We start from the raw sequence: 47,904 nt of genomic DNA on the forward strand, positions 1-47,904 counted from the left end.
AGCGGACACACTTTTTGTCACTTAACCCTGTTTTAATTACGAGTGCGGCCGGTCATGTTGCCAGTCGCGATACCAGCATTAGTCCAGATCGTCGTGTGCCATCAGCTGACGAGCAGCCTCAGTAATCGAGCCAGACAGCGACGGGTAGACAGAGAAGGAGCTTGCCAGGTCATCGACGGTGAGCTGGTTGGAGACACACACAGCAATTGGCAGAATCAGCTCCGAGGCGGTCGGAGCGACCACCACACCACCGATAATCATGCCGGAATTCTTACGGCAGAACAGCTTGACGAAGCCGTGGCGCAGCGAGCGCATCTTCGCACGCGGGTTACCTGCCAGCGGGAAAACCTCAACACGAGCGGAGACCTCACCGGACTCAATCTGAGCCTGGGAGACACCAACAGTCGCAATCTCCGGGCGGGTGAACACTGCCGAGGAAACGGTGCGCAGGCGAATTGGCGAAACACCTTCACCGAGGGCGTGGTACATCGCAATACGACCCTGCATAGCTGCAACGGAAGCCAGCGGGAACAAGTCGGTGCAGTCACCGGCAGCGTAGATACCCGGCACGTTGGTGCGGGAAACACGGTCAACGTGAATGTGGCCAGACGGGGTCATTTTCACACCACTTGCGTCCAGACCCATATCCGCAGTGTTCGGAATCGATCCGACGGTCATCAACGCGTGGGAGCCGAAGACCTCACGGCCGTCGGAAGTGACGACGCGAACGCCGCCGTCCTCAGTGCGTTCGACAAGATCACAGCGGGCGTTCTTCACAACGTCCACACCGCGCTCCAGCAGGACCTCCTCCAGGGCATCTGCAGCGTCAGCATCCTCGTGCGGCAGGATGCGGTCACGCGAAGCGACCATGGTGACCTTCACACCCAACTCGGTAAACGAGGATACGAACTCAGCACCGGTAACACCAGAACCGACCACAATGAGGTGCTCCGGCAGCTCCTCCAGTTCGTAAACCTGACGCCAGGTCAAAATACGGTCACCATCAGGAATCGCACCCGGCAGAATACGTGGGGACGCACCGGTGCAGACCAGCACCAGGTCGGCTTCAAGAGTGACCTCGCCGCCCTCGAGCAAGTCGACGGTGACGTAGTGAGTTACACGGCCCGGGTCGTGGTCATCGAGACGACCGCGGCCCTGCAGCATCTTGATGCCCTCGCGCTCCATCTGTGCGCGAACATCGTCAGACTGCTGCTGCGCCAGGCGCTTAACGCGCTCGTTGACCGCAGTGAAGTCGATTTTACGCTGGGAGAAGTCCGGGCGAAGACCCATCTCGTCCGCACGGCGCATATCAGTACGAACGCCCGTCGCCGCGATGAAGGCCTTAGAGGGAACGCAATCCCACAGGACGGAAGAACCGCCCATCCCGGCATCCTCAACCACAGTGACTTCAGCACCGTACTTGGCGCCAACCAGCGCTGCTTCGTAGCCGGCTGGGCCGCCGCCAATGATTACGATCCTCTGTGCCACAAATCCTCCAAAGTTGCCGTGGATATCACAATGTAACTACCGCGGGAGGCATTTTCCCCGCTTTGCCCCAATAGTCTAACGGACAGTCATGGTTGACGGCGCGCCATCCTCATAGCGCGCGACAATGCCAGCGAAGAGTTTCACACCAACGCCCAGGCAACGCTCGTCCACGATTAGATCATCTCGGTGCAAATCGTGCTTGTCTCCACGACCGGACCAGCAGCCCAGACGAGCCATCGCACCCGGGACGTGCTCGAGGTACCAACCGAAGTCCTCGCCGCCGGACGACTGTGGGGCCTGAATGACAGCATTCTCGTCCACTCGTCGCACCGCTTCCGCAATCAGGGCGGTGCAGTATTCGTCGTTAAGCACAGGCGGCACGCCACGCTCGTAGTTGATGGTGCAATCAGCGCCGGTCGGAGCAAGGACCTGTTCAATCAGTTCACGCACCAGTGGATCGATGTCGCGCCAGGTCTTGATGTCCGCGGTGCGCAGGGTGCCACTGACGCTGCCTTCCGACGGAATCGCGTTGTGCGCGTACCCGGAGTGAACGGAGCCGAACGTCAGCACGGTGCCCGTACGAGGATCGACGCGTCGCGACAGCAAGCCCGGCAAATCTACAATCAATTTACCCAGCGCATAGACAACATCGGCCGTCATCTGCGGACGGGAGGTATGCCCGCCCGGACCATGCACCTGAATCTCCAGGGTGTCGGCTGCAGAGGTGATGGCACCTGTTCGAACGCCAACGTGACCGACACGTAACTTCGGCTCACAGTGGACGGCAAAAATACGCTCAACGCCATCGAGCGCACCGGCGGCAATAACTTCGGGCGCACCGCCAACCATGACTTCCTCTGCTGGCTGGAAAATGAAACGCAGCGGCGTCGGCAACGTGTGCTTCTCGTGGTACTCGGCCATAGCCAGTGCCGTCGCGAGTGTAATCGTGGTGTGAAAATCATGCCCGCAGGCGTGCATGACACCATCGTTGGTGCTGGCAAACTCCAGCCCCGTGGTCTCTGTAATTGGAAGCGCGTCTATATCGCCGCGGAAAGCGAGACGCCCCGGCAATTCACCTCCGGCTTCGCTACCGGCGAGTTCATCTTCACCAATGTCGACCATCAAGCCGGTGTTGGGAAACAGCACTGGTTTCAGCCCTGCAGCACGCAGCTTCTCCTCCACAAAAGCCGTGGTGGCGTGCTCCATGTGAGATAGCTCTGGGTGCGCATGAAGATGCCGCCGCCACTCGAGAATCTCGTTCGCGTGCTCGGCCCACCAGTGCTTAATAAACTCCTCAATCACAACTCTCCAGTGTAAGCGCTCCACCGACAGGCCGTAACAAGAGGCCTACCGACGACTGCGCCAGCGACAGCAGTGGCCGGCAAGCGCTTGAATGTCGGCGCCAGACGTACGCATAACCAGGAGTCACTTCTTTAACTTTGGCCTCTTCAATTATCAGATGTTTCACATTTTGAGGAAGTCTGCGATGATAATAGGCATGTCCGGCAATGGCACACCTAAGTCTCTCAGCATCCCCATCATCATCGTGGCCACCGCACTCGTGGTCGTCATCGGCATCGCCATCGGCCTGTCGCTGAACAATAGTGATGAGCCCCAGCGTCCGGAGGTCCCCTCCTCCTCGCAGCCGACGCCGACCAGTTCGACACCGCCGTCCTCGACGAGTTCGACTTCTACGAGCAAGACGACCACCACGACGACAACTACGTCGAAGTCCTCCGAGACGTCGTCAAGCACGCCGAGCACTTCGACATCGTCCTCGTCGTCGACGCCGAGCACCACGTCTTCGTCATCCACGACGACGAGCTCTGAGCCGACAACAGCTCCGGAGGGACAGGACTTCGGCACTGGCCGCTCCGACCTAGACGGCCTGGGCTTCGTGGGCAGCTCCGCACGCTGCGACAACGGTGACCGCGCCTTTGCTGTTATCGCCGCTGAACAGGGAATTAAGGCTGCTGCTTGTGAGACGCGCTCCGGCGAAAAGTACTACCGCTCCGATACACCACAGGGCTCCGGATCGATGGACATCATCGTCGATGAGGGCGACCGCGTTGTTGCACAAAACGGCTCGTACAAGTACCAGATGTCCCCCGACGGGGTTCTTGTGACCAAGGACAACGAGGTCGTCAAGAAGTACGCCGCAGAAGCCTGGGGAACTGCCTAAGAGATCAATTTAAAGATCAATGTTGCGGGGACCGTAGAGACGGTCGCCCGCATCTCCCAACCCCGGCACAATGTAGGCATCCTCGTTAAGATCCGGGTCCACCACAGTGGTGACAAGACGCACCGGGAAACCGGATTCCTTCAAGGCGTCGACACCCTGCTGTGCAGAAATGATGCACACGGCCGTGATGTTGTCCGCTCCGCGATCCGCCAACAGCTTCAGGGCATGCAGCAGTGAACCGCCGGTTGCCAGCATTGGGTCGACCAGGAAGACAGTGCGACCGGACAGATCCTCCGGCAGCGCCTCGAGGTACGGCACCGGCTCATGGGTTTCCTCATTACGAGCCAAGCCAATAAAGCCCACCTGCGCATCCGGAATCATCGACAGCGACGGATCGATCATGCCAAGCCCCGCACGAATGACGGGAACAATAATCGGCGGATCCTGCAGACGGTAACCCGGCGCGGTAGTGATTGGGGTCTGAACATCGAAGTTATCGACGGGCAGCTCCCGGCTTGCCTCGTAAATCAGCATTGCGCCCAGATCGGCGAGTGCCGCACGGAAGCCCGCGTTATCAGTGCGCGCGTCGCGCAGAATGGTCAAACGTGACTGTGCCAAGGGATGGTTGACAACGGTAATCTCCATGCCTTCCAAAATACATTGCTTTGCTTTTGCTGCTCTGGTGCCGGCATCGCAAGTTTCTGAAAACGCGTTCCCCAAAAAGATGGAACCGAATCGGCCTTTTTCGCGCCTAACAATACGAGGGCTTTTTACTGCGCCCTATTTGCGCAAGCCCGCCTACTACCAAACCACTTGCCACTCAGCCGCCGTCCGAACCCCGCTAGCCGTTCTGCCACAGCACTGAGTGTTTAACTACACGCGAATTTCCTAGAGAGGCCGTCAACATTGTCCCGTCCATCACCACACAGTTCCCACAGCCAATCGTTTCTCTCTCCGGCCACTAGCGGGAATGACTCAGTCTTTACGCTGGTGCCAGAGCTTATTTCTGCCGATGCCACTCGCCTTGACGCGTTGTCGCAGCAGGTCAGCGGCGCTGACTTGGGCATCAGCGCACTGCTCTCGCTTGGCGACGTCCCGTTTGCTGGGCCCTTCTGTCACGCTGTAGCCACTGCTCTACAGCGCCAACACGAGCATGTAGCTGAGCTGAATGAGTACGGCACCAGCGCTGCTCGTGCACTGAACGCTCTTGTCTCTGCGGTGTCCACTGCTGAAGATGCCGGCGCATATGCGCTGCAGTCCATCTCACCGAAAATGGGAGCCGTTGCAACTCGCGGAATGGGCGGTGCGTGATGCTTCCCACCAATCTACTTACGGAGGTCCCCACCGCGATTGCACAACAGCTAAGTCCTGCCATCGCACCCGCACTGGCAGGACTTGCTGGGGCCGCAATACCCGCCGCGAGTACCGCCTGGCGCTCAGTGGCAGATTCCGTTGACCGCAACTGGGGCGATGGTGCTGGTTCCGGAGCAGGGGCCGCGGGAACAAGTCTCAAACGGGCTGCAAATGCGGCAGCCGACTTGGAAACTCGCGCCGGAACCATTGACAGTGACATTGCCAAGGGGCTGGCCGCAGTAATGTCAGCGGCCACTGATTTGGCCCGGATTGCCATGGATTTTGTCACTTCCGCCATGGGCTCGTTGACTGCGACGGCTGCGGGGCCCGCTGGTCTCGCCGCGACCGGCGCCAGCCTAGCCTCAGCGGCCAGTTCCGCGATCTCCCAGGCCATTGCGCGGCTCATGAAACTAGAGCAAGAACTGCGACCTCTGGTGCAGTCGCTGATACAGCAAGCGAGTACCGCGGTGGACACCCCTACCCCACCTCACTCGGCACAGTTGGAGGCCCCAGGTATCACTCAAGCCGCCCTCGCTTCTACGTCTACGAACACCCCAGGATCGGCTAGCGCTACCGACGCTGCAGATGGTTCGGAGGCGTCGTCCGATTCGGGCAGCGCGCCGGTACCTGCGGATGCTGGAGCTGGCGCGCCCACACCAGAGGCCCAAGCTGCGGTGAAGGCTGCACTCAGTGCCGTCGGAACGCCCTATGGTTGGGGCGGAAATACTCCGGGGCAGGCGCTCGATTGTTCAGGCTTAACGCACTGGGCCTACGGGCAAGCTGGTGTTGATATTCCCCGCACGGCAGAAGCACAGGCCGTCGGCAGACAGGTGAGCCAGGATGAACTGCTACCTGGCGATCTTGCAGTGTGGGACGGCCATGTCGCCATGGTTATCGGTGACGGAAAGATGGTCGAAGCGGGCGATCCGGTGCAGGTAAACCCCGTGCGTACGACCAACATCGGCATGCCGTTTAAGGGGTTCTACCGTCCGACCGGATAGTGCGGGGGGTATCTGCGTCGTAAAACTTCTAAGATAGGAATACGCAAACTTGCCACCCGTGGGGGCGCTGCAGGTATGACAATTTTTGAGTTTTAATAATCACCGACAAGCAGAAGGGCTGCGACGAAAACTATGGCCAGGAAAGGCATCGTTCCTATCGAACTCGAGCTGACCTCGGGCACCTTTTACACGTTGTGGGCTCCAAGCTGGCGTGAGGGTGGCTCCGAGTGGCAGGCTCTGCTCGGCCGCGGTGATGACATCTATTTGTTCTCATCGGCGGCAAAGCTCCTGGCTTTCCTACAGTCGGATGCTCCTCACGACTTCACGCAGCACCCCAGCTGGCGCAACTTCAACCAGCAGCTACCGGGAGCTGCCATCGCGGCGCCACGCCACCGCTATGACCTGATTGGGCTGCCAGAGATTCTGGCCGGCCGGGCCGACTACGACCATGTTTCGCGCGCAGATCGCATTCTTGCCATCACTCGCTCGATTGGTGCAATCGCGGATCTCACTCCAATCAACCAGATGTTCGCCTCTCACTCTGTCCTGGCTGCCACACAAAATGGTGCTGATCACTTCCAGGGCAGTGGCGCCGCTCAGTGGTCGGCTATCGGTAATGTCATCTTGACCAACTGGGACAATTGCATTGACGCTATCGACGCCATCGGCGCAAATACTCCGAGCATCGATGAAGAGTCTGAAACCGCTGCTGCAGCCGCATTAAAGGAGGCGGAGGCCGCGGAGCGTGAGCGTCGTGAAGCGGCGGAGAAGAAGCGCGAAGAGGAAAAGAAGTCCGCAGAGGAGACCGCCGGCGATCCGTACGATCAGACAGTGTGGGCCAACGCTGGCATCGACCCGATCAAGATCTCCATCGCTGGCCGCACGCTCTACACCTTGCGTTGTTACATGGGGCGTCGCCCGCTATTCCTGGGCAGCGCCGGTGAGATTCACACGTTCTCACAGCCCCGCACGATGGTGCGTTGGCTGCTGGAGCACAAGCATCACGACATGTCGGCGCTGACGACGTGGGATGAAATCATCACCGCGGCCAACGCAGGTGAACTGGAGGCCGTGGTGCACGAGGACAATGAGTACTCGTTTACCGGCCTGGCCGAGGACATTGAAAAGGGCCCGAACGCCGTGGACACCGCCCAGCTCGCCCGCGCGTACGAGCTACTCGCAGACGCCGCTGACTGGGCTGGAGATGATGCCGTGAACGAAGTACTGGCGGGCAACCAGCAGCTGCAGTGGCTGCTGAACTTCCTGCTGGACACCGGAGAAATGTCCGAGCCAGTTCCGCCTTACGACGATGAGGCCGAGGGCTGGAGGCAGCTGGAGAAGGACTTGGCCGCTCGGTTCACGACCAAGATCTAGCTCCTCCCAGCAAAGCTGGCCGGCGCTGGCTAGTCCAGCGTCAGGTTCAGCTCATCTTCGGCACCGAAACCCGCACCGTTGACATCAGTTTCGATGTCCTCGTCGCTGTTGTCGATAAGCTGCAGGTAAGCGGGGTAAATAATGGTGTCCATGATGTGCTCGCGGGTCGGCAGATCCACGAATGCATTGTTTAGCGCATTCGAGGTCAGTTCGAACAGCTCGCTGTAGCCGTAACCGAAGTTCTCCACCAACTCCATGCACTCCCGGGTCATGGAAGTCGCACCAATCAGACGGTTATCCGTGTTGACCGTGCAGGCGAAACTCATATCGTCGAGAAGCGAGAACGGGTGATCCGCAACACTGTCACAAACACCAGTCTGAACGTTGGAGGTCGGGCAGATTTCCAGCGGAATCTGGCGGTCACGAATAGCGGAGGCAACCTCCTGGCATTCGATGCCCTCGAGGGAAGCACCGAAGTCCTCGTAGATGCGTACGCCGTGACCCAGGCGGCGAGCACCTTGCACGACAGCATCCTGCAACGAATCGACACCGGCGTCTTCACCTGCGTGAATGGTGACCGGAATGAGGTTTTCCCGCAGCATGGTGAATGCTTCGGCATGGTTAGCCGGTGGGAAGCCGTTTTCCGGTCCAGCGATGTCAAAACCGACAACGTACCCGTCGGAGTTCTTCCCGTAGTTGTCGATGACCAGCTGTGCGACTTCCTTGGAATTGTCATTCTGGCGCATCGCACAGACCAGCAGACGTGCGGTGATGTGCTTTCCCTCAGCGGCGGCATGGGCTTCACCCTGCGCCAGGCCTTCGACCAGTGCGTCGATGACAGCCTGCATATCCAGGCCCTTTTCCAAATGGTTTTCCGGAGCCAGGCGCAGCTCAGCGTAGACGACGTTGTCGGCGGCCAGATCCTCGACGGCCTCACGCGCCACGCGCGTCAGCGACTCAGCGGTCTGCATGACGGCGCAGGTGTGCGCGAAGGCGGTCAGGTAGCTCGGCAACGAGCCAGAGTTGCCGGTGTCAATGAACCACTTCTCCAGTTCATCCACGTCGGTGGTGGGCAACTGATCGGTGTAACCGCAGTCCGCGGCCAGGTCGATAACGGTCTGCGGGCGCAGGCCGCCGTCGAGGTGATCGTGAAGCAGTACCTTGGGCAGGCTGGCGACAACCTTGCGCATCTCATCGAGATTCGATGCCGAAGACTGTGTGTCCAGAGACTGAGCATCACTGTGCAAAGAATTAGTCATAATGGCCAGACTATCGGTACTGTGCCCTCCGCTTCTACTTCACTGCCGGTGAATCGTAATTCTGCTTTGTACAAAGGCTTCCGCTCCCCCGTTTTCCCCCATCCACACACGACGAATACGTCATTTCGGGTGACGTTTTACTACCCTTATTTCATCATGTTTCCCTCTCGCCGCTTCTCATCTGCCGTTACGCTGCTAGCTACCAGCGCTCTGCTTCTGCCGAGCACCGCCCCTGCAGCCATGGCGCAGAGCACCTCGCTTACCGACGACACTCCGATTGTCGGCCCCGCACCTGACATCCGTGACACGGAGGGCTGCCCCTACAAGACCCTCCCACCAGCACCAGTGGACTCCTCGGAGGTTCCGGCTCCCGGCGAAACATCTCCCCCTCCTCTTCCGGTTCCCCAAAAACCGACTGGAGGTAGCAAAATGTCCGCCTGCGGCATTGTCAGCGGTGAGGGGTTTGACGTTCCGAAAGACCTCTCCGCCTCTGCATGGACGGTGTTCGATTTGAAATCCGGCGATGTCCTTGCGGCGAAGGACCCGCACGGCCGCTACCGTCCGGCATCGATTATTAAGGTGTTGCTGGCGATGGAGGCGCTCGAGGATTTGAAGCTCGACACCTCGGTTAAAGCGACATTCGAGGACGCGAACATGGAGGGCTCTCGTGTCGGCATCGTCGAGGACGTGAACTACTCGGTAGAAACGCTCCTGACTGGCCTGTTGCTCAACTCCGGCAACGATGCCGGCCACGCGTTGGCCCGCGAACTTGGTGGCATGGATAAGACCACCGAAAAGGTCAACGCCCTGGCAAAGAAATTGGGGGCGACGGATACGCGAGTGGTCAACCCGACTGGTCTCGATGCTCCGGGCCAGATGACGTCGGCATACGACATGTCACTGTTCTTCCAGCACGCATTCAACAATGAGACCTATCGCAAGCTCTCGGCCACCCGCCTGGCCACCATCCCCGGAGACAAGGCTCTCGAGGTTGATGACTTCGAAATCGCCAACGACAATCAGCTGATTGCCCAGGACTATCCCGGCGCGCTTGGAGGCAAAACCGGTTTTACCGACGATGCCCGTCACACCTTCGCTGGGGTGGCTGAGCGCGACGGCCGTCGTCTCGGCGTCATCGTTCTCGACGCCACTGTGGAGGATTCACCGCGCCCCTGGGAGCAGGCGGCATCGCTTCTCGACGCCGGCTTCGCGGCCCCGCAGGACAGCTCTGTCGGTGTCCTCGAAGCGGAAGCGACTGAGGATACGTTGGTAGAAAAATTGCCCGATATCCTGGACGACGAGTCAACAGGAACCGGGCTGAAAATTACTGTCAGCGCTGCCATCGTAGGTGTCATCGCATTGATTGCGATGGTCACCTACCGCTTCGGCAGACGCAATCGCGGTTAGTTATTTCGAACCGAGCAGGCGGTTCAATCCGGACGGATTGGCCGCTTCCGCACGGACGTTAATGACAGCAGGAGCGGGTGCATCCAGCTCCTCGTCGGCAAGCGCTTCTTCGGTCGTCGCGGTCCAGGCAGTGGCGTACATAGTGATGCGCCAGATGAGGTAGAAAACGACCATCAGACCGATGACCGGACCGAAAACTGCACCGGCCGGGTTCGACAGGGCGTTGGAGAAGAAAACGCTACCGAGCTGCTTGACAACCTCAAGGCCAATCGCACCGATAATCGCACCCTTTGCCGCAGAGCGGAACGGGGCGCCCCCGCGCGGCAGGAAAGCGAGCATCCAGAAGAACAGCAGCCAGTTGGCGACGAGACCAATGGCGATGGCAATCAATCCTGCGATTATTGTGATTCCCGGGACATGGGCCAGACCAATCTTGTCCAGCAGGGACTGTGTCAGTCCGGAAGAGCCGGCCGCGGTGACAGCGAAGGTCAGCAGGATCATAACCAGCATGCCCAGCAGACGCAGCAGGTCGCGAACCTTTCCCATCACGAAGTTGCTAGCGCCCAGCGGGCGCTTCCACAGCTGTGTCACTGCGTTGGAGAGGTTGCTCATCCAACTAAGACCCGACCACAGGGTGGCAATGAAACCGACGGTGAAAACGCCACCGGCCTGATCGATCGCGCCTTCAATAATTGCGTTGATGGTGTCGCCCATTGACCCATCGATGGAGTCGGTGATAGCGGACTGGATTTGCTCAAGCAGCTGCTCATTGCCACGCAGCACAAGCGCGAGGATGGCAAATGCCGTCATGATTAGGGGGAAAATCGACAGCACGGAGAAGTACGTGACAGCGGCGGCAAAAAAGTTACCGCCCTGCTCGGAGTAGCGCTCCTGCATCCGCATAACGTGATCGAACCACGCCCACTTTTCGCGGAGGCGGTCGATTGCGCTCGGTTCATCGGCGTGTACACGCTCGATGCCATAGCGGTCCGTTCTCTTCGGATCTTTTTGAGTAGAGGTTGCCATGTCCCCTACCTTAACGTGCCAGCTTTCGGTACGGAGACTGAAGCGCAGAGTCTACAGCTGAATTACCGGTTGGCGGCCTTCAGGAACCCGACGCGCTCGTACACATCTGCAAGTGTCTTGGCGGCAACTTCACGGGCGCGGTCTGCGCCTTCGGCTAGGATCCGTTCCAGCTCACCGCGATCAGCCATGAGCTCCTCATAGCGTGCACGCAGTGGCGTGGTGAATGCCTCCAGCGCATCTGCGGTATCGGCCTTCAGCTGGCCGTAGCCAGCGCCTTCGTAGCCGGCAACGAGCTCGTCGACAGGCTTGTCGGTCAACGCCGACTGAATGACCAGCAGGTTGGAAACGCCCGGCTTGTTCTCACGGTCGAAGCGGATCTCTCCGTCATTGTCAGTAACGGCCGAGCGAATGCGCTTGGCGGAGACCTTCGGGTCGTCCAAGAGGTTAATAATGCCCTTCGGATTTGCACCCGACTTGCTCATCTTCGAGGTCGGATCCTGCAAGTCGTAAATTTTCGCGGAGCCTTCCATGATGTGTGGATCCGGCACCACGAAGGTCTTCTTGTAGCGGGAGTTGAAACGCTGCGCCAGGTTACGCGTCAGTTCGAGGTGCTGGCGCTGATCCTCCCCCACCGGCACCAGCTGCGGGCGGTAGAGCAAGATGTCGGCAGCCATCAGCATGGGGTACGCGAACAAACCAGCGGAGGTATGTTCCGCGCCCTGACGAGAGGACTTGTCCTTGAACTGCGTCATACGGCTGGCTTCACCAAAGCCAGTCAAGCAGGTCAACACCCATCCGAGCTCCGCGTGCTCGGGCACATGCGACTGCACGAAGAGCACCGACTTCTCCGGATCAATACCGAGTGCAATCAGCTGTGCGGCACCTGCGATAGTGCGCTGACGCAGCTCCTTCGGATTCTGCTCGACAGTGATGGCGTGCAGGTCTGGAATGAAGTAGTAAGCGTCGAAGTCATCCTGCAGATTAATCCAGTTCTTCAATGCACCCAGGTAGTTGCCCAGGTGGTAGGAATCTGCGGTCGGCTGAATGCCGGACAGAACGCGCTGCTTACGAGCACTCGGTGCAGGATTAGTTGCCTCAGGACCCTTGCTTTCACTCATAGCCAATAAGTCTAGCGCGAGGCCCGCAGTTGAGAGTCGACGACGTACCCGTTTCGACAACACCACGGGCTTTTGCAGGAAACCGACTGCCAAAAGCTAGCCCCGACGCCCCTCGTCCCCCTGCTCCACAAGCATTCGATCGGATAGCAATTTGACGGTGCGCGCCGCAGCGGCTGGCGATTCCTCGGGGTACAGTGCGCGCACCAACGTGATCGCTGGGCGAATGCCGTGTTCAGAGAGAACACGGCGAACACGCTCACGCTCCCCCTGGGTCAACTCGAGCGGGGCTACGGGTGGCCTACGGGTGTAGGACACGACCATCACGGCTCCCAGCAGAACAATGAGTCCGAGGGAAATCCACAGTGGCCACGCGTAGGCAAAAGACAGCACGATAAACGCAACAATGACACCGGAAGTCACGACCACTGGGACATTGACAGCAGTGCCAGGGTCGTTCTGCAGACTCCGTGCGATGGCTTCCAAATCGGCCATCTGGTGCCGCTTGTTATCGCTCTCGCCGTTTTTCACTGGGGATGTCCTCTCCTTTCCTGGTCCGCACCGAGCTCGCTTCAAGTCCCGCGCAGATTCGCGCTTGGGTTTTACAGCGGCTGAAGTCCCATCAGTCCTTCTTCAAATCTTAGGCGCTCGCGTCCCAAGTGCCGAACTAACCCACAGGTATTATTGGACTAATTCAATTCTCTTATCCGTCAGGAGTCCCATGCTCGCTGCCATTGCGGTTGCCGTCTTCATCCTGCTGGTCCCAGGCGCAGTTCTCGGTTGGGCCAGTGGGCTACGTCCCACGCTCGCGTTGGCATCTGCCGGCCCATTAATGCTGGGTGTGACCGGTTTTTCCGCATGGTTGTCTCACGCGCTCGGGCTGGATTACACCTGGCTCTTCGTGGCCGGCATGTGGGCATGGTTCTGTGCTATTGGCTATCTGGTGCGCAGATTCGTCCCCCGAGCAACGCCCGAAGACGGCTTCGATTCCGGCGTTGTCACCGCGATGATTGTCGTCGGAGTTACGGTAGTCGGCTCGATGCGCGCCATGCTCGTGCTTAACGACGTCCCTGGCGGCCCCGGCGCTATCCGCGAAGCCTGGGACATGCTCTGGCATACCAACTTCCTCCGGTTCATTGACGAGCATGCAATAGCCTCGCCCACCGCGGCCGGTGACCTGATGAATCAGGAGACCGGGGCCGAAATGTTCTACCCCACCGGCTGGCATGCCATGGCGGGGCTGCTGCCCGGCTCGGTCTTCCTCGATTCCAACGTGTTTGCGTTCTTGGCCCCGGCGCTGCTTGTTCCCGCAGCAACTGCGGTGCTAGCCCGCACCGCAGTTGGTCCTAAGTGGGCGGCCTATGCCGGTCCCGCAGCTGCCGTCGCGACGCTGATGCTTCCGGAGATTTGGGTGGCCCTTTGGCGCACCTCCTCCATGCCGTATCTGCTCGCGGTGGCCGCTTTGCCGATTGCTGCGGCTTTGACCATGCGGGGCTATATTGTCCCCGCTGCGCTTGCCCTGGTCGGCACGTTTATCACCCACCCGGCCGGCGCAATTGCTGCCGTGCTCTTTGTTGGCTTGTGGTTGATTACCCAACCGAGCGTCAGTGGCCTAGTTCGCACGCTAATTATCGGCGCGCTCGCCCTGGTGATGACTCTCCCGGCAGCTTTGTCCGCGAGGGGGCAAGGCGAATCCGTTGCGGGCTTTACCGGCCAAATTGAGATTTCCCGCTCCGAATCACTGTGGCGAACTCTGATTGGGTTTTCCCGCTATGCTGACGAGCCCATCTTTTCCCGGACTGTTCTGGTTCTTGTGCTCATCGGCCTGGTGGTGGCGCTTGTCTCTCGCCTGCCAGACAGCCCATGGGCTCCGTGGCCGGCACTGGTTTTCGGGCTGCTCTTTGTGGTGTCCGATAGTGCGCAGTCCCGTTGGTCTGAGCCGTTCGGCACCTATCTGAAGTTTATTGGCACTTTCTTCTACGACATGCCGTACCGCATGCAGGCGGTTATGGGAATTCTGCGCGCAGTGCTGGTCGGCTACGCAGTCGCGGCTGCCGTTGTCGGGATTGTGGCTGCGGCGCAGTGGATCGTCGCAAAGCGAGATCAGCCGACCAAGTCGTGGAATCCTGCGCTGGCGATGGGGCTCGTAGCGGCACTGGCGATTGTGCCTGCGACCTGGGCGAGTGGGCCTGCTCAGCGCGAGGCAATTCGCCAGAGTTTCGGAAGCACGTTTGTGACCGCTGCGGACATGGAAGCTATTGATTGGCTGTCCGCACAGCCGCATGCGTTTGAGGGGCATATTCTCAATGACCGTCGTGACGGTTCTGCGTGGATGTATGCCATCGCCGGACTGCCGACCCTGTTCCGCCATTTCTCCTTCTCCGACAAAACTGCCGAGGCGAGCAACAAGCTGCCGATAAACGTTGACCTGCTGGGCTCACATCCAGAGTTCGATGCCATGGCGAAGAAATTGGGAGTGCACTACATCATTAGTTCCCCGCCGGGTGTGAACACGGATGGCACGGAGGCGCTGTCGATGCGTTCCTGGGCATGGCACGCGCCGGGGCTCACGCCTGTGTATCACGACAGTTCGGTGATGATTTTCGCGGTCAACAAGATGTTTTCACCTGAAGAGTTGCACGCTGTTGTCAACAGTTCCCCACACCGCCCGGCGCGCCCCAATCCGCTGTGGATGCCTCCGCGCCAGCCAATCGTCCCCTCCCCTGACGAGGCTGTCGATCCGCTCGCCGGCGCGCGCATCACCGTCGACTCTCGCCGCGAGGCCATCGAGGCTATCAACGCCGACCTGCCTCGCGCGCTGCGTTTGAGTGGGGATACTTCCGCTCACATCGACAGCATCGTGCAACGCGCCAGCGACAAGCTCCGTCAGCGCGGCGCAATCGTTGGCGCGCATTCGCTTGCCGACGACACGGCGAGCGCAGCCACCGTAATCGTCGGTCGCTCATCAGAGGGCCAGACTCTTTCTGGGGATAACATCGGCGATCGTGGCTTTTCGGTATCCGCTGTGGTGAAGTCTCTCGAACCTGAGGACGATGCTCCTGCCGATTGGCAGTTGGCGGCGGGTGTGCGCGACGGAATGGTGTACCGAGGTTTCAATCCGCACAGCAGTTACAGCACAAACGGGGTGCCAACCGAGTTTCGCACCGGCCTGGCGCCGGCAGTGGCGGTGAACCAGAGTTCGCGGCCACATGCGCCGACAATTGCGCTATCGCTGGGAGCGGTGGGCGCTGAAAAACTCACCCGCGATTTGGCCGACCCCGCTATGCAGGACAAATGGGCCGACGCCATCGTTGACGGCATCGCCTCGATGTTGCGGCAGAACCGGCATCTCGTAACTGCTCCCGAGCCTGAGATAATCCCAGAGTTCGCTGACGTCGGAGCACACTAGTCCACTCGGGGTTAGGCGTATGCCGGGTTTAGGCGTACTCCACGATCACCGGCGCGTGGTCCGTCCAGCGAAGGTCGTAGGCGGCAGGCTTATCCACTACCGAGCTGACGGCACGCTTGAGCATTGGTTCGGTTACCGCCTGGTAGTCGATGCGCCAGCCGGCATCGGTATCGAACGCCTTACCGCGGTAGGTCCACCAGGACCAGGGGCCGTCGGCCTCTGGGTGCAGACGGCGAGTGACATCAAACCACACCGGATCTGCATTGAGCTTCGGGGCCTCCCACACAGAACCATCGGAGAAGGCACCGGTTTCCAGCTCCTTGTCGCTGGCCTGAACCTGCGAATCCTGGGGAACCTCATCGGGCCAGCAGCCGAAGACCGAGTCCATCCAGGCACGCTCCTGCGGTAGGAAACCGCTCTTGCGGCGGTTGGTCTTCCAGTTCTTCAAATCCTGTTCGCGGTGGCAGATGTTCCAGTCGCCGCCGATGACTGCGTGGTGACCATCGCGCCCCTTGGCACCCAGTTCGGCCAGGTAGTCGGAGAAGGCATCGAGGAAGCGGTACTTCTCATCCTGCTTCTCGCTCAGGGCAGCACCAGAGGGCAGGTAGAGGCTGGCAATCTGGACATCCACATCCAGGCCGGTGTCCGCTGCCGGGGCAACACCACTGATAAACCGACCGGATTCTTCGAACTCCTCGGAGCCGATGCCCACCTGGACGTCGTTAAGCGGAAAGCGCGAGAGAATGCCCACGCCGGCGCGCCCCTTTGCACCCAGGTTTTCAGCGCCGACCCAATGCCATCCGGCATCGAAAGCGGGCGCGAGGGCCTTGCGTGCCTGGTCGTCGGTGGCGCGGACTTCCTGCAGCAAAACGACATCGGAACTGGTGTGCTTCAGCCACTCCAGCAATCCCAGATTGGTTTCGCTGCGCTCCTTGACGGCGGCGCGGATGCCGTTGACATTGATTGTCGCGATTGTAAGGCTCATGCCCTCATACGTTACCTATGCGTGCATTACGCCTTGTAGATCCCTAGCGCAGTTCGATGCGCTCGGCCTTCTTCGCCTGTGAGCGGCGGTAAAGAACAATGGTCGGCAGAGCGATGAAGATAGCCAACATCGCCAACGTCGCGCCGCCCAAAGCCGGTGCGCGGTAGCCATAACCGGACGCAATGACCCAACCGCCGAGCGCCGCTCCGAATGCGTTGGCCATGTTCAATGCGGCCTGATTGAGTGCTGCCGCCAGCGTCTGTGCACGACCGGCGACATCCATCAGACGAGTCTGCAGATTAGGCACCAATACCGATCCCAGCAGGCCGATAAGGAGGAAGTTGATCGTGCCCAGCACAGCATTCTGTGAGGTGAAGTAGAAGACGCTGAGCATTATTACCATCAGCACCAGCGCAACCATGATGCCCCACTCCCCGATGCGGTCGGAGAGCCAGCCACCGATGTAAGTACCGACAACCATGCCGATGCCGTAGGCCATCAGCACAATCCAGATGTGGTTTTCGCTCATGCCCGCTTCGCGAGTCATAGTCCAGGTGATGTAGGTGTAAACCGCGAACATGCCGCCGAAACCAACGGTGCCGATTGCGACGGTCAGCAGCACCTGCGGTGTCACCAGAGCCGAGAGCTCATCCATCGGACGTGTCTTCGGCATGCGGTTCATATGCGGCACGGCGAACCACAACGAAACAAATGCAATCAGCCCGATGACCGCGACAAACGCGAAGGCGCTGCGCCAACCGTAAATCTGTCCCAGCACCTGCGCGGCCGGCACACCAATCACAGTCGCCACCGACAGCCCCACTCCTGACAGGGCCACCATTTTGCCGCGCTGCCCCGGCTTAGCCAGGGAGGCCGCCACCAGAGCCGCCACCGAGAAGTACGCACCGTGCGGCAGACCGGCAATGAAGCGCGAGACCATGACCGCTTCGAAAGAGCCCAGTGTGCCTGCCCAAACCGTGGCACCATTGCCGATGGTAAATGCCGCCATCAGCAGCAGGAGCATGCGCCTGCGCGGAATCGAGCCGGTCAGCACGGTAATTAGCGGTGCGCCCACGACAACACCGAGTGCGTACATCGAAATCATGCGCCCTGCGGCATCCTCATCACGTCCGAAGGCATCAGCGATGTAAGGCAGCAGGCCCATGGCCACAAACTCGGTAACGCCGATGCCGAATGCACCGACCGACAGAGCCACAATCACCAAGATTCGGCGTAAATCAGAGATGTCGTCCTGCACCGGAACAGGACGGCGATGCGAGCTAAACGCTCCCGCACGACGCGCACGCGGTTTGTGGTCGTCGTTGTGGGTTGTTACTTCGCTTGACGACGTCATTGCGACCGTCTCCTTTTCTCTTCTTACGCCAGTTGGTGGACTCTCAGTTCCCCTCGACTTTCGACCCAAGACGGGTTCGCAAAACCGTGAGGGGAGCCGCAAGGGAAAAATGAGACTCTACTCCGCAACACAAAAATTTCGCTATTTAATCCGCCTGTTCCCCGGGTATTTGTGCGCGGAATAACATCTACGGCCATTAGTGGAAGTCGCTCACTCAAGTTCTTCTAAACCATTTTGCAATCGGCATTGTTTGCCGAGGACTACCATTCCCTCCGAGCGCCACGGACTTCCTACCATCGAGCGCTCCGGGTCTTCGATGCTGCCGTAATAGCTACCAGGTAAATTGTTTTAAAAGATATTTCGAACTGCAATACCGATAGGATCTTGATCCACTATGGGCGACCGCTATAACCTCTACGAGTCTCTGAAGCTGGATAGCGCAGCCAGCACCGAAGAACTCCATACAAATCTTTCTAATCAGCTCTCCGAACTGCGAGATGCTGGCGTCTCGGAGTACTCCGGCGAGTTCCAGGAAAAGCTCACTGCGCTGCAAGTGCTTGGCGATGAGGGACGTCGCCGCGAATACGACGCTTTGCTGGCCGATGAGAACGCCACCATCACCATTGCGACGCTGCGCGGGCTGGCAAATCGCCCGGCACCCACTGCGCAGGAATCCTCGTTCCAGACGCAAACCCAACAAGCACAGTGGTCCGCCCCAACTCAAACCAGTCCTGCGACAGTAACCACCACGGTGACCACGGATGTACCACCGCTGCCTGCAAACGCCACACTGCAGAACATGTGGCAGCGCATGCCACTCATCCCCCGAATCACTACCGGCTTGGTCGGTTTTTCAACTCTGATTGGCATCATCGCAGTTCTGTACGCAATCACGCTCGGCATCCAGGGCGCCAACGATCTCGGCAGCCTAGAGTCATCGTTGGGTGATTCTTGGGATGACATCGGCTACATTATGGGCGCTGCAGCCGCCCTCGTTCTTGTTCCAGTCCTCTTACTGATGGGAATGATGCTTGTCACCTTGACCGCATACTGGATTCACTCCATCCTCCGCGGTGAAGACTCGACGGCACCAATCTTTTTCTGCGTCACCGTGGCACCACTGGCGTTGGCTATGACCATCATCCCCCTCCTGTTCTTGAGCTCCTGGGTGGATGTAGTCCTCTTCCTCGCAGGTGCCATGCTGATCGCGGCTTGCGTTCTTATGTTCCTCAAGGACATGCGCGCATGGTTCCGCGGCCAGAAACTGGTCAGGACTACCCAGTCGGCCCCGGGGCAGGGCTATGCTCCGCAGTACCCACAGTCTCAGAACACTCAGGGCTGCCAGTTCGGCCAGAACAATCCTCCGAACAATACACAGAACTAAATAGGCTGCCCTGAACAACCGCGCCGGCGTGCACGACACCCCAGCGCGGTTTTTCGTATTTGAAGGGTTTGAGCGCGGGGGCCGTCGTAAAGCGAAAAATGGAATGAAAAGCGGCGAATAAGCGACAAATAATTGCGCATTTCGTGACTTACCTCACATAATTGCGTTATTCATATCACTATCACTGTTTTTGCGCTATGCCCCGACACAACCCAAGATTCAAAACTGGGTTATCGTGGAACAAAACAGATAGGAGACATGAATTATGGCGACAATTATTTGGACCCGTACTGACGAAGCCCCTCTGCTGGCGAGCTACTCGCTGAAGCCAATCGTGGAGGCATTTGCAAGCCAGGCTGGTGTCAATGTTGAAACCCGCGACATCTCCCTCGCAGGCCGCATTCTGGCTCAGTTCCCGGAGCGTCTTTCGGACGAGCAGAAGGTAGAGGATGCGCTGGCAGCCCTGGGCAAGCTGGTCAAGGAGCCGGACGCCAACATCATCAAGCTGCCGAATATCTCTGCATCCGTCCCGCAGATTAAGCGCGCTGTCGCAGAGCTGCAGGAAAAGGGCTATGACATTCCGAAGTACAAGTCGCAGCCGGAAGGCGAGGAAGAGACCGCCGACCGCGCCAAGTTCGACAAGGTCAAGGGCTCTGCCGTTAACCCGGTACTGCGTGAGGGCAACTCCGACCGCCGCGCTCCGGAGCCGGTGAAGAACTACGCCCGCAAGCACCCGCACCGCATGGGCGCTTGGTCCGCAGACTCCAAGACCAACGTCGCCACCATGGCCTCCAACGACTTCCGCCACAACGAGAAGTCCGTTGTCATGCCGGCCGACGACAAGCTGACCTACCAGCTCGAGGCTAACGACGGCCAGATCATCACCCTGAAGAAGGACATGCCGGTCCTCAAGGGCGAGATTATTGACGGCACGGGCATGAACGTCCACATCCTGGACAACTTCCTGCGCGCTCAGATCCGTCGCGCACAGCGCGAGAACATCCTGTTCTCCGTCCACTTGAAGGCCACCATGATGAAGGTCTCCGACCCGCTGATCTTCGGCGAGGTTGTCAAGGCCTTCCTGCCATCTGTTTTCCCGAAGTTCGAGTCCAAGCTGGCTGCCGCCAACCTAACTCCGGACAACGGCCTGGGCGCTATGCTCGATGGTCTACACAAGCTTGACGACGCTACTGCGGCGGCCGTCAAGTCCGCTATCGAGAAGGACCTGAAGGAAGGTCCGGCCCTTTACATGGTCAACTCCGATAAGGGCATCACCAACCTCCACGTTCCGTCTGACGTCATCGTTGACGCTTCCATGCCGGCCCTGATCCGCAACGGCGGCAAGGGCTGGGGCCCGGACGGTGAGGAGCGCGACACCCTCGCAGTCATCCCGGACTCTTCCTACGCAGGCGTCTACCAGGCTGTTATCGAGGACTGCCGCGCCAATGGCGCTTTCGACCCGGCCACCATGGGCTCTGTCCCGAACGTCGGCCTGATGGCTCAGAAGGCTGAGGAGTACGGCTCCCACGACAAGACTTTCCAGATTCCGGTTGACGGTGTCCTGCAGGTCATCAACTCCGCTGGCGAGGTTCTGATTGAGCACCACGTCGCCGAGGGTGACATCTGGCGCTCCTGCCAGACCAAGGACGCCCCAATCCGCGACTGGGTGAAGCTGGCCGTCAACCGCGCTCGTATCACTGGCGACCCTGCAGTGTTCTGGCTGGACCCGCAGCGTGCGCACGACAACAACCTGATCAGCAAGGTCAACGAGTACCTGGCAGACCACGACACCGAGGGTCTGGATATCCGCATCATGGATCCGGTGTCCGCTACCAAGTTCTCCCTCGAGCGCATCCGCCGCGGCGAGAACACCATTTCCGTAACCGGTAACGTTCTGCGTGACTACCTCACCGACCTGTTCCCGATCATGGAGCTGGGCACCTCCGCCAAGATGCTGTCGGTCGTGCCGCTGATGGCCGGGGGCGGCCTGTTCGAGACCGGCGCAGGCGGTTCCGCACCGAAGCACGTCCAGCAGGTTCAGGAAGAAAACCACCTGCGCTGGGACTCCCTGGGTGAGTTCCTGGCACTGGCCGAGTCCCTGCGCTACGCCGCTGAGCATGACGACGACCCACGTCCACGCGTCCTGGCTGAGGCCCTGGACAAGGCAACCGCTACCCTGCTCGACGAGGGCAAGTCGCCGTCCCGCAAGGCTGGCGAAATCGACAACCGCGGCTCCCACTTCTACCTGGCTCTCTACTGGGCACAGGAGCTGGCCAAGCAGGACGAGAACTCCGAGCTGAAGGAAGTTTTCGCACCGGTCGCTAAGGCTCTCACGGAGAAGGAAGAGTCCATCGCCAAGACCCTGATTGATGCTCAGGGTTCCCCAGCTGATCTGGGTGGCTACTTCCTGCCGGACGATGAGAAGACCTCCGCAGTTATGCGTCCGTCCGCTGAGTTCAACGAGATCATCGACGGTCTGAAGAAGTAGGACTAGCTGCTTGCTCCTGGCTGGCCTGGTTGGCCTGGTTGGCCCAGGCTGGCCTAGGCCGACCTAGGCTGACCGCCGGTTTCGGGCGATAGCCCCTCGCTCATGTTGCATTTGATGCACATGGCGCGAGGGGCTTTTTCTATGCCCTGACTTCCTTAACGGTCTTGACAGTATCCAGTGCTTTTCGGCGCTTTACGGTACCCTTCGCCCATACTCAGTCCCCTGTTTGGCTCGCCCCGACACTCGGCACCGCAGTGCCTCACCCCATGAGTTACTGACTACCTTTATGACACTTTTGTCCAAAAAATTGCCTTCAAACTGTCATAAAGGTAGTCACTAACTCCTTCGGCAAACCGCCACCCGTCGAACACCACTCGCCACGCACCACCCACGCCCCCCCCATACACAGCAGCCTCCACACACACCTAGCCACAGCTCCCTACACACCCCACCCCCCACAACTGGCCACGCCCCAGAGCCAATCAAACCAATCCGTACTAAGCGGGCTATCACACTCTCGACACAGATGCACACACCCTCTTACCTTGGGTTTTTCCAAAACTTTGCAATAGACAGCTTGGTTCACTATTGTTTGTAAGCAACGTTTTGAACAACCTCAAAAACCGCAAGGAAGTATCTGAAATGACCACCAAGTACGACAACAGCAACGCCGCCAACTGGGGCCTGTCCACTCGCGCTATTCACGCCGGCTTCGCTCCGGACGCACAGACCTCCGCGCGTAACCTGCCGATTTACAACACCTCCTCCTACGTCTTCGATTCCGCTGAGCACGCTGCCAACCGCTTCAACCTCTCGGATGCAGGCCCGATTTACTCCCGCCTGACCAACCCGACTGTGGATGCCGTCGAGCAGCGCATCGCCAGCCTTGAGGGTGGCGTCGCAGCCGTACTGTTCGCCTCCGGCCAGGCAGCTGAGACCGCTGCTGTTCTCACTCTGGCTCGTGCGGGCGACCACTTCGTCGTTTCGCCGCGCCTCTACGGTGGTACTGAGACCCTGTTCAAGGTCACCCTGCCGCGCCTTGGCATCGACTGCACTTTCGTCGAGAACCCGGATGACCCGGAGTCCTGGCAGGCAGCAGTTCAGGACAACACCGTCGGTTTCTACGGTGAATCCATCGCCAACCCGCAGATCGACATCCTGGACATCCCGGTTATCGCAGAGGTTGCACACCGCAACAACGTTCCGCTGATTGTCGACAACACGGTTCCGACCCCTGCCCTGCTGCGCCCGCTCGAGCACGGTGCTGACATCGTGGTTTCTTCCACCACCAAGTTCCTGACCGGTAACGGTTCCTCCCTCGGCGGTGTCATCGTCGATGGTGGCAAGTTCGACTGGACTCAGACCCGCAACGGCCGCTCTATCTTCCCGAACTTCACCGAGGCCGACGAGGCTTACCACGGCCTGAAGTTCGCCGACCTGGGCGCCCCAGCCTTCGCACTGCGCGCCCGCGCTGGCATTCTCCGCGACACTGGTGCTACTCCGGCTCCGTTCAACGCGTGGGTTCTGGCTCAGGGCCTCGACACCTTGTCTCTGCGCATCGAGCGCCACAATGAAAACGCCAAGGCTGTCGCTGAGTTCCTCGAGAACCACCCGCTGGTCGCCAAGGTCAACTACGCTGGCCTGCCGAGCTCCCCGTGGCACGAAACCCTGACCAAGCTGGGTCTCTCCGGCGCCAGCGGCGTGCTCTCCTTCGACTTGAAGGATGCCGACACCGCCAAGGCTTGGAAGTTCATTGACGCTCTGAAGCTGCACTCCAACGTCGCCAACATCGGTGATGTCCGCTCATTGGTTGTCCACCCGGCCACCACCACTCACTCCCAGTCCGATGAGGAGGGTCTGACTCGCGCCGGCATTTCCCAGGCCACCGTGCGTCTCTCCGTCGGTATCGAGAACATCGATGACATCATCGCTGACCTCGAGGGCGGCTTCGCAGCACTCGCGTAGACCGTTTGTACACAGACATATGACGGACTAAGTAGTCTATAAGGCATGAGCTTTTCCCCATCTACCCCGGCCGCCCTCCCACCCGAGGGCGAGCCGGGGCGTGTCTTTATCGGCGATGTCACCACCGAGGCCGGCGCGGTCATCCCCGACGTCACCGTCGAGTTCGAACGCTGGGGCCGGCTTAACGACGACTGCTCGAATGTCATCCTCCTCGAGCACGCTCTAACCGGCGACGCCCACGCTTCCGGTCCCTCGGATGAGTACCACCCGACTGCGGGTTGGTGGAACGGGATGATTGGCTCTGCCCGCGCACTGGATACCGACGAGTACTGCATCATCTGCACCAACGTCATCGGCGGCTGTCGCGGTACAACTGGCCCCTCCAGTCCACATCCGGACGACGGCAAGCCCTGGGGCTCTCGCTTCCCCGCCATCTCCGTGCGCGACACGGTGACAGTGGAGCACCTTGCGCTGCAAGAACTGGGAATTTCCCGCCTCCAAGCTGTCATTGGTGGCTCCTTGGGTGGGGCCCGCGCGCTTGAGTGGTCACTGATGCACCCGGATTTCGTCGGCAAGGCATTGGTGATGTGTGTCGGCGCACGTGCGTCTGCTTGGCAGATTGGTATTCAGTCTGCGCAGATTCAATTCATTGAGTCCGATCCCGATTGGCATGGCGGCGACTACTACGACCGCGGTGTGACCCCGACCCGAGGTCTGGGGTTTGCACGCAGGGTCGCGCATTTGACGTACCGTGGCGAGCTGGAGATGGATGACCGCTTTGGTGCGGCAGCGCAGCCCGGTGAGAATCCGCTGGGCGCGATGCGCACGGAAGACCGATTCCAGGTAGAAAGCTACTTGGATCATCAGGCGAAGAAGCTGGCTCAGCGTTTCGATGCCGGGTCGTATGTCGTGCTCACCGATACCTTGAATCGGCACAATATTGGCCGTGATCGCGGTGGCCTCAACGAGGCGCTGCACTCGTCAACCGTTCCGACCATGATTGCCGGTGTGGACACGGATATTCTCTACCCCTTCCACCAGCAGGAGCACCTCGCCCGCAATCTGGGCAACTGCATGGGGCTAGAAAAGATTGAATCCGCCGTGGGGCACGACGGATTCTTGACGGAGTTCGAACGAGTGGATTCGATTGTGCGTAATTTCCTCGCTCGCGATGTCAGTTAATGTCAGCTAGCTTCCCAGCGCATCCACGCTGACTGCAAGGAATACGATTCCCATCCCGATTATGGAGCAAAACCATAGGTCAAAGGCCCGGGATCGCACAGAGAACACACCTAGAATGCTGTCCGGCAGGTACTGCCTAGCCACACCGAGCAGCATCATTGTGCTTCCCAGCATGAATGTGGCGCGTCGCCACCGCTCCAGCCCCAGAAACACAACGAAGGCGGACATGCCGAAAAAGAGCGCACCGTAAATCGTATACTGCACCCACATTGGCCACGATGCCCCCGGCGGCGGGGTCTTCGGGCTGTGCGGGTTCAGCATTGGATCCGGCAGATCTTCCCGCCGGGCACGCTGCGCAATTTCCCTTTTCGACACGAGTTGTTCCTCCTGGCTGACTAGGCCAGGCCAGCGAGCTTTTCAGCGCGCTCGACGACATTGCGTACGAGGAAAGCGCGAGTCAGTGGGCCGACACCACCTGGGTTCGGGGATACGTAACCGGCAATGTCCCAGACGTCATCAGCAACGTCACCGGCCAGCTTGCCGTCGACACGCGAAACTCCCACGTCGAGTACAGCAGCTCCAGGCTTGACCATGTCTGCAGTAAGCATATGAGCGACACCAGCAGCGGCGATAATGACATCAGCCTGACGGGTTTCAGCGGCCAAGTCCTTGGTGCCGGTGTGACATAGCGTCACGGTGGAGTTCTCGCTGCGGCGAGTGAGCATCAAGCCGATTGGGCGACCAACGGTGACACCGCGGCCGATAACAACAACCTTGGCACCGTTGAGCTCGACGCCGAAGCGTCGCAGCAGGTGGATACAGCCGTTTGGGGTACACGGCAGTGGTGCTGGCTCGTTGAGGACCAGCTTGCCCAGGTTTACCGGGTGGAGGCCATCGGCGTCTTTCTCCGGATCGATGAGCCCCAGAATACGGTTTTCATCCAGGTGCTTCGGCAGTGGCAACTGAACAATGTAGCCTGTGCACTCCGGGCTTTCATTCAGCTCGGTGATTACTGCCTCGAGCTCTTCCTGCGTGGTGTCAGCCGGAAGGTCACGGCGGATAGAGGCGATACCAATCTGCTCACAGTCGCGATGCTTCATCTTGACGTAAGAGTGGCTGCCTGGATCATCACCAACCAACACGGTGGCCAGCCCCGGAGTGTAGCCGGCTTCCTTCAAACGCTCAACGCGCTTTTCCAGGTCTTCAAAGATTTCGTCTCGGTAGAGTTTGCCATCAAGCTTTGTCGCTGCCATGGCATTTATCTTAGGCACAGGAGCGAATAATGCCCAGAAATGCCCCGTAACAGCCCTCGCCTAGACCCTATTTACCGCCCATAAAGCCCTGCTGACGCCAGACTTCATAAGCAGCCACTGCTGCGGCGTTGGAAAGATTCATGCTGCGACGGGCTGGCAGCATCGGAATTCGGATTAATTGTGTAATTCGCGGATCATCGAGCACTGACTGTTCCAACCCGGTTGGCTCCGGGCCAAAGAGCAGAACATCGGTGTTCGTGTACTCAATATCTGTGTGCCACGTGTCAGCGTGTGCGGTAAAGGCAAAAATGCGGCACCCTTGGCTGGCAAAGGTCTCCAATGCTTGATCGATGGAGTCATGAATACGCACATCGGCCAGGTCATGGTAATCCAGCCCGGCGCGACGCAGATTTTTGTCATCGAAGTTGAACCCCAGTGGCTTGGCCAGATGCAGCATAGCTCCAGAGCCCGCACACATGCGGATAGCGTTTCCGGTGTTCGGCGGGATGACAGGCCGGTCAAAAAGCACGTGGCAGGTGTGGCTCGTAATCCAGTCTGTGGAGTTCGTTGGCTCGGCGTTCGTTGGCTCGGTCGTGGCGCTATTCATTTCTTCCGTCAGTTCTTTTCCGCTGCTTCTTTTACTGCTCGTTGTTGGTTTCTGCTGCCGCTGTCGTGGCAGGCGCCGCATCGCACACACCGTGCTCGGTGAAAAACGCGATGATGGTCTCACCGATTAGCGCTCGGCTCCTCGGCTTCGAGAACTTATGGCCCTCTCCCTCGACCACCAGAAAATCGGTGGGCACGCCGTATGCGTCCATGGCGTTGCGCATCTGACCAGACTCTCGCGGAGGCACGTTGGTATCCCACTCGCCGTGAATGAATAGGGTTGGAGCCTTCATTTCCTCCGCACGGTGCAGCGGTGAGATATCGCGCAGGAGCTCAGCATCCTGGTACGGGTAGCCGTATCGGGGGAACGCGGCCTGCGCCAACCAAGGCTCGGTGGATTGGTAGTAGGTTTCAAAACTTGTCATTCCGCAGGCATCGACGATGACCGCAAACTGATCCGGGTACCATGCCGAGGCCAACAGCGACATGAAGCCACCGTAGGATCGCCCGCCCAGCGCAATGCGTTCTGGATCCGCCAGCCCGGCATCAACGAGGAAGGCACGCGCCGCTGCGATATCCGCAATAGCGGCAAAGCGTCCATAGCGGTCGCCCGCGTGCTCAAATGACCTCCCGGACCCCGAGGAACCGCGCACATTAGGAGTGAACACCACGAAGCCCGCCTCCACAATGCTGGCTAGAACATCGTGGTGGATGGGTTTCGCCTGCAGTTCTGGTCCGCCGTGGATGTGGATGAAAGCCGGCGGTAGTGCGCTTCCGGAAACGTCATTAGAACTATTGCGCACCGACTCCGGAAGGTAGAGCCAACCAGACAGTTCCAACCCATCGCGGGAGACAAAGTAGACCAGCTCTGGAGCCGGCATGGTCTCCAGATTCTTCTCTTCCAGAGCCAAAATCCGTTCGGTGCGTTCCATATCCAATGGCTCAATGACACCACCGATATTGCGCAGAATCTCCACCGTTGGCGCAAGGCCTGGCCCTTCTACTGTCAGGGAGATCAGCTCACCGTCACCGGAGATTGACAGCTCGCGCGCAACCATGCCCGGCAATTCCACATTGCGGCGCACCATCACCCGCATGTCGTCAGTCTGCGGGTGAAGGCCAAGGGTAAGCACCTCAAGCGTGCTGACCCCACCGCTGTTCCACAGCACAGCCGCAGTGGAGGAATCCTCACTGATGACAAATTCTTCGACGTCTTGATCCGGATTGCCAATGAACTCCTCGACATCAACTTCGATGCCGATCTTCATATCCAAAATCTCCGCTGCGGTCGATTCCGCTGTGCGCGGCTCAGTAGTGCTGATACCGCTATCGGGAGTAATACCCAGGCGCAGGATGCGACGCTGTTCCGCGCCATGATCTGAGAGCACGAACGCGGTCAGCTTCTCCTGCCCCGGATGCGCCAATAAGACACCGGCATCTGTGGTGGAGCCGGGATCGGACGGCAACAGCGGCTGCCACTGCTGCCCCGGCCCGACCAGCAGTAGCTCACGGTGGCCTCGCGGCCCCACCCGCACGAGGCCAAACCCGCCTTCAGCCGCTACCAGCTGGCTGTCAGTGCGTTTATCAATGACCTCATACTTTGAGTTCGTCGGGTTGACCAAACGCGCATAGTTAATGCCCTGGGCATCGACCGCGTTCATCGCTAGGAGATCGTTATCCCATTCCACCAGTGTGGCGCGCATATCCGCATCCATACGCAGGGGGCGGGCACCGTCGACCTCCGGATCGGTGGATACCAGCCAGGTCTGCAGTCGCTCCGTACCGTACGGAGAGACCTCGCAGGCGATCCACTTTCCATCCGGGGAGTGCAGCACCCTGGTAACCGGGCCTTCCACCGGCAGTTTCACGGGGCGCTCCGCCCCTAGCCCCTCCGGAGTAATCTCCTGCTGTACCGCACGCGGGTAGCCGCTATCGCGGACAATAAAGGCGATTGCACTCCCATCCGGTGCTAACGAGGATTCATAGGTCTGGCGCATGACAATCCATTCTAGTAGTCAGCGAAAATCTCTACTTCGACCTGCCACCACTGGCTGCCCCAGAGCCTCGGACATATCCACCAGACGATCGGCCACGATTGTCACCGCACCAGAGGCTGTCTGCGCGATACCGCGCACCACCATCGCCCGCGAATTCACCGCTACCGGCCGAAATCGATTCCACAGCCCCGGCGTACACAGCACATTCACCAGCCCAGTTTCGTCCTCCATTCCCAAAAATGTCACTCCGCCAGCGGTCCCCGGACGTTGCCTATGCGTCACGACTCCCGCCACTTCTACTCGTGTTCCATCGGGCACTGTTTTCAGTTCCGCCGCAGGCACCACTCCACGTTCCTGCAGGTCTGCCCGCAACGCGGCCACCGGGTACTGCCCCGGGGTCACTCCCGTTGCCGTCAAATCGGCAGCTGCCAGCTCAAACTCCGTCATGCCGGGCAACGCAGGTGCGTCGGCAAGCGTGAGCCCCGGCAGCATGCCCTCACTTTCCGTCGCCGCCACGCCCGCCGCCCACAGTGCTTGACGACGGTCAATCCCCAGCGACCCAAGTGCTCCTGCGCGCGCCAGTGCTTCCATGTGCCCAACACCCAGCCGAGCTCTGCGGGCGACATCTGCTGCGTTGACAAATGGCCGCGCTGCGACGATACGTTCCGCCACGTCATTGCCCACACCGGCAATGGCGCCGAGCCCCAACCGAATACGCCCATCGATGACGCTGGCTTCCACGCCTGAAACCGAGATATCCGGACCATCGCAGCCGATACCGTGCCGGCGAGCATCGGCAATCAACGACTGCGGAGAGTAAAACCCCATGGGCTGGGCACGGAGCAATGCGACACAGAACTCCGCCGGATAGTGGTACTTAAACCAAGCCGAGAAATACACCAAGGAGGCAAACGACTGCGCGTGTGATTCCGGGAAACCGTAGGCGGCAAAGGCCACTATCTTGTTCCACAGTTGTTCCCCAATATCCGCATCAATGCCACTGGTGCGCTCCAGCCCAGCCAGAAAACGGGCATGAAGCGCTTCCATTTTGGCCACTGAGCGCTTCGACCCCATAGCGCGACGCAGCGAGTCCGCTTCCGCCCCACTGAAACCCGCCGCATCGACGGCCATTTGCATCAGCTGCTCTTGAAATAGCGGGATGCCCAGTGTCTTCCCGAGGGACTTCTCCAGCACTGGATGCTCATAGGTCACTGGTTCGAGTCCATTTCGGCGGCGAATGTAGGGGTGCACGCTACCGCCTTGAATGGGGCCTGGGCGAATGAGTGCCACCTCCACCACCAGATCAAAGAACTCCCTCGGCTTCAGTCGGGGCAAGGTGGCCAGCTGCGCGCGCGATTCCACCTGAAACACGCCCACCGCGTCCGCGCGTGCCAACATCTCGTAAACCTCCGGTTCAGCGACATCTATTTCCCACAGGTTCACTCGGCGCCCATGCTGTTCATAGACCAAGTCAATGCAATGGTGGATGGCCTCCAGCATTCCGAGGCCAAGCAGGTCGAATTTCACCAGTCCCGCTGCCGCACAGTCATCCTTATCCCACTGCACTACCGAACGACCTTCCATGCGTGCCCATTCCACTGGCACGACATCCGCAATCGGCCGATCACAAATCACCATTCCGCCAGAGTGAATGCCTAAATGACGAGGCTGCCCACGAAGCTGCTCCGCCAGTTGCTGCACCGGCTCCGGCGGGCACGCTTCCCGGTCTCTGACCCACGCATCGATAACGCCCGGCGAGTACCCCAACACCCGCGCCGCATCGCGCAATGCACCGCGCCGCCGGTAGGTAATGACATTGGCCACCTGCGCGGCATTGTCACGACCATACTTTTCATAGACGTATTGGATGACCTCTTCCCTACGACCAGACTCGATGTCTACATCGATATCCGGCGGCCCATCCCGTTCTGGCGACAAAAACCTCTCGAACAACAGCCCGGCACTAATGGGGTCAACATTGGTGATCCCCAGCGCAAAACACACCACCGAGTTAGCCGCCGAACCGCGCCCCTGTGCCAGAATTCCCGCCCGGCGACAGAACTCACAGATGTCGTGCACGATGAGGAAGTAGCCTGGAAAACCCAGCTCTCGAATCACAGTCAGCTCATTCTCTAACTGCGCCCACGCCCGCGCTTGCACGGAGCCGTCCCGAGCTCCATCGGCCGGACCATACCGCCGCCGCGCCCCCGCACGAGCAATTTCCCGCAACCATGAGTCCTCATCGTGACCAGCAGGAACCTCCCAGCGAGGCAACTCAGGCGCAATGAGATCAAGCGTAAAAGCAGACTCACCTGCAATGTCCTGTGTTGCCTGCAGTACCTGCGCCCCCAGATACCGTGTTGCCGCCGATAGCTCCTCCCACGAACGCAACCAAGCTCCGCCTGCGGGCTCCAGCCGTGACTCGAACCCGTCTAGGTCCTCCCGCACAGCAAGGGACTGCTTCGCCCCGGCCAACCGGCTTGCCGCAGGCGAGGCCGCCGTCGCAGCAGAGGAAACCACCTCCCGCAGGCCATACTTCACAGCTGCGGCCGAAATCGCCTCCGCATCATCGGCCGCCTGTGCTGTGGGGCTCAGGCGGTGCTCGAGCGCCACGTTCTCCGCACCGAAGGCCGCAATGAGCTCTTCCAAGTCGCCGACCCAGCTGACGTCGGCAAGCACCTGCCAGAAACCGCCTGCAACCTCCCCCAATTCTGGCAGCGAGGGATAGCGGACGACGGATTTCTCCCCTGCCGACATATGCGCATCACACAGCGTGTGACTCAGGCGCCGATAGCCCTCAGGACCCCGCCCCAGCACCGTGAGGGGCCGCTGCGGAAGCCCCAGCTCCGCGCCGATGATTGTGGCGATACCAGCCTCCGCTGCAGCCTCGGCAAAACGAGCGATTCCATAGAAACCATCGCGATCTGCGAGCCCCAACACGTTTAACCCCAAACGCGCAGCCTCGGACACCAATTCTTCCGGGTCCGATGCGCCATGCAGGAATGAATAGCTCGAACGACAGTGCAATTCCGCCTTAATGTGCGCAGGCGTAAATGACACACTACCGCTGCCACTAGCACCGCTTTCCGGAGCTTCAAAAGCCCCAACGATGGAATCTGACAGCTGCCCCCGCCAGCCATTGAAGCTGCCATTAGGCTGTAGTTTTCCTGAAAATTTACCCGATAGAATACGCTCAATCCGCGACCAGCTCAGTGGCCGACCGGACTGCTCCGATTGTCCGCCCGAGATGTTTTCCATGCCACGAACATTAACCCATCCTCCGGACTGTATTCAAACGTATTTTCGATTAATATGCATATTAAGCACCACCCCCGGGACGCATCCGTAAGTCACACCTCAGCCACGCTCGACTGTTTAGGCTGAAGTTGAATTTTCAGCACTACCTGGGCAAGTGCTAGCCTTAACCCCAGAATTAAAGACAGCTTGGTCTAGTTCTGCCTTAAAACTTCAGCTAACAAATCCCATTAAATAAGGAGACCCCTCGATGAACCTCAAGCGTTTTTCCGCCGGTGTACTTACTGTCGCGTTCGCCGCAACCGGCCTTACCGCCTGTGGCAGCTCGGATGATGCCATTCGCATCGGCACCACGGATGCCGGCAAGAAGGCCTGGACCGTTTTCGAGCAGAAGGCTTCCGAACAGGGCATCGATCTGGATGTTCAGCCCTTCTCCGACTACCAGACCCCGAACCGCGCACTCGATGAGGGCCAGCTCGACGTCAATCTCTTCCAGCACATCAAGTTCTTGGCTGAGTACAACGTCGGCGCTAAGTCGGACCTGACTCCGATTGGCTCGAGCGAAATTGTCCCGCTGGCTCTGTTCTGGAAGGACCACAAGTCGGTTGATGAGCTGAAGAAGGGCACCGAGGTCGTCATCCCGAACGACCCGTCCAACCAGGGCCGCGCTATTAACGTGCTGGTTCAGGCTGGCCTGCTGAAGCTGAAGCAGGATGACCTGCTGACCCCGTCCCCTGCTGACATCGATAAGGAAGCTTCCAAGATCACGGTTCTGCCGGTGGATGCCGCTCAGACTCCGGCCGCCTACGGCGAGGGTAAGCCCGCCATTATCAATAACTCCTTCCTGGACCGCGCCGGCATCGACCCGAACACCGCTATCTTCCAGGATGACCCGAACTCCACGGAGGCAGAGCCGTACATCAACGTCTTTGTCACCAAAGCTGAAAATGCTGACAACCCGAAGTACGCGGAGCTCTCCAAGATCTGGCACTCCAAGGAGGTCCAGGACGCAGTCGCAGAGGACTCCAAGGGCACCTCGGTTCCGGTTGACCGTTCGGCTGAGGAGCTGCAGGACATTCTGAATCGCGTCGAAGAGCAGCAGCGCGAGCAGAACTAACGCCACTGCCACCTAAGCACCGCCCAACACCAGGGAACACAGACCAAGGGGCACTGATTCACTCGTGACCAACAAGGGAACGAAGCTCGAATTCCGCGAGCTGAACAAGCAATTCGGCGACGTCACCGCGCTCGCCGACATCAACCTAACCGTTGAACCCGGCGAAATCCTCGGCGTCATCGGTTATTCCGGCGCTGGTAAATCAACGCTCATCCGTATGATTAACGGCCTGGAAAAGCCAACCTCCGGGCAGGTTTTGCTGGATGACACCGACATCGTCGGCATCTCCGAGCGCCAGCTACGGGGTCTGCGCCGCAATATCGGCATGATTTTCCAGCACTTCAACCTCTTCCATTCGCGCAACGCGATTCGCAACGTTGAATATCCGCTGGAACTGGCCGGTATGCCGAAGGCTAAGCGCCGCGCTCGCGCCCAGGAGCTGCTGGAGTTCGTCGGTCTCGGCGACAAGGCGGAGTCCTTCCCCGAGCAGCTCTCGGGTGGGCAGAAGCAGCGTGTCGGCATCGCCCGTGCGCTCGCCACCGAACCGACGCTCTTGCTTGCCGACGAAGCCACCTCGGCACTCGACCCGGAAACTACTTCCGGCGTCCTGGATCTGCTGCGTCGCATCAATCGCGAAATGGGTGTCACTATCGTGCTGATTACTCATGACATGTCGGTTGTACGCGGTATTGCTGACCGCATGGCCATCATGGAAAATGGTCACATCGTCGAAACCGGTACGGTCCACGAGGTCTTTGCCAACCCCAAGACTGAGGTTGGCCGCCGCTTCGCCACCACCGCACTGCGCGATGTTCCAATTGGTCGTGAACGCGATTCGGTGAATCAGTCTGCCGAGAGCGCAGCAGCTCGCCTGGTCACCATCACTATCAATGACGGTGTTGACCTCGGTGCCCTGGCACAGGCCACTAGTGCCCACGGTGTCGCCGCCTCGGTGGCACACGGCGCGGTCGCCAATGTGCAGGCGAAGTCCTACGGCCGCCTTACTTTGCGGTTGACTCCGCTGACAGGTAATTCCGCCTCGGATTCCTCTGATTTCGATGCCGCCATTGCTGCTATTTCCGAACTGACACAGGTAGAGGAGCTTGCATCATGATCGGTCTCTTAAACTCTCTGCCATCGGTGAGTGGCAAGGACACCAACTGGGATAGCCTCGGCCCGATGCTGGGCGAGGCATTCGGCCAGACGCTCTACATGGTCTGTGTCGCCATGCTGATTGGCGGTGTCGCAGGTCTAGCAATCGGCGTGCTGCTCTACACCACCCGCGATGGTGGCGTACTGCGCAACAAGTTTGTCTACCAGGTCCTCAATGTCCTGATTAACTTTGTTCGACCAATCCCGTTCATCATCCTGGTTACGGCCATCGGCCCACTGACAAAGAACGTGGTCGGCACCACGATCGGCACCGAAGCCGCAGTGTTCGTCATGTCGATTGCCGCCACCTTCGCCATCGCGCGCCTGGTGGAGCAGAACTTGATGTCCATCGACCCCGGCGTGATTGAGGCCGCCCGTGCGATGGGCACAAGTCCGTGGCGCATCATCCGGACGGTCGTCGTGCCGGAGGCACTGGGCCCGCTGGTACTGGGCTACACCTTCGCATTCATCGCCGTGGTCGACATGTCAGCTATGGCCGGCTACATCGGCGGTGGCGGACTGGGCAACTTCGCAATCACCTACGGTTACCAGGCATTCGACTGGAACGTCACCCTGGTGACAACCCTGGTCATCATCTTCATCGTCCAGTTGGCGCAGATCTTCGGCAACTGGCTCTCCAAGAAGATTATGCGCAGGTAGCCGCGCACATTAGCTAGCCACTAGCTAGCGGCGGGTTACCTCGACCGCAGCCCAGCCCTTCTTTGGCCCTGGAGCATCACCGCAGGAAGACACAACGCCTTCCGTGGTGATTTTCTCCAGGGCCACTTCATATTCCACGACCTTGTCGCGGTCGCTGGGGCCGTCGTAAAGCGCGACGACTGCAGTCGTGCCGTCGACGTCAACGCGTGCGACATCATCTACGCCCCACGTATCGGCTTGACGACGCACAGCCAACTCGGCCGCCTGCCCCTGCGGGGTGTAGACACCACGGCCGCGGCAGCCCTCTGCATGCACGATGCCCTGCTGAGCGTCTTCGATGACCCCCTTGGCATCCACCGCACTCAGACGTCCAAAGCTGTAATTCCATGGCAACAGCACGCTGGCCGGCGCAAAGCGGTGCCCCTTAGAGTGCGAGGTTTCCCACACAACCTCTGGGTAGAGATTGTGCATCGCAGCAGCGAGCGGGCGACCTTTAATCGCACAGCAACGATCGCGCTTACCGTGCGTACAGATGAGAAACAGTGGATGGTCCAGACGAGTGGCCCCCTCGGTGGGCTGGCCAGGGCGGATATCCAGAGTCATCAGGTCTTCAACATCGGCAACCATGCGATGTTCGAGAAAAACCTCAGAGCCATCCACTGATTCACAATGCGCGATATAGACGTTAACGCCATCACACGGCTGCTGGCCGATTCGGCCTGGCTTTCGAATCAGCTGCAACGCGCCGCCGCGTTCAGACAGCCAGGCCTCTACCTGACCGGTGATCTCTGCTCCCCATACCCCGCCGTCAAAAATATCGTGCGACCAACCGAGTTGGTGCTCCAACGCAATAAAGAGCTTTCCGGTCTTCGCAGTACCGGGAAGCGGCTCAGTCATCTGAGCGGAACAGGTGGTATCAAATTTGGCCTGGCTCATACGCCTAAGCGTAATTGAGTGCCCCCCTGCGATTGGGTCTTAGGTCGCAGCGTTCACCCCTGTTTTATTACTATTGTGCAACACTTTGACAACAAATACTTCTGACCTCGACTTTTGTAGTTCAGCTTGTTGAAATTCCGTAACTGCGCACATACCGTCAGACGTATGAATACGAAATCGCTGGATGTTTCGCGCACCCGTACCCGTATCGCGGCATCCCTGTGCCTCGCATTGGGCCTGGCTCTCGGCGCTTGCTCCTCTGACTCATCCCCAGACTCGGCTGCTGCAGTGTCTATGAAGACTGACTCAACCGCTGGCACCTCCGATTTGTCAAGCAGCTCTAGCAGCTCCACTAGCTCATCTGCGGCGGCGCAAACCACCATGGATGACGATGCTGCTCCGGAGGGCGATTTCAATAGTTCCTCCTCAGAAGCTGCCCCTTCCGATGGCGCTTACTTGGGTATTGAAGATGTCCGTGTCGGTTCCCACGACGGTTACGACCGCATTGTCTTTGAACTCACGGGCGAGGGCACTCCGGGATATTTCGTCCGTTACGAGGATGTGCCGACCCAACAGGGCTCCGGCAAACCGATTTCGGTCGACGGCACAGCCAAGCTGGTAATCGACTTGCGGAGCATGGGTTACCCCTTTGATTTCCAGATGGAGGACTTCCCCTCTGACCCGGTCAAGCCGACATCGACGTCCGTTATTAAGGAAGTCGTTGGCGCCGGAACCTTCGAGGGACAGACTCAGTATGTCGTCGGGCTCAAGGGCGATAAGACCCCGTTCAAGGTTTTCTCGTTGAACAACCCGAACCGCCTGGTTATTGACTTCCAATCGAAGTAATCGGGTTGCCCCTCCCCGGTGCCGGCCCCTCGCTACGCCTCTACGCGTAAGCCCCCTCGATTCTCCATGCGCCGGCATGCCCTATGAGCAACCAGGCGACGATGGTACCGTCATGCGCTACCGCACGGATTTGCAGTCTTGCCGCTCGGCGAGCCTCATCGGGTACCCACCAGCGCTCGTCAATCGGCCAGGGCCCAGCCCACGATGACACGCGGTACGTTGTCACTCCATGCCGCACCAGAGATGGTTCCGCCGTCATGGTCGCTCGCCCAGTTACGCCCACGGTCTGCCCATTGTCATCGAGCACTTCCACCTCAGCATTAGCAGTCGCGGGAATAGTTGCCGGATTGGGAGCAAGAACGGCTCCCGGCCACGGCTGATTATTTTCCGCGGTTTTTGTGTTTTTGGGTTTTTCTCCGAAAGCGACAAATCCCACTCTTTCCCCTGGGCCACGCCCGCCCTGCATGATTGGTTGCTGTACTGCCTCTGACCCCAGTAACCCCTGCACACGCTCGGCAGCCCGGCGCGCTTTGGCTCGCGCATCATCACTACCGTGCCACAGATCCTGCTTTACGGTCCCGGCGGCGGCCACATCCAGTGGCTCTAACTGCAGCTCTACAATTCCGCGGCTGTCATCTCCATCATTTTCCTCAGCGCCGTCAACAGTTCCAGCAACAGTGCCGCTGTCCCCTCGTGGCTGCTGCCGATTCCTGTTATTCAGCCAGCCATCGAGCTGCCACCGAACCCTGTCAGCCGTAGTCTGTTCTGCCAGTGGCTCAGTGCAGCGCCATACTCTGCGCACCTCTGAGCCGTCACTAAATTGCGCCACCACCGCTAAGCGGTAACACGAATACCCATGGTTAAAGAGTTTTTCATGCAGTTGCCCAGCTAGAAAGCGCGCGACGAATGAGGCCTCATCCACTCTTCGGAGTGGACTCTCCCAAGACTGGTAGCTCACCGCCAGTCCTGGCGGCAAAGATCGCGGTGCCACCAACCGCACTTCCCCACGGCAGGCCAAATCGTGCCATCTAGCCCCCTGCGCCCCAAACCTGTTGGCTATATCCCGCTTAGGCAACGCAGCGACATCCCCCAATGTGCGCAGGCCGAGTTCCTGCCACGACTTCGCAAGCTCTGCGGGCATCTCCAGTGCACTTTCCGCCCTCAGCTCCACCAGAGAGATTCCCTGCCGAAATCTTTTGCCTTCATCTTCCCCGGGAGCTACCAGCACTCCCCTGCGCGCTGCCAAAATAGCTGTCACAATATCGTCCGCGAGCCCCAAGCTGCAGTCCACGCCCGGTACCGCAGCGGCATCAAGCAGCTTTTCCAAGGCCACATCCTGTCCGCCGTAATAACGCATTACCCCTCGCGCTGCCACAACCGCCAAGCCTGGCCGTAGAGCTTCGACCCCAGCTGCCACCGCCTCCAACCGTTGCAGCACGGACTCGAATTCTGCAGCGTCGCGCACCGCACTTTCCTCGACAACCTCCAGCTCCGGGCACAACGCTTCCGCATGGCGACGGCTTTGCCCGCGCCGTACCCCTGCACGGCGCGCACTCGGAGAACAAGCAGCTACTCCGCTATCACCCACAATCGCAACTGGACTGAGCGGATTAGCCTGCGACGTCACAGATGCTAGATGTGCTGCCTGCACTGGCCAATCAGGAAGCCATAGCGCCACCACACGGCTCGATTCCGCCGCTACCACTAGGACCTCCTCTGCGCGGGAAACGCGACCACATTGTTCTGTTCCACCTGTTCCCCCACCCGCCAACGGCACTGCCTCCGCGGAAACCGCGTCCCCGACACACTGACTTGGTAATCCACTGCTCGAATCCGGCCATAACCAGTGCCAAGCCCGGAAACACCAGCGACAGAGCTGGAAATTTCCGCAGCAGCGCCCGGCCACTGCTGCCCGACAAAAACCAGAGCACAACCACTCGTGCGCAGTCGTGCCTGCAGCGGACGTGCCTGCGACGGCGGCGGAGTGCGCGCCAACGAAGCCACCACCAAGTCAACGCCGTCCGCCAACAGCCCAATTACTTCAAGCGGCTGCATTCCAGGATCTGGCACACAGACAATGTTCGATAGCTTCCCGCCCAACTCCACCACGGAGAGCAACCCCTGTTCAGCGAGTCCAACTAGCGCAACATGACCTGTCTTCGTAACTTCCGCGATTAGACCTGCCAATACCGCACCGGGCTGTTCAATGACACTGACAGCCCCTTTTCGCACTACTCCCGCCAACGTATTTTCCAACGCCTCCGGCACCGGCAGAGCCTCACCGAGCCCAAAGGTTGCACCAGTTGCAGTCCCACCAGACTGGGCTGCCATCGCCTGCCGCAATGCCGCAATAGTCTGTTCCTTAGACTGCCCCGCAGCAATATTGACCGCCGTTGTCACTTCTTGTTCCACCTCATCCCGCTGCTATCCCACTGCCATCTCACTGCCATCCCCACTGCCCTGCCCACCACGAACACTGCTCGAATATTCTTTCCCAACAAGCGGATTAAACACTACCCTAAATAGCACGTACGTTCGATATTAATGCGCGAAGAAAAGCGCCGCACACCACCGCGCGACGCTCTAACCTCAGCCGAGTACTACATTTCGTACTACTTAGGCCTTCACATCGAGAACTACATCGAATTCGAGCAAATCAGCCGACGACGACACCGGCTTGCGCTTTTCGCCCTCATGCGAAGCCTTGAAGGCACGGCCCTCACGCCACCCCTGGTAGGCCTCCTCACTCTCCCACTCGGTAAAGACGAAGTAGCGGCTCTCTCCTGCAGTCGGACGCAGCAGTTGGAAACCAATGAAACCCGGCACATCGGTCATCTTTGAAGAGTTAGCGGAAAAGCGACGTTCGAGCTCTTCTCCCGCACCCTCAGGAACGGTAATAGCGTTAATTTTTACAATGCTCATGGCCTTAACACTAGCCACACAACTCTCAACAATCTATAGTTCCATCGCTACTAAACTTAAGAAGTATGACAGATTCCAGCCGGCACCAACACTCTTCAGGCTCTTACCAAGACGGGGCCGAACGCACGACAAAATTTATCAATAGTCCCGTGCGCCTGGGGACGGCAATTGGCGTCACCACCGCAGTGATCGCACTGCTCGCATTGCTTAAAGCCCACATCATCGGCTCCATTGGCTGGTGGATCATGATAGCGCTTTTACTGGTACTCATCGGCACCACACTTTTCGTGCGCCAGGCAAAAACACCCACCAAAGAAACTCGGCCCTCCTACTTCGCAGAGCCGATGCGTGAGTCACCAAACGACATCTCGTGGAATAGCAGTATAAGCGTGCTGCTCATCTTCCCCGGAGCATGGATCATTGCCGCCGTCGCCGAACGAATTTCCTCTACACCGGTCGCCTGCATAATGACCCTAGTTCTGTCCGCCATCACCGCTACCTGCGCAATCCTGCCGCGGCAATTCGGATTCCTCCCTCTCGCCGCGCATCTTCCTGACAATTTCGCCCAGCGCTGCCCCTACCCCGCCGACTCACCAGAGGCCCGCATCCTCACAGTCCTCTTCATCGCACGTCTACGCGACGGCTACGTCTTCTTCACCGACCAGCTCCCCTATTTCGCCATGCTTGACGACGATACCGTGAGCGCAGCTCTCCACACCCTAGCCGCCGATAAGCGCATCACCATCGCCAAGAACAATTCGGCCCTGACGGAAAAGGGCCGTGCCCGCGAGTTTGCACAACTCACAGACACGGCCCTTGCCAACTAGTGGCTTACTCCCACTCAATGGTTCCCGGTGGCTTGGAAGTCACATCCAGGACCACGCGGTTGACCTCAGGCACCTCGTTGGTGATACGAGTGGAGATTTTCTCCAGCGTATCGTACGGAACGCGAGTCCAGTCAGCGGTCATCGCATCCTCAGAGGAAACCGGGCGCAGCACGATTGGGTGGCCATAAGTACGACCATCACCCTGGACACCAACCGAGCGGACGTCGGCAAGCAGGACGACCGGGCACTGCCAGACAACCTCGTCCATACCTGCGGCCGTCATTTCCTCGCGTGCAATGGCGTCGGCGCGACGGAGGGTATCCAGACGCTCCTCATCGACAGCGCCGATGATGCGGATACCAAGACCCGGGCCCGGGAACGGCTGGCGAGCGACGATTTCTTCCGGCAGCCCCAGTTCGCGGCCGACCGCACGGACCTCGTCCTTGAACAGCAGGCGCAGCGGCTCAACGAGGGTGAACTCAACGTCATCCGGCAGACCGCCGACGTTGTGGTGGCTCTTAATGTTGGCGGTACCAGAACCGCCACCGGACTCAACCACATCCGGGTACAGGGTGCCCTGGACCAGGAAGTCCACGGTCTCGCCCTCCGGAGCGCCCTCCAGCGCCTGTGCGACAGCGCGCTCGAAGGAGCGGATGAACTCACGGCCGATGGTCTTACGTTTGGTCTCCGGATCGGTGATATCAGCCAGAGCATCCAGGAAGACCCTGGAATCGTCGACGGTAATCAGCTTCGCACCAGTTGCGGCAACGAAATCCTTCTCAACCTGCTCGCGCTCGCCCTGGCGCAGCAGCCCATGGTCGACGAAGACACAGGTCAGACGGTCACCAATAGCGCGTTGCACAAGTGCGGCGGCAACTGCGGAGTCAACGCCGCCAGACAGACCGCAAATTGCGCGACCGGTCTCACCGACCTGATTACGGACCTGCTCAATCAGCTCTTCCGCGATGTTAGCGGCAGTCCAGTCCGGCTCCAGGCCAGCAATCTCATACAGGAACTTCTCCAGAACCTGCTGACCATACGGCGAGTGGTTGACCTCCGGGTGGTACTGCACACCGGCCATGCGCTTTTCCAAGCACTCGAAAGCCGCTACCGGAGCACCCTTGGTGGACGCCGTAACGGTGAAGCCCTCCGGTGCCTTAGACACCGCGTCACCGTGGCTCATCCACACCTCGTGTGTCTCCGGCACACCAGTGTGAGCGACACCGCCACCATCGACGACGTTCAGCTGCGTGCGGCCGTACTCACGGTCACCGGTAGCAGCAATCGTGCCGCCGAGCACCTCAGTCATCGCCTGGAAGCCGTAGCAAATACCAAACACCGGAATGCCCAGCTCAAGCCACTCTGGGTTGAGCTTCGGGGCACCTTCGGCGTAGGCACTGGACGGGCCGCCGGACAGCACCAGCGCGGCCGGGTTCTTGGCCTTAATTTCTTCGGTCGTCGCATCATGCGAGACCACTTCGGAATAAATTTTTGCCTCGCGCACACGTCGCGCGATGAGCTGCGCATACTGCGCACCGAAGTCCACGACGAGGACGGGCTTAGTCACCTGTTCAGACACGCCCTAAAGCTTATCAAGACTTACGGACTGCGGGCATACCCAGGTTCAGTGCAGCCGGAGCATCTTCCGGCACAGCCGGGTTCACCGGAGCAATCGGATCCAGGCGCACGTAGGACTCACCCTGCGCCGGACGCTGATCTTCCTCACCCTTATTCGGCCACAGCGACGTTGCACGCTCCGCATTCGCGGAAATCGACAGTGACGGGTTCACTCCCGGGTTGGCTGCCATCGCCGAACCGTCGTGAATCGAGAGCGTCGGGTAACCCCACACACGCAAGTACGGATCAACAACGCCGTTTTCGGGTGAATCCGAAATCGTTGCGCCGCCAATGAAGTGAGCTGTCAAAGGAATGTTTGCCAACTCACCGATAGTGCCCCCAGCCAGCACACGACCATTCCGACCACGTGCACTGAGCTTGTCCGCCGCACGTTGCGTAGCTTCGTTACCCGACGGAATCCACGTCGGATTCGGCTCCCCCTCGCCCTGCTTACTCATCAGGAAACGCACCGGCCCGATCTTTTGCAGGTACGTCGTAATCGAGTTGTCGCGATTCTGCATCACCAGAGAAATCACGGTGCGCTGCGACCACTTACGCAGATTCACGAGCTGCGTCAGGTAGTTAGGATGCTTTACGACGGTTCCCACAGCCTGCAACCATCGCGGAGTCCGACGACCTCCTTCGGTCATAATCATCTGCAGCATTGCGATGGCATTAGAGCCCTTACCGTAGCGCACTGGCTCGATATGGGTGTCCTCGTCTGGGAAGAATGACGAAGTGATGGCTACACCGTTAGAGAAGTCATTTTCCGGGTCCACCTTCGTACCCATCGCGCCCAAAATAGCCTCGGAGTTGGTGCGGGTCAGCTTGCCCAAAGACTTCGGCAGCAGCGGCAAGTGCCCATCGGCCTGCTGGCGGTGCAGCAAATTCTGGGTGCCCCAGGCACCGGCGGCGAGAATGACGCGCTTAGCGCTAAACTGCTGCTTGCCCTTAGCTACCCAACGGCCAGTGCGCTCAGTGTCAATAACCCAGGAGCCATCAGCCTGAGGATGCAGGCCAGTAACGGTAGTGCGGTCAAAGACCTGCGCACCGAACTTCTCCGCCAAGTAGAGGTAGTTTTTAACCAGGGTGTTCTTGGCATTGTGACGGCAACCAGTCATGCACTCACCACATTCCGTACAAGCAGTACGGTCCGGGCCAATCCCCCCGAAGTAAGGATCGGAAACTGTTTGCCCTGGCGCACCCTGTCCACCTGTCTTGGCTCCGAAGAACACACCCACCGGAGTCGAGCGGAAAGTATGGCCCACTCCCATATCTTCGGCTACCTCACGCATGACGACGTCGGCAGGCGTGTCGGATGGGTTGGTGACCACCCCGAGCATGCGAGATGCATTGTCATAGTGCGGAGTGAGTTCTGACTCCCAGTCGGTAATGTGCCCCCACTGACGGTGCTGGAAGTATTCAGTGCCCGGCTTATACAGAGTGTTTGCGTAGTTAAGAGAACCACCGCCGACGCCGGCACCAGCGAGAATCATGACATCTTTCAACATGTGCACGCGCTGGACGCCAAAGAGTCCCAGCTTGGGAGCCCACAGGTACTTGTGAAGCCGCCAGCTGGTCTTGGCAAAGTCTTTATCTTCGAACCGTCGACCAGCTTCGAGAACTGCCACTCGGTAGCCCTTTTCGGTCAACCGCAAAGCAGAAACAGAACCACCAAAACCGGAACCGACGATTACAACATCGAAATCACGTTGTTTACTCATGGGAAAAGCCACCTTCTCTAAGGGCGTAACGCTAATGCGCGGAACTCATGTTCCTAACCCTAAGCGGAGGTGGCTTTTCAGTAAGGTAGTTTTGCGAAAAAACTATCCGATTACTTTAATTAAAAACCCTTCGGACGTACCGACAGCTCAACGCGGTGGAAGGACTTCAAGTTGGTAAAGCCGCACTTTGCCATTGCGCGACGCAGGCCACCGGCGAGATTGCGGTCACCGAACGGCGAAGCGGAAGGGCCAAACAGAGCCTCTTCCAGGCTGACCAATTCCTTCTCATCGTCGACGACCGGCCACACCGCACCGCGCGGGTACTTCGGGTGTGCCGCAACAGACGGCCAGGCGTAGCCCTGCCCCGGAGCTTCGTGGACGGTTGCCAGCACACTGGACAGTGCCACAGCATCCGCACCGCAGGCGATTGCCTTGGCAATGTCACCGACGGTATCAATGCCGCCATCGGCAATGATGTGGACGTAGCGCCCCTCGGTCTCATCGAGGTAGTCCTTACGAGCAGCTGCAGCATCCGCAATAGCGGTAGCCATTGGCACATCGATACCGAGCGCATCCGGGGACGTCGTAAAGCCCGTACCGACAATCACACCAGCGGCACCTGAACGCATCAGATGCAGCGCAGTCTGGTAGTCGACAACGCCACCGGCGATAACTGGAACGTCCAGGCTGCCGATGAAGTCCTTGAGGTTTAACGGTTCACCCTGAGCCGTGACATGCTCTGCGGAAATCAGCGTGCCCTGGATAACCAACAAGTCGATGCCGGCCTTGATAGCCAGCGGAGCCAGCTCACGGGCATGCTGCGGGGAGACACGAACTGCAGTAATCGCGCCGGTTGCGCGAATCTCCTTGATGCGCTCAACCAACAGGTCAGTATCAATTGGAGCAGAGTGCAGTTCCTGCAGCTTGCGGTTCACTGCCTCGGATTCACGCTTGGTGGCGGCATTCTTTGCCAACTCCACCAGCTCGGCGATCTTGTCCTGCGCATCGGCGTGACGGGCCCAGATACCCTCGGCGTTCAGAACCGCCAAACCGCCCAGGCGAGCAAACTCAGCGACGGATTCCGGGCTGGCGATGGCATCTGTCGGATGCATCATCATCGGGAGTTCGAAATCGTAGGCGTCAATTCGCCAGGAGGTATCGACGTCCTTGGACGACCGGGTACGCCGAGTGGGAACGAGTGCAATATCGTCCAACTCGTAGGTCCGGCGTGCCTCGCGGCCAATACCGATTTCAACGATGTCGCGCATGAGCTTTCCTCACATGCCCTTTCCGTGGAATTTAACTCGACTAAGCCAGTTTAGCGCTGGTAGTAGTTCGGCGCTTCGACAGTCATCTGGATATCGTGCGGGTGCGACTCGCGCAGGCCTGCAGCGGTGATCTGGACGAACTGTGCGTCGTGCAACTGCTCGACGGTAGCGGAACCGGTGTAGCCCATAGCTGCACGCAGACCACCGACCAGCTGGTGAACGATGGAGTCGATACTGCCGCGGAACGGAACACGCCCCTCAATGCCTTCCGGAACCAGCTTCTCTTCGCTCTTGACATCAGCCTGGAAGTAGCGGTCCTTGGAGTAGGAGCGCTTCTCACCGGTCAGGCCGCGGCCCTGCATAGCACCCAGCGAGCCCATGCCACGGTACATCTTGTACTGCTTGCCGTTGACGAAGGTGACCTCACCCGGAGCCTCAGCGGTACCTGCCAGCATCGAACCGAGCATGACGGAGGATGCACCGGCTGCCAGAGCCTTGGCGATGTCGCCGGAGAACTGCATACCGCCATCGGCGATAATCGGAACGCCAGCCTTCTTAGCTGCGACAGAGGCTTCCATGATGGCGGTGATCTGCGGGGCGCCCACACCTGCGACAACGCGAGTGGTGCAAATCGAGCCTGGGCCGATACCGACCTTGATGGCATCTGCACCCGCGTCAATCATGGCCTGTGCAGCGCCACGGGTAGCCAGGTTGCCGCCGATAATCTGGATGTTCTCGCCGAATTCCTTCTTAACGCGGGAGACCATCTCAAGTACACCTGAGTTGTGGGCGTGAGCGGTATCAACAACGAGCACGTCTACGCCTGCGTCAGCCAATGCGTGCGCGCGCTTCCAGGAGTCCTCGCCGGTACCGATACCAGCACCGACCAGCAGACGGCCGGAACCATCCTTGGAAGCATTCGGGTACTGATCCTTCTTGACGAAGTCCTTGACGGTAATCAGACCAGTCAGGCGGCCTTCGCCATCGACAATCGGCAGCTTCTCCACCTTGTGAGCGCGCAGCAGGTTCAGCGCCGCATCGCCAGACACACCCTGCTCAGCCACGACCAGCGGCATCGGGGTCATGATTTCGGAAACCTTGCGGTTCAGGTCTGCCTCAAAACGCATGTCACGGTTGGTGCAGATACCGACCAACTTGCCGTCCTTATCGACGACCGGCAGGCCCGAGATGCGGTAACGAGCGCACTTGGCATCTACCTCGGCGATGGTGTCATCCGGGGAACAGGTCACCGGGTCGGACACCATGCCAGCCTCAGAGCGCTTCACAATCTCGACCTGCTGAGCCTGCTCCTCGATAGACAGGTTGCGGTGCAGGATACCCATACCGCCCTGGCGGGCCATGGCAACAGCCATGCGGGCCTCGGTGACGGTGTCCATAGCAGCGGACACAACCGGAATGTTCAGACGCAGCTCACGAGTGAGCTGCGTCGAAGTATCAACGCCGGAGGGGATAACGTCCGAAGCATCCGGCAGCAGCAGGACGTCATCGAATGTAAGGCCGACTAGTGGAATCTTGTTGGGATTGTCTCCGCCGAGGCTAATTCCCGTGGGGTTGGTCATGGACTCCTCCTGCTCCACCCTTGCCGACATCCGGCCAGGGGCGCTATCGCTTCGTGGTTGCCAAACGTTATATACAGGGTAGTCCTTCAGTGATGAAACGCGACAATTAGGCGGAGCGACAGGTGCCCGACAAGGGTTAGCCGAAAGCTAGCTGAGGGTTATTCCAAGGTGAACTAAACCCCAACTAAGTGCATCGCCAATCGACAGGATTGCCGTACAGAGCTGTTACGGTAGTGGTTGTGAACCACAACTTTTTCTCATCCATGCCGCGGGATCCGTTCGAAGGAGATCCCAATGACCCGGCAAGCTTTCTCGAGCCGGATGAGCCGTTTGCTCCACTGACAGACCAGGAACGTCGAGAGGTTCTTGAAGATCTGGCCGCAGTTCGCCTATTCCGTACCGCTTTGAGCCCAGAGGGATTACTGGGCGTCTGTATGTTGTGTGAGGACTGCGGTGACGAGCACTTTTACAACTGGGAGGTTTTGGAAAACCACTACCTGATGCTCCTGTCTGGACAGGCATCTCCGGTTCACGAGCCACAATTCGATCCAGACCCCTCCCGTTACGCCCCATGGGACTACTGCGCAGGCTTTGTCGACGGTCTGCGTTCTCGACGACCTGGCCGTTTCTAAAAATTTGGTAAGAGTTTGACGGAATTGTTTGCGTAGTATCCCGGCTGGCCTCCTTAGGTTTACCAACCGTTCATTGTTGGCCTCCACACTTGAGCTCACTGCTTCAAGAAAGCTCAATGAAGGAGACATCAATTCCGATGACGTACATCGACCACTTGCCCGGGCCCAATGCGGATTTGTGGGATTGGCAGCTGCACGGCTCTTGCCGCGGGCAGGACTCCGCGACCTTCTTCCACCCGGAAGGCGAGCGCGGACGCGCACGCAGCCTGCGTGAAGCCCGTGCGAAGGCTATCTGCCGTTCTTGCCCTGTTCTTATGCAGTGCCGTAGTCACGCACTCAAGGTTGGTGAGCCATACGGTGTCTGGGGCGGTCTCAGCGAATCTGAACGAAATGAAATCCTTCGAGCTAAGCCGGCCGCACGTGAACGCGAACTTGAACGCGTTCTAGTTACTGCCATGTAGTCCCTCTCCTCTCTCGGACTCCAGCCAGTTCACATAAAAACCAAAATGCTGGGTTAAGTGACAAAAAGTGTGTCCGCTC

39 protein-coding genes are annotated in these 47,904 nt (G+C 59.3%); 17 read left to right on the plus strand and 22 right to left on the minus strand.

The genetic code is table 11. The features are described from left to right. Positions 1-78: 78 nt before the first annotated feature. Both HMPREF3135_RS07845 and HMPREF3135_RS07850 read right to left on the minus strand, forming a co-directional pair. The gene (locus tag HMPREF3135_RS07845) at positions 79-1,488 is read right to left on the minus strand and encodes an NAD(P)H-quinone dehydrogenase (RefSeq protein WP_038627803.1); all 1,410 of its coding nucleotides are present in this window, start codon (positions 1,486-1,488) and stop codon (positions 79-81) included. Positions 1,489-1,563: 75 nt separating this feature from the next. After that, entirely contained in the window at positions 1,564-2,790 is a 1,227-nt protein-coding gene (locus HMPREF3135_RS07850) for a M20 family metallopeptidase (RefSeq protein ID WP_070439059.1), read from the minus strand. 196 nt (positions 2,791-2,986) lie between these two features. Between HMPREF3135_RS07850 and HMPREF3135_RS11320 the strand changes: the two genes are divergently transcribed. Further along, positions 2,987-3,670 carry a hypothetical protein gene (locus HMPREF3135_RS11320; RefSeq protein ID WP_141739587.1) on the plus strand — a complete coding sequence of 228 codons (684 nt, stop codon included), beginning with the start codon at positions 2,987-2,989 and terminating at the stop codon, positions 3,668-3,670. Between the two features lie 9 nt (positions 3,671-3,679). On the opposite strand, the gene upp is transcribed toward HMPREF3135_RS11320, so the two are convergent. Further along, positions 3,680-4,315: a uracil phosphoribosyltransferase gene (upp, locus tag HMPREF3135_RS07865; protein WP_049171962.1), complete on the minus strand. Its 636-nt coding sequence runs from the start codon at positions 4,313-4,315 to the stop codon at positions 3,680-3,682. A gap of 345 nt (positions 4,316-4,660) precedes the next feature. Here upp and HMPREF3135_RS07870 point away from each other — a divergent pair, with 345 nt between their 5' ends. The 3 genes from HMPREF3135_RS07870 (at position 4,661) to HMPREF3135_RS07880 (ending at position 7,398) form a co-directional block, all read left to right on the plus strand. Further along, positions 4,661-4,981 carry a hypothetical protein gene (locus HMPREF3135_RS07870; protein WP_070439064.1) on the plus strand — a complete coding sequence of 107 codons (321 nt, stop codon included), beginning with the start codon at positions 4,661-4,663 and terminating at the stop codon, positions 4,979-4,981. Positions 4,982-5,109: 128 nt separating this feature from the next. Further along, on the plus strand, positions 5,110-6,024 hold the full coding sequence (locus tag HMPREF3135_RS07875) for a C40 family peptidase (RefSeq protein ID WP_224783752.1): 915 nt from the start codon (positions 5,110-5,112) through the stop codon (positions 6,022-6,024). 132 nt (positions 6,025-6,156) lie between these two features. Continuing rightward, positions 6,157-7,398, plus strand: coding sequence for a hypothetical protein (locus HMPREF3135_RS07880; protein ID WP_016422149.1), 1,242 nt, complete (start codon positions 6,157-6,159; stop codon positions 7,396-7,398). 29 nt (positions 7,399-7,427) lie between these two features. On the opposite strand, the gene HMPREF3135_RS07885 is transcribed toward HMPREF3135_RS07880, so the two are convergent. Then, complete coding sequence (locus HMPREF3135_RS07885; RefSeq protein WP_016422148.1) at positions 7,428-8,657, minus strand: adenosine deaminase; 1,230 nt, start codon at positions 8,655-8,657, stop codon at positions 7,428-7,430. Between the two features lie 156 nt (positions 8,658-8,813). On the opposite strand from HMPREF3135_RS07885, the gene HMPREF3135_RS07890 reads away from it, so the two are divergent. Further along, positions 8,814-10,064, plus strand: coding sequence for a D-alanyl-D-alanine carboxypeptidase family protein (locus tag HMPREF3135_RS07890; protein WP_210384709.1), 1,251 nt, complete (start codon positions 8,814-8,816; stop codon positions 10,062-10,064). Here the strand turns inward: HMPREF3135_RS07890 and HMPREF3135_RS07895 are convergent, their stop codons facing one another. The 3 genes from HMPREF3135_RS07895 to HMPREF3135_RS07905 all read right to left on the minus strand — a co-directional run bounded on the left by HMPREF3135_RS07895 (position 10,065) and on the right by HMPREF3135_RS07905 (position 12,736). Then, positions 10,065-11,090: a YhjD/YihY/BrkB family envelope integrity protein gene (locus HMPREF3135_RS07895; protein ID WP_049193273.1), complete on the minus strand. Its 1,026-nt coding sequence runs from the start codon at positions 11,088-11,090 to the stop codon at positions 10,065-10,067. A 62-nt stretch (positions 11,091-11,152) separates the two neighbouring features. After that, complete coding sequence (trpS, locus tag HMPREF3135_RS07900) at positions 11,153-12,208, minus strand: tryptophan--tRNA ligase (RefSeq protein ID WP_049171954.1); 1,056 nt, start codon at positions 12,206-12,208, stop codon at positions 11,153-11,155. Between the two features lie 96 nt (positions 12,209-12,304). Next, positions 12,305-12,736 (minus strand): hypothetical protein, encoded by a 432-nt coding sequence (locus tag HMPREF3135_RS07905; RefSeq protein ID WP_016422144.1) that lies wholly within the window; start codon positions 12,734-12,736, stop codon positions 12,305-12,307. A 190-nt stretch (positions 12,737-12,926) separates the two neighbouring features. Between HMPREF3135_RS07905 and HMPREF3135_RS07910 the strand changes: the two genes are divergently transcribed. Beyond that, the gene (locus tag HMPREF3135_RS07910) at positions 12,927-15,614 is read left to right on the plus strand and encodes a DUF6541 family protein (protein WP_070439067.1); all 2,688 of its coding nucleotides are present in this window, start codon (positions 12,927-12,929) and stop codon (positions 15,612-15,614) included. A gap of 28 nt (positions 15,615-15,642) precedes the next feature. Here the strand turns inward: HMPREF3135_RS07910 and HMPREF3135_RS07915 are convergent, their stop codons facing one another. Further along, positions 15,643-16,599 carry an exodeoxyribonuclease III gene (locus HMPREF3135_RS07915; protein ID WP_070439070.1) on the minus strand — a complete coding sequence of 319 codons (957 nt, stop codon included), beginning with the start codon at positions 16,597-16,599 and terminating at the stop codon, positions 15,643-15,645. 43 nt (positions 16,600-16,642) lie between these two features. After that, complete coding sequence (locus HMPREF3135_RS07920) at positions 16,643-17,953, minus strand: MFS transporter (protein WP_016422141.1); 1,311 nt, start codon at positions 17,951-17,953, stop codon at positions 16,643-16,645. Positions 17,954-18,347: 394 nt separating this feature from the next. Between HMPREF3135_RS07920 and HMPREF3135_RS07925 the strand changes: the two genes are divergently transcribed. From HMPREF3135_RS07925 to HMPREF3135_RS07940, 4 genes are all read left to right on the plus strand, one after another. After that, entirely contained in the window at positions 18,348-19,337 is a 990-nt protein-coding gene (locus tag HMPREF3135_RS07925) for a molecular chaperone DnaJ (RefSeq protein ID WP_070439073.1), read from the plus strand. 265 nt (positions 19,338-19,602) lie between these two features. Continuing rightward, positions 19,603-21,825 (plus strand): NADP-dependent isocitrate dehydrogenase, encoded by a 2,223-nt coding sequence (locus HMPREF3135_RS07930; protein ID WP_049190323.1) that lies wholly within the window; start codon positions 19,603-19,605, stop codon positions 21,823-21,825. A 642-nt stretch (positions 21,826-22,467) separates the two neighbouring features. Next, positions 22,468-23,790, plus strand: coding sequence for an O-acetylhomoserine/O-acetylserine sulfhydrylase (locus HMPREF3135_RS07935; protein WP_038629393.1), 1,323 nt, complete (start codon positions 22,468-22,470; stop codon positions 23,788-23,790). A gap of 45 nt (positions 23,791-23,835) precedes the next feature. Next, the gene (locus HMPREF3135_RS07940) at positions 23,836-24,972 is read left to right on the plus strand and encodes a homoserine O-acetyltransferase MetX (RefSeq protein WP_070439076.1); all 1,137 of its coding nucleotides are present in this window, start codon (positions 23,836-23,838) and stop codon (positions 24,970-24,972) included. A gap of 6 nt (positions 24,973-24,978) precedes the next feature. Here the strand turns inward: HMPREF3135_RS07940 and HMPREF3135_RS07945 are convergent, their stop codons facing one another. The 5 genes from HMPREF3135_RS07945 to HMPREF3135_RS07965 all read right to left on the minus strand — a co-directional run bounded on the left by HMPREF3135_RS07945 (position 24,979) and on the right by HMPREF3135_RS07965 (position 32,086). After that, positions 24,979-25,347 carry a DUF3017 domain-containing protein gene (locus HMPREF3135_RS07945; RefSeq protein ID WP_005510063.1) on the minus strand — a complete coding sequence of 123 codons (369 nt, stop codon included), beginning with the start codon at positions 25,345-25,347 and terminating at the stop codon, positions 24,979-24,981. Positions 25,348-25,367: 20 nt separating this feature from the next. Beyond that, on the minus strand, positions 25,368-26,225 hold the full coding sequence (locus HMPREF3135_RS07950) for a bifunctional methylenetetrahydrofolate dehydrogenase/methenyltetrahydrofolate cyclohydrolase (RefSeq protein ID WP_005510041.1): 858 nt from the start codon (positions 26,223-26,225) through the stop codon (positions 25,368-25,370). A 67-nt stretch (positions 26,226-26,292) separates the two neighbouring features. Beyond that, on the minus strand, positions 26,293-26,832 hold the full coding sequence (locus HMPREF3135_RS07955) for a tRNA (cytidine(34)-2'-O)-methyltransferase (protein ID WP_049190330.1): 540 nt from the start codon (positions 26,830-26,832) through the stop codon (positions 26,293-26,295). Between the two features lie 31 nt (positions 26,833-26,863). Next, a complete protein-coding gene (locus tag HMPREF3135_RS07960; protein WP_049190334.1) occupies positions 26,864-28,828 on the minus strand; it encodes an alpha/beta hydrolase family protein in 1,965 nt (654 codons plus the stop codon). 18 nt (positions 28,829-28,846) lie between these two features. Further along, positions 28,847-32,086 (minus strand): error-prone DNA polymerase, encoded by a 3,240-nt coding sequence (locus HMPREF3135_RS07965; protein WP_049190335.1) that lies wholly within the window; start codon positions 32,084-32,086, stop codon positions 28,847-28,849. Between the two features lie 247 nt (positions 32,087-32,333). Here HMPREF3135_RS07965 and HMPREF3135_RS07970 point away from each other — a divergent pair, with 247 nt between their 5' ends. From HMPREF3135_RS07970 to HMPREF3135_RS07980, 3 genes are all read left to right on the plus strand, one after another. After that, positions 32,334-33,200: a MetQ/NlpA family ABC transporter substrate-binding protein gene (locus HMPREF3135_RS07970; protein ID WP_049190337.1), complete on the plus strand. Its 867-nt coding sequence runs from the start codon at positions 32,334-32,336 to the stop codon at positions 33,198-33,200. Positions 33,201-33,264: 64 nt separating this feature from the next. Further along, positions 33,265-34,314, plus strand: a complete 1,050-nt coding sequence (locus HMPREF3135_RS07975) for a methionine ABC transporter ATP-binding protein (protein WP_049190340.1) — start codon at positions 33,265-33,267, stop codon at positions 34,312-34,314. Between the two features lie 65 nt (positions 34,315-34,379). Beyond that, a complete protein-coding gene (locus HMPREF3135_RS07980) occupies positions 34,380-35,012 on the plus strand; it encodes a methionine ABC transporter permease (RefSeq protein ID WP_246818327.1) in 633 nt (210 codons plus the stop codon). 24 nt (positions 35,013-35,036) lie between these two features. On the opposite strand, the gene HMPREF3135_RS07985 is transcribed toward HMPREF3135_RS07980, so the two are convergent. After that, positions 35,037-35,948: a sucrase ferredoxin gene (locus HMPREF3135_RS07985; protein WP_049169934.1), complete on the minus strand. Its 912-nt coding sequence runs from the start codon at positions 35,946-35,948 to the stop codon at positions 35,037-35,039. 165 nt (positions 35,949-36,113) lie between these two features. On the opposite strand from HMPREF3135_RS07985, the gene HMPREF3135_RS07990 reads away from it, so the two are divergent. Further along, positions 36,114-36,794, plus strand: coding sequence for an AMIN-like domain-containing (lipo)protein (locus HMPREF3135_RS07990; protein WP_049169936.1), 681 nt, complete (start codon positions 36,114-36,116; stop codon positions 36,792-36,794). A gap of 40 nt (positions 36,795-36,834) precedes the next feature. Here the strand turns inward: HMPREF3135_RS07990 and HMPREF3135_RS07995 are convergent, their stop codons facing one another. The 3 genes from HMPREF3135_RS07995 to HMPREF3135_RS08005 form a co-directional block, all read right to left on the minus strand. Continuing rightward, entirely contained in the window at positions 36,835-38,499 is a 1,665-nt protein-coding gene (locus tag HMPREF3135_RS07995) for a Y-family DNA polymerase (protein ID WP_049169939.1), read from the minus strand. Continuing rightward, entirely contained in the window at positions 38,499-39,194 is a 696-nt protein-coding gene (locus tag HMPREF3135_RS08000) for a hypothetical protein (RefSeq protein WP_049169941.1), read from the minus strand. The genes HMPREF3135_RS07995 and HMPREF3135_RS08000 overlap by 1 nt, the downstream gene beginning before the upstream one ends. A 216-nt stretch (positions 39,195-39,410) precedes the next feature. Beyond that, positions 39,411-39,716, minus strand: a complete 306-nt coding sequence (locus tag HMPREF3135_RS08005) for an antibiotic biosynthesis monooxygenase family protein (RefSeq protein ID WP_038629377.1) — start codon at positions 39,714-39,716, stop codon at positions 39,411-39,413. 65 nt (positions 39,717-39,781) lie between these two features. On the opposite strand from HMPREF3135_RS08005, the gene HMPREF3135_RS08010 reads away from it, so the two are divergent. Continuing rightward, positions 39,782-40,543 (plus strand): hypothetical protein, encoded by a 762-nt coding sequence (locus HMPREF3135_RS08010; protein WP_016422123.1) that lies wholly within the window; start codon positions 39,782-39,784, stop codon positions 40,541-40,543. A gap of 4 nt (positions 40,544-40,547) precedes the next feature. Here the strand turns inward: HMPREF3135_RS08010 and guaA are convergent, their stop codons facing one another. The 4 genes from guaA to guaB form a co-directional block, all read right to left on the minus strand. Further along, positions 40,548-42,122 (minus strand): glutamine-hydrolyzing GMP synthase, encoded by a 1,575-nt coding sequence (gene guaA, locus HMPREF3135_RS08015; RefSeq protein WP_070429826.1) that lies wholly within the window; start codon positions 42,120-42,122, stop codon positions 40,548-40,550. 13 nt (positions 42,123-42,135) lie between these two features. Next, positions 42,136-43,884 carry an FAD-dependent oxidoreductase gene (locus HMPREF3135_RS08020; RefSeq protein WP_049169947.1) on the minus strand — a complete coding sequence of 583 codons (1,749 nt, stop codon included), beginning with the start codon at positions 43,882-43,884 and terminating at the stop codon, positions 42,136-42,138. Positions 43,885-44,003: 119 nt separating this feature from the next. Beyond that, entirely contained in the window at positions 44,004-45,152 is a 1,149-nt protein-coding gene (locus tag HMPREF3135_RS08025) for a GuaB3 family IMP dehydrogenase-related protein (RefSeq protein WP_016422120.1), read from the minus strand. A 50-nt stretch (positions 45,153-45,202) separates the two neighbouring features. Continuing rightward, the gene (guaB, locus tag HMPREF3135_RS08030; protein ID WP_016422119.1) at positions 45,203-46,732 is read right to left on the minus strand and encodes an IMP dehydrogenase; all 1,530 of its coding nucleotides are present in this window, start codon (positions 46,730-46,732) and stop codon (positions 45,203-45,205) included. 263 nt (positions 46,733-46,995) lie between these two features. Here guaB and HMPREF3135_RS08035 point away from each other — a divergent pair, with 263 nt between their 5' ends. Together HMPREF3135_RS08035 and HMPREF3135_RS08040 are read left to right on the plus strand one after the other, a co-directional pair. After that, on the plus strand, positions 46,996-47,364 hold the full coding sequence (locus HMPREF3135_RS08035) for a DUF5319 domain-containing protein (RefSeq protein WP_038629374.1): 369 nt from the start codon (positions 46,996-46,998) through the stop codon (positions 47,362-47,364). 137 nt (positions 47,365-47,501) lie between these two features. After that, positions 47,502-47,825, plus strand: coding sequence for a WhiB family transcriptional regulator (locus tag HMPREF3135_RS08040; RefSeq protein ID WP_016422117.1), 324 nt, complete (start codon positions 47,502-47,504; stop codon positions 47,823-47,825). Positions 47,826-47,904: the final 79 nt, after the last annotated feature.

This window comes from Corynebacterium sp. HMSC14H10, assembly GCF_001807105.1.
Lineage (GTDB): Bacteria > Actinomycetota > Actinomycetes > Mycobacteriales > Mycobacteriaceae > Corynebacterium > Corynebacterium jeikeium_D.

Excerpts from the sequence above, each read along its gene's own strand:
- HMPREF3135_RS11320 (WP_141739587.1), top strand. The coding sequence starts at position 2,987 with ATGTCCGGCAATGGCACACCTAAGTCTCTCAGCATCCCCATCATCATC.
- upp (WP_049171962.1), bottom strand. The coding sequence starts at position 4,315 with ATGGAGATTACCGTTGTCAACCATCCCTTGGCACAGTCACGTTTGACC.
- HMPREF3135_RS07880 (WP_016422149.1), top strand. The coding sequence starts at position 6,157 with ATGGCCAGGAAAGGCATCGTTCCTATCGAACTCGAGCTGACCTCGGGC.
- HMPREF3135_RS07885 (WP_016422148.1), bottom strand. The coding sequence starts at position 8,657 with ATGACTAATTCTTTGCACAGTGATGCTCAGTCTCTGGACACACAGTCT.
- HMPREF3135_RS07890 (WP_210384709.1), top strand. The coding sequence starts at position 8,814 with ATGTTTCCCTCTCGCCGCTTCTCATCTGCCGTTACGCTGCTAGCTACC.
- HMPREF3135_RS07895 (WP_049193273.1), bottom strand. The coding sequence starts at position 11,090 with ATGGCAACCTCTACTCAAAAAGATCCGAAGAGAACGGACCGCTATGGC.
- trpS (WP_049171954.1), bottom strand. The coding sequence starts at position 12,208 with ATGAGTGAAAGCAAGGGTCCTGAGGCAACTAATCCTGCACCGAGTGCT.
- HMPREF3135_RS07910 (WP_070439067.1), top strand. The coding sequence starts at position 12,927 with ATGCTCGCTGCCATTGCGGTTGCCGTCTTCATCCTGCTGGTCCCAGGC.
- HMPREF3135_RS07915 (WP_070439070.1), bottom strand. The coding sequence starts at position 16,599 with ATGAGCCTTACAATCGCGACAATCAATGTCAACGGCATCCGCGCCGCC.
- HMPREF3135_RS07920 (WP_016422141.1), bottom strand. The coding sequence starts at position 17,953 with ATGACGTCGTCAAGCGAAGTAACAACCCACAACGACGACCACAAACCG.
- HMPREF3135_RS07925 (WP_070439073.1), top strand. The coding sequence starts at position 18,348 with ATGGGCGACCGCTATAACCTCTACGAGTCTCTGAAGCTGGATAGCGCA.
- HMPREF3135_RS07930 (WP_049190323.1), top strand. The coding sequence starts at position 19,603 with ATGGCGACAATTATTTGGACCCGTACTGACGAAGCCCCTCTGCTGGCG.
- HMPREF3135_RS07935 (WP_038629393.1), top strand. The coding sequence starts at position 22,468 with ATGACCACCAAGTACGACAACAGCAACGCCGCCAACTGGGGCCTGTCC.
- HMPREF3135_RS07940 (WP_070439076.1), top strand. The coding sequence starts at position 23,836 with ATGAGCTTTTCCCCATCTACCCCGGCCGCCCTCCCACCCGAGGGCGAG.
- HMPREF3135_RS07950 (WP_005510041.1), bottom strand. The coding sequence starts at position 26,225 with ATGGCAGCGACAAAGCTTGATGGCAAACTCTACCGAGACGAAATCTTT.
- HMPREF3135_RS07955 (WP_049190330.1), bottom strand. The coding sequence starts at position 26,832 with ATGAATAGCGCCACGACCGAGCCAACGAACGCCGAGCCAACGAACTCC.
- HMPREF3135_RS07960 (WP_049190334.1), bottom strand. The coding sequence starts at position 28,828 with ATGCGCCAGACCTATGAATCCTCGTTAGCACCGGATGGGAGTGCAATC.
- HMPREF3135_RS07965 (WP_049190335.1), bottom strand. The coding sequence starts at position 32,086 with ATGGAAAACATCTCGGGCGGACAATCGGAGCAGTCCGGTCGGCCACTG.
- HMPREF3135_RS07970 (WP_049190337.1), top strand. The coding sequence starts at position 32,334 with ATGAACCTCAAGCGTTTTTCCGCCGGTGTACTTACTGTCGCGTTCGCC.
- HMPREF3135_RS07980 (WP_246818327.1), top strand. The coding sequence starts at position 34,380 with ATGCTGGGCGAGGCATTCGGCCAGACGCTCTACATGGTCTGTGTCGCC.
- HMPREF3135_RS07985 (WP_049169934.1), bottom strand. The coding sequence starts at position 35,948 with ATGAGCCAGGCCAAATTTGATACCACCTGTTCCGCTCAGATGACTGAG.
- HMPREF3135_RS07990 (WP_049169936.1), top strand. The coding sequence starts at position 36,114 with ATGAATACGAAATCGCTGGATGTTTCGCGCACCCGTACCCGTATCGCG.
- HMPREF3135_RS08005 (WP_038629377.1), bottom strand. The coding sequence starts at position 39,716 with ATGAGCATTGTAAAAATTAACGCTATTACCGTTCCTGAGGGTGCGGGA.
- HMPREF3135_RS08010 (WP_016422123.1), top strand. The coding sequence starts at position 39,782 with ATGACAGATTCCAGCCGGCACCAACACTCTTCAGGCTCTTACCAAGAC.
- HMPREF3135_RS08020 (WP_049169947.1), bottom strand. The coding sequence starts at position 43,884 with ATGAGTAAACAACGTGATTTCGATGTTGTAATCGTCGGTTCCGGTTTT.
- HMPREF3135_RS08025 (WP_016422120.1), bottom strand. The coding sequence starts at position 45,152 with ATGCGCGACATCGTTGAAATCGGTATTGGCCGCGAGGCACGCCGGACC.
- guaB (WP_016422119.1), bottom strand. The coding sequence starts at position 46,732 with ATGACCAACCCCACGGGAATTAGCCTCGGCGGAGACAATCCCAACAAG.
- HMPREF3135_RS08035 (WP_038629374.1), top strand. The coding sequence starts at position 46,996 with ATGCCGCGGGATCCGTTCGAAGGAGATCCCAATGACCCGGCAAGCTTT.
- HMPREF3135_RS08040 (WP_016422117.1), top strand. The coding sequence starts at position 47,502 with ATGACGTACATCGACCACTTGCCCGGGCCCAATGCGGATTTGTGGGAT.